Here is a 57,347-nt window from a genome sequence, read left to right on the forward strand (position 1 = left end):
TTCGACGTGACGGTCGAGGCTGTTGTACGAAGCGTTGAGCTCGCCATCCTCGAACCACGTGTAGAACGGCGCGTTCGATTCGTCGAGCACCTTCGAGAACGGCTTGTGCCAGCTCAGGGTTTCGCGTGCGAGACGCGCCCAGAAGCCCTCGTAATCGCGCTCGGCTTCCGCGCACAGTGCGTTGTAGGCATCCATGCCCGACACCGTCGCATTCGCCACCATTTGTGCCGATGGCGCAAAAACGCGGTGCTCTTGAAGAACCGATTCAATCGTTGTCATCGAGGACTCCTCCGTGAAATGAAACGTCAAACTTATGGGCACGCGCAGCAACTTTCGTGCGCGGGCCGTCTCCGAACGCCGCCTCGCCTTGCGAGCGGCTCTATTGTTGCTGGCACGCGTGTCGTCGCCTTGACATGTGCCCCTTCTGCAGACCGTTTTGCGCGGACCGCTGCGGCAGCGCAGCATGGCTGGACACGGCACGCGGCCCGCCGTGCGAGCGAACAAGGTTAAGCGCGGCAACTTACCCTCCACTTACGCGCCCACCTCTTCGAGGAAAAATCCTGCACGTGACGCACCGACAGGCCGGCACTTAGAATGCTAACCGACCTGTGCGCCCGGATTCCAGCTTGAATCGCTACTCTCTTTTCCTCGTCGCCGCGATGCTCCTCGTCGGCAGCAACGTCGGCATCGGCAAATCGATCGTTTCGTTCGTCCCCGTTCCGCTCTTTGCGCTGCTGCGTTTCGTCGTCGCCCTCGCGGTGCTCTGGCCGCTCCTGCGCGCAGCGAAGATGCGGCGCGTCAAGCGCGGCGAATGGATCAATCTCTTCCTTCAGGCACTCTTCGGTACATTCGGGTTTACGCTGCTTATGCTCGGCGGCGTGCATCGCACGAGCGCGGTTGCCGCGGGGGTCATCACGAGCACCATCCCCGCAATCGTCGCACTGTTCTCCTGGCTCTTCCTGCGCGAGCGGCCCGATTCACGTGCATTCGTGTCGATCGCGCTCGCCATCGCGGGCATCGCCGTCGTCAACTTCGCACATCCCGACAACCCCGTCGGCAGCGACAGCGCACCGCAATCGCTTGCCGGCAACCTGATGGTGCTCGGCGCCGTGTGCTGCGAATCGCTCTATGTGATTCTCTCGCGGCGTCTCACACAAACGCTCGAAGCCATCGATATCTGCGCGTACACACATCTTTTCGGCCTTCTGCTGATGCTGCCCGTGGGTCTGCCCGACGCACTGTCGTTCGATTATTCGAGCGTGCCGCCCGGCATCTGGGGGCTCTCGCTCTGGTATGCGCTCTCCGCGAGCGTGTTCTCGTTCTGGCTCTGGATGAAGGGAATCCGTCATGTGGCGGGCAGCGTCGCGGGGGTGTTCACCGCCGTGCTTCCCGTGGCGGCGGCGATCTACGGGATCGCGTTTCTCGGCGAGCGGCCCACGCCCGCCCACGGAATCGCGCTCGCCTGTGTGATCGGCGGCATCGCACTCGCGAGCCTCAAGACGAAGCGCGTGCCGCCCGTCTCGTCCTGAGGCGCGGCACGGCGCGGCATGCCGCGCCGCCCGTCCCGAGACGGCCCAGGCCGCCGACGCTGTACAATAGCGCGCCCGGTCCATGCGGCGCGCACCCGCCGGCGGCGCCCTGTTGCGTTGCTGTGTGATGCGTGCGCGGCGCGGCGGCCCCGCCCGTAATTCGCCATCGTCACTGCCCATGTCCGCTGCACATCCACGACCGCCTCACGCGGGTCAAGCTCCGCGCCGCCCGCACCTCCTGCCGCGCGTCATCTTCATGAGCCGCTGGCTCCAGGTGCCGCTCTATCTCGGCCTCATCGTCGCGCAGATTGTCTACGGCGTGCTGTTCCTGAAGGAAGTCTGGCACCTCGTCAGCCATGCGACATCGCTCGACGAAACGAGCATCATGCTCGCCGTGCTCGGCCTGATCGACGTCGTGATGATCTCGAATCTGCTCATCATGGTGATCGTCGGCGGCTATGAGACGTTCGTCTCGCGCATGGGCCTCGAAGGGCACCCCGACGAGCCCGAATGGCTCGATCACGTGAATGCCGGCGTGCTCAAAGTGAAGCTCGCCATGGCGCTCATCAGCATTTCATCGATTCATCTGCTGAAGACCTTCATCAATCCGGATGCGGTTTCCGCGCACACCGTGTTGTGGCAGGTGATCATTCATATCTCGTTCCTCGCATCCGCGCTGATCATGGCGTGGATCGACCGCCTCACCACGCACACGCATCCCCATCATTTCGAGGCACTGGCCGCGCGGCATCCGGCGCCGGAGACCGTCGCTGCCGAATGAAGCAGCACCCATAACACGCGATAACACGATTACTCCCCCGCACTCACTGAAGCCAGCCATGACCGTCATTAAACAGGAAGACCTGATCCAGAGCATCGCGGATTCGCTGCAGTACATCAGCTACTACCATCCGCAGGACTACATCGAAGCGCTCGGCCGCGCGTACGAGCTCGAACAGAGCCCCGCCGCGAAGGACGCCATCGCGCAGATCCTCACGAACAGCCGCATGTGCGCCGAAGGCCACCGCCCGATTTGCCAGGACACCGGCATCGTCACGATTTTCGTGAAGGTCGGCATGGACGTGCGCTGGGACGGCGCCACGATGAGCCTCACGGACATGATCAACGAAGGCGTGCGCCGCGGTTATACGCACCCGGACAACGTGCTGCGCGCGTCGATCGTGAACCCGCCCGAAGGCGCCCGCAAGAACACGACCGACAACACCCCGGCCGTGATCCACTACGAGATCGTGCCGGGCGACAAGGTCGACGTGCAGGTCGCAGCCAAGGGCGGCGGCTCGGAGAACAAGTCGAAGTTCGTGATGCTGAACCCGTCGGATTCGATCGTCGACTGGGTACTCAAGACCGTGCCGATGATGGGCGCGGGCTGGTGCCCGCCGGGCATGCTCGGCATCGGCATCGGCGGCACCGCTGAAAAGGCGATGCTGATGGCGAAGGAATCGCTGATGGAGCCGGTCGACATTCAGGACATCATCGCGCGCGGCCCGAAGGACTGGATCGAAGAACTGCGCGTTGAACTGCACGAGAAGGTGAATGCACTCGGCATCGGCGCACAGGGTCTGGGCGGCCTCGCCACCGTGCTCGACGTCAAGATCATGGCTGCGCCCACGCACGCGGCGTCGAAGCCCGTCGCGATGATCCCGAACTGCGCGGCGACGCGCCACGCACACTTCGTGCTCGACGGCTCGGGCCCGGCGAAGCTCGAAGCGCCCTCGCTCGACGCCTGGCCGAAGGTCAACTGGACGCCGAACACCGAAACCAGCAAGCGCATCGACCTCAACACGCTCACGCCGGAAGAAGTCGCTTCGTGGAAGCCGGGCCAGACGCTGCTGCTCTCGGGCAAGATGCTCACGGGCCGCGACGCCGCGCACAAGCGCATCGCCGACATGCTCGCGAAGGGCGAGAAGCTGCCCGTCGACTTCACGAACCGCGTGATCTACTACGTCGGCCCGGTCGATCCGGTGCGCGACGAAGTGGTCGGCCCGGCCGGTCCCACGACCGCCACGCGCATGGACAAGTTCACCGAGATGATGCTCGCGCAGACGGGCCTCATCTCGATGGTCGGCAAGGCCGAGCGCGGTCCGGTCGCCATCGAGGCGATCAAGAACCACAAGGCCGCGTACCTGATGGCCGTGGGCGGCGCGGCCTACCTCGTGTCGAAGGCGATCCGCGGTGCGAAGGTGCTCGCGTTCGGGGATCTCGGCATGGAAGCCATCTATGAGTTCGACGTTCAGGACATGCCGGTGACGGTTGCCGTCGATTCGTCGGGCACCTCGGTCCACCAGACCGGCCCGAAGGAATGGCAGGCGAAGATCGGCAAAATTCCGGTCGCAGAGGTTTGATGCGCGCGGTAAGCGCATGAATCGCGTGATTCGCATGATTCGGATCGGCTTGCGCCGCACCGATGAGAAAAGCCGGGGCCGGTCGTGAACCGTGCCCCGGTTTTTTTTCTGCGGTAACGCGAGCCGCTTCGAGACTGATTCTCACCTGATGCTCATGCGCCGCGCGGCGGGAATGCGCTCCGGATTTCGTCTTGGCATTTGCCCGTGCAGCGTTTATTGTTCATGACCAGAGTCCGGCCACCAAGGAAGGAAAACATCATGCAAGGCGACAAGAAGGTCATCGAATACCTGAATGCGCAGCTCAAGAACGAGCTGACCGCCATCAATCAGTACTTCCTGCACGCCCGCATGTACAAACACTGGGGGCTCGACAAGCTCGGCAAGCACGAATACGACGAATCGATCGGCGAAATGAAGCACGCCGACATGATCATCGAGCGCGTGTTCGTGCTCGACGGCCTGCCGAACCTGCAGGATCTGCACAAGCTTCTGATCGGCGAGGAAACCCGCGAAATCCTCGAATGCGATCTGAAACTCGAACAGATTTCCCAGGCCACCTGCAAGGAAGCGATCGTCTATTGCGAGTCCGTGCGCGACTTCGTCTCGCGCGAGATCTTCGTGACGATCCTCGACGACACCGAAGAGCACATCGACTGGCTCGAAACCCAGCTCGATCTCATCGACAAGGTCGGCATCCAGAACTACCAGCAGTCGGGCATGGGTTCGGTAGAATCCTGATCGCCGTCTTGCTGTCACGACGCATCCGCACATTTCGCGGATGCGTCACTACTTACTATCCTGCGCCGAACCTCTTGAACGTTTCGCCCCGCTCCAGCGCCCTGCCCGTCGGCATCTTCGATTCTGGCCTCGGCGGCCTGTCCGTGCTGCGCGCCGTGCAAAAGCTCCTGCCTGACGAACGGCTCGTGTATGTCGCCGATTCGCGCTACGCGCCCTACGGGCAGCGCGACGACGACTTTATCGCCGACCGCACGCTCGCCATCGGCCAATGGCTGATGGCGCAGGGCGCGAAAGCGCTCGTGGTGGCCTGCAACACGGCCACCGCTCAATCCATCGAATTCGTGCGCGAACGGCTGGACATTCCGCTGGTCGGCGTGGAGCCCGGCATCAAACCGGCCGCACTGCGCTCGAAAACGCGCGTGGCGGGCGTGCTCGCGACCCAGGTCACGCTGCGCAGCGCGCGCTTTCAGGCGCTCCTCGAACGCCATTGCGCCGACCTGCGCGTGATCTGCCAGCCCGGCCACGGGCTTGTCGAAGCGGTGGAGCGCTGCGACGTGGACTCTCCGGCACTCATCGCACTACTGCGCGGCTATCTCCAGCCGATGCTCGACGCAGGCGCCGATACGCTCGTGCTCGGCTGCACGCACTATCCGTTTCTCGATACGGCGATCCGTTCGATCGTCGGCGAGCAGATGACGCTCATCGACACGAGCGTCGCCATCGCAAGACAGCTCGAACGCGTGCTGACCCGGGACGGACTGCGTGCACCCGCGACCGGCGATGCGCCTGCGCCCGCGCGTTTTTGCTCGACGAACGACGGCACGCACCTGCACATGCTGGCAGCGGCGCTGCTCGGCATCGACGCGCAGGTGGAATCCGTGCGGATTCCATCGCGGCGCACGCTCGAGCTGGAAGCCAGCGCGGCCTGACTTCGCCATCTGTCGCTGCGGCACCTGGCTGCCGCGCGCCGCGCATCGCGCACACGCGGTCTTTTCCGCCCCCGTTTTGTCTGTCCCGCAACGGCTCGGCGAAATGGCAAAACCCTGCTAAGTACCCGGTTTTGTTACAAAAATTCCGTTAAAGAACTTGCTAGGCGCATCAAACAGAATGATAATAATTCGCATTACGGCCCTCTATCGTGCTCTATCATGATTGTCTGCGTGTGCAAGTCCGTCTCCGACCGAAAGATCCGCGCCTCCATCGCCGAAGGCATGGATTCATTCGACGACCTGCAGTTCGAACTCGGCGTTGCGACCTGCTGCGGCAAGTGCGAAGAAACCGTTCGTGAAGTGATGGCGCAAAGCGGCGCCTGCGGCAGCGGTTGCTGCGGCGGCGCTCAAAAGCGGCTTGCGTCCGCCGCGCCCGCAACTACCCTCGTTCCTGTCTACGAGCCCCAGGCCGCCTGAACATCGCGGCGCGCACAGCGCCGCTTCCGTACTGTCCGTACTATCCGTATCAACAGCCAGCCAGTTTCACGACCAGCCAGCGACCGCTCATCCTGCTCCAGGGAGGTCTCAATGGAATTGCTGATTGGATTCGTCACTACGCTCTGCATCTCGGTGTTGATCTTTCGCGAGTGACGGTACTTCGCACGTCGCCGCCCGCGCCGGGTCCGTGACACACCACGGCGACGCACCCATCTTCCGGCGACCAACGTAGTCAACTGGCAAACGCGATCGACGCAAGCCGATTCAATGTTCGTTATCCTGATCGTCATTAAGACGAGAACGCCAACGACGAGTAACTAGCGCATTCAAACCGTTCACGCACCATACAAAGTAAAAGGCCTCCATCGTCAGATGAAGGCCTTTTTTCGTGCGCACGCAGCGCATTCGGGCGGTCTCGACGCTCACCGTCGGCCAGTTCGCGTCAATACATGCGACATGCCGTGGGCAACACGGACAGCGCTTTCAGCCCTGAAGGCTCGCTATGATAGCGGCCATCAATTCCCGCTCAAGACCGGTCTTGGCGAGACGGAATTCAATATATTCCTCTCGCCTCGCGCATTCAAGACTTCGCCCATTGAAAGTAACGATTGCCGGCGACGCTTAAATGCAAAAAGACATGACGCGCTCTATTCAATGCATGCGGATACGCTGCGTTTATGCGCATCATTCGCCAGTGCGCTCAGGTGCGTGTCTCTCGATGACGTTGCACCAGCGGCGCAATGTCGCTGCGCAGCGGACACTCCTGCTGCAGGCTTTCATCGACGTCGAGCACTTCGACGAGGTAATCGACGAACGCGCGCACCGCGGGCACCATCCCCTGCCGCGAGAGAAACACCGCGTAAAGCTGAGGCGTCGGCAGCGTCCAGCCCGGCATGACCGGCGAGAGCTTGCCCGAGCGCAGCGCGGCGCCGTACATCATCTCGGGCAGCGCCGCGATGCCGAGGCCTGCGAGCGCGGCTTCGCGGATCGTGGTGAGATCGGCCGAGATGAGGCGCGGCTCGTGCTCGTGCGCGTGGCGCGTGCCGTCCGGCGCGATGAGCTGGAATACGTGGCGGCCATCGCCCGTAGGCGTATCGAGCGTTTCGAAACGTGCGAGATCGTCGGGCGTGAGCGGCGGCGCATTCTGTGCAAGCAGACTGGGCGCGCCCACGAGCATCTGCTCCGTGCGCCAGAGCGGACGCACCACGATGTTGGCATTCTGCGGCGGCTCGGAGCGCACGCGCAGGGCGACATCCACCGAGTCCTCGAACAGGTCGATCACGCGGTTCGTCACGCGCATCACGACCCGCACTTCCGGGAAGCGATGCATGAAATCGGGGATGATCTGCGAAAAAATGGTCTGCGAAAGCGTGACCGGCACGCTTACGCGCACGGTGCCGCGCGGCGACGAGCGTAACGACTGCACGACGTTGACGGCCGCCTGAGCCTCGGAGAGCATGGCGCGGCAATGCTGATAGAAAAGCTCGCCCGCTTCGGTAAGCGCGAGCTTGCGCGTGGAACGCTGCAGCAGGCGCACGCCGAGCAGCGATTCGAGTTCGCTCACGCGCCGCGACAGACGCGACTTCGAAATGCCAAGCGCGCGTTCAGCCGCCGAAAAACCGCCGTGCTCGACGACCTGCGAGAAATACATCAGGTCGTTCAGGTCATGTGAGTCGATCTTCATTTCATCGTTCCAGCGATGGGACAATCAATTGCGTAACGGCGGTCAAAAGGCCTAAAACGGCTACCTATAATACCCGTTTGTTTCACGTATCGAGCAACGCTCACTATTCGGAGATGATCCCCATGACGACGACCCGCACCATCGAACGCATCTTTCCCGCCGTTCGCACGACCGAGGGCGCGGGTTTCATCGTTCATCGGCCGTTCCCGACGCGAGCGCTGATGGACTTCGATCCGTTTCTGCTGCTCGACGAAATGGGCCCGGTCGACTACGCGCCCGGTGCCGCGAAGGGCGCGCCCGATCATCCGCACCGCGGCTTCGAGACGGTCACGTACATGCTCGAAGGGCGCTTCGCTCATAAGGATTCCGAGGGACATTCGGGCTCGCTCGGCCCCGGCGACGTGCAGTGGATGACCGCCGGCGCCGGTGTGATCCACAGCGAGATGCCCGACCCCGAATTTGCGCGAACCGGCGGCCGCATCCATGGCCTGCAATTGTGGGTGAACCTGCCTGCGCGCGACAAGATGATCGCGCCGCGCTACCAGGAACTGCCCACCGCAAGCATTCCGGTCGGCCGTTCGGCCGACGGCAAAGTCTCGGTGAAGGTGATCGCGGGCGAAGCGCTGGGCGTCAAGGCCGCAATCGAAACGCGCACGCCCATCCTCTATCAGCATTTCACGATCGCGCCGGGCGGCCGCGTCGAGCAGCCGGTGCCGACCGAGTGGCGCGTGTTCGCCTATGGCCTCTCGGGTACGGGATGCTACGGGCGCGACGGCGAGCACATCGAGGCCCAGCAGATGGTCGCGTTCGCGAATAACGGCGATTCGGTCGTGCTCGCCGCGCCGGACGATGCGGCCGAACCGCTGGAGGTGCTGCTGATCGGCGGCGTGCCGCTTCACGAACCGGTCGTGCGCTACGGCCCGTTCGTGATGAACACGGAACAGGAAATCCGCGAGGCCGTGCTCGACTACCAGTCCGGGCGCATGGGCCGCATCGCGCACTGACGCATAGCGTGCCGCGCGCGGCCAGCGAGAACTTTCCGCCGTTACTTTCGCTTTCCGTCACAATAGCGGTTTGAGGGACGCGCGCCGCACGTCCTTTCCCCTATCCGTTGCCCGTACCACCCGTGAGGAGTGCATGGCCGAACCCGCTGTCAACGCCCACATCGGCTCGACCGACTATCAGGTTCAATTCAACGACGGCACCCATACGTGGATCGCCGACGAACCCGCCTCGCTCGGCGGCGGCGACCGCGGCCCCTCGCCGTTCTCGCTGCTGCTCTCCAGCCTCGGCGCCTGCACGTCGATCACGCTCAAGATGTACGCGAAGCGCAAGGAATGGCCGCTCGAAGGCGTGCACGTCAACCTCACGATGGTGAACAGCGCCCTCGGCGCGACCATCGACCGCCAGATCAGGCTCGAAGGCGCGCTCACAGGCGAACAGCGCGAACGCCTCCTGCAGATCGCCAACGCCTGCCCGGTCCACAAGATCCTCACGCAGTCGGTGACGATCCGCTCGGGTCTGGTGGCCGTCTAGGCGGCGCGCACGGGAATCGTCACAGGAAGCCGCCGACTTGAATTTCGAACACCTCATCCAGATCAACGACCCGCTGAACCCGCTGGTCCCGCCGATGACACGCGATCAGCTGTGGGAGGGCCTCGTCCTGCGCGCCGAGCAGCCGCAGTTATTCGTGCTCGGCCTCGACAGCTGCACGATCCTCTCGCGCACGGAAAACACGCTGGAGCGCGAGCTGCACTACGGCCACGCGACCGTGCGCGACCGCGTGACGCTCACGCCCGGCCAGAGCGTGCGCTACGACATTCTCGCGACTGCGGCGTACGTCGGCGGTTCGCTCACGATGACGATCGAAGCACCCGACGAAGACCAGCTCTTCCTGCGCTTCGAGTACCGCACGACGCTGCCCACCGCCGACACCGAAGACGACCGGCAGACCTCGGAAATCGTGAAGTCCGCGTACCGGGAATCGGACATCGATACCGTCCGGCTGATCCGCCAGTTCGTGCTTGGGCCGGGCGAACCGGATGCGCTACAGCACTGAGCGGCATCGCGCGTAAACCACGCGGCGGGTGAAGTTCGGCGCGCGCTCGCGACGCCAGCTTCGCCTGCTTGCGCCATCGGCCACTATCACCACACGAATTCAATATTGACCCTTCACTTGCAAATGATAATGATTATCATTTATGATTGATCCATCGAATCGAGGAAGGCGTCACGTTCATGACCGGCTTCAATCACTCAGCCACGCTCACCTTGCGCCGCACGAGCGGCGCAGGCAGCAACTCAAGTGGCGCAGGCGGCCCAAGCAGCGGCCTAAGCGGTGGCCCAGGCAGCAGCCTACGCAGCACGGCGCAGAGCGCCGCTCAATCGCAACCCGCCGCATCGGCGCAACCGCTCGACAGCACGGCGCTGCTGCAAGGGCGCAGCCATGTGAGCATCGTGCATAACGGCGAGGCGTATCAACTGCGAGCCACGCGGCTCGGCAAGCTGATTCTCACCAAGTAGGACGTACCGTGTATTGTGGGGATCGCCTCCCATCGCGAGGCGTTGGGCAATAGCCAGTCAAGACGGCTTGCACGCGAATCCTGACCCCTTCGTGCAAACATGCTTTATGCGGGCCGTCTCAGCCAGCCACGCCATTTTTTCTCACCGTAGCAAGGACAAAGACAAGGCCGGTGCACGCGCGTCCCGCCGCGAACGCGCGCACCGGCTGCCTACCGCCGGCTGTCCACCGTCTTAAGCGATGCCGAGCGCCGCGATACCCGCGCGCGCCACGGCCGCATCCTGATCCGATTTCACGCCCGAAACGCCGATTGCGCCAATCACGTCGCCATCGACGACAATCGGCACGCCGCCCTCCAGCATGGCGGTGAGCGGCGCGCTGAGGAACGCCGTGCGGCCCTGGCGGATGACGTCCTCGTAGAGCTTGCTCTCGCGGCGGCCAAGCGCCGCCGTGCGGGCTTTCGATATCGCCATTTCAGCCGTGGCGGGCGCCGCGCCGTCGAGCCGGCGCAGCCACAGCAAATGCGCGCCCTCATCGACGACTGCAATCGTCACGGCCCATTGATTCGTGTGCGCGTGCGCGATGGCCGCGTCGGCCATCTTCACGATGTCTTCGTCAGTCAATACCGCCCTGGTTCGCATGGTTTGCTCCGATCGGTTGAACTGCCGATCAGTGCGCCCAGCCCCAGAACATAAGCCACCACGCACTGTCGACGACGGCAAGCGCAGCCACGAAGCCGATCAACGCCAGACCGCGCTGCCCGAGCCGCTGACTGTATCGGCCGCCGACGCGCCACGCAAGCCAGGCGCTCCACAGATTGGCAATGCCGAGAATGGCGATTCGCACACCCGATGCCCAGTCGAGCGCGAGGTGCTCCGCACGCAGCAGCGCGAGCGTCGTGGCCGACAGGCCGAGGAACACGCCCGCGCCCGCGAGCGGAATCAGGGCCTGCGCGAAGTGATGCAGACGGCGCATCTCGAAGCGCCCGAACACCCTGCTCACGCCCGCCAGAATGGCGAGCAGCGCAGTGCCGTACACGAGCGCCGTCGCGAGGATATAGCCGACGATCATCGCGCCGTCGAGCCACGAGAACACGTCGTTCTGCTCCGGATAGTGCGTGAGCAGGAACCACGGCGCATTCGTGGCGAGCGGCCAGGTGATGTCGCGGTCGATGAGCCAGCCGGCAATCGACTGCTTGGCGGCGACGAACCACGGCGAACCGGTCCAGTGGAACGCGCCGATGGCGATGCCAAGGAGACCGTACAGAATCAGCACCGTGTCCCAGCCTTTCGCGTGGCGGTCGCCGAGTTCGACCACCTCGTGCGTGGGCGAGCGCCACGTCAGTTCGATGGCGTCGCGGTGACCCGCGCAGCGGCCGCACATGTGGCACGCGGCGGCGCCCTTCATGTTGCGCAGCGGCAGAAGCGGCGCGCAGTTGACCGGAATCACGCGATGCCCGCCCTGCTCGCCGGCCTTGTACGAGCGGCGCCACGCATCTTCATCGACCTTGTAATGGAACGGCGCGAGACGCGCGAGCAGCGAGAACACGCCGTTGACCGGACACAGGTAGCGGCACCAGACGCGCTTTTCGCGGCCGTACAGATAGCCGATCACCATCGCGCCGAGCGTCGAGCCGCCCAGCACGAGCAGCACCGCTTTCGGATACTGGTAGACGCTCACGAGCTGGCCGTAGATGGTCGTGAGCCCGAACGCGACGAACGGCCAGCCGCCCCAGCGCATCCAGTGCGCAATGGCGCCGCCGCGGCCATGCTTGCTCGCAAACTCGGAGAGCGCGCCCTCCGGGCACAGCACGCCGCACCAGACGCGGCCGAGCAACACCATCGAAAGCAGCACGAACGGCCACCAGATGCCCCAGAAGACGAACTGCGCGGCGAGCGTGAGATTGTTCCAGAGATGCGCGGTGCTGCCGGGCAACGGCATGAGCGCCGGCACGAGAATGAGGAAGGCGTAAACGCCGACGACGACCCACTGCACGGTGCGGATCACCGCACCGTGCCGCCGCATCCAGAGCCCGACCTGTGCGAGCTTGCCGTGCCGGGCGGCCGGCTGCGAGGGAACACAACTCATGCTGCTTTCCTCGCACCGATAGCGGCCGCGCGGCCATTTGCGCGACGCACGAGGAGCCACACCACGGCCCAGTACGCAGCGTAGGCAATCAGGTTCATGAGCGCGGGATGTGCGCGATAACCCGTGAGCGTCGCGACGAGCGAGCCGAAGGTGCTCGAATCGTCGAGGATCATCGACGTGTTCCAGAGCCGATCGAGGATCGCAGGCAGGATCTCCTTGTCGATCAGCTTGTCGACGCCGGTCTGGAACAGGCCCGCGCCGAGGAACAGCAGCATGATCTCGGTGATGCGGAAGAAGTGGCGCCACGAGAACACCTTGCCGCCCAGTTGCAGCACGTAGAACGTGAGCAGGGCGAGGCCGAAGCCGATCGCCACCGCAAGGTACTGGCCCGCATCGACATGACCCGACTGGCCAAAGCCGAGCCCGTACAGGAAGATCACCGTCTCGCTGCCCTCGCGTGCAATCGCCAGCGCGACGAGCACCGTCACGCCCCACCAGTTCGCATCGCGCGCGCTCGCTTCGAGCGACTGCTCCATTTCGCGCTTGAGCGTGCGCCCGTGCCGCTTCATCCACAGCACCATCTGCACGATCAGCACGCAGGCAACGAGCACCATCGCCGTCTGGAAGTAATCCTGCCCATCGCCCGAGAGCACCTCGGTGAACCCGACCAGCGCCGCGCCGAGCCCAATCGCCGCGAGTATCCCGAGCCCCACGCCGCCCCATAGATACGGCAGGCCGCGCCGCGCGTCGGTATCGCCGTTTTTCAGCCACGCGTGAAGAATGCCGACGACGAGCAGCGCCTCGACGCTCTCCCGCCACACGATGAACATCACCTGACCCATTCAAGTCCTCCTGCCGCCAGTGCACACGCGGGCGGCGTCACATCGCTATGCCTGTTTCGCCACGATTACTTCGCGATGATCAGACCTTGGGCCTGATGATGAAAATCGTCGAAGAATTTGTACTCGCCCGGATCGAGCGGCGCGATCACGACAAACGAGTCCGCGCCCGGCGCCAGCACGGTTTCCTTGCGCAACTGGACGCTCTCGAACTCGGCCGCGCTCTTACCGGTGTTGTGCACTTCGATCTTGATGCGCTGGCCCGCGGGCACTTCGATGCGCGCGGGATTCAGCTTGCCGTCGGTCATTTCCAGTCGGAACGTCGGCAGATCCGCGGCATGCACGACGCCGGCGAGCGGCGCGAGAAGCGCCGCGCCGAGCGCGAGCGCCGCCAACTTTCTGATTCCAGTCATTGTTCTTCCCTGCTCTGTTCTGTTCTGCGTTTTCGGGCCGCGCCGCCGCGACAGCAAGCCACGCCGCCCGTCCTGTTGGCTCACGCCGACGGCCTGGCTTAGTAACCGCCCTTCTTGCCGATCCCCGCGAACGGGAAGTCGTATTCGAGCGTGACGGGCTTGAACCACGGGCCCACGCCGGTTTCCTTGTCGACGTGACGGCCGAACGCCATGTTGCCCATCTGCATCGGCGCCTCGACGGTCATCTTCAGGTGATATTTGCCCGGGCCCGCGAGCTTGACGTTGTCGCCGTAATGCGGACCGTCGTTCGCCACCATCGGCATCAGGTCGCCCTTTTGCACGTAGTTCGAACCGGACTTCGTCAGTACGTAGTGGACCTGCAGGTACGGCATCCAGTCGCCCTCGGCAAAACCGGTCGGGTTGTTCTTGACGGCGTGGATATCGGTTTCGAGGTGGATATCGGAATCCGCAGCCTTGCGCATCATGCCTTCCGGTTCCATCGTGATCGGCTGCAGATACACCGCGCCGATTTCCATGCCGCCCAGAATCTGCTGCTTGCCGATCGGATATTCGGCCGCATTGGCGCCGCAGGCAGCCGCTGCAGCGGCGATCAGCGCGGTGGCGCGCAAGAATGAGTGGATCCGCATCGAAACTCCTGGTTTTCTTCTGAGTGAAAGTACAAAGTGACTGACGCAACATTGATATGAATGTTAATGCGAACCATTCTCAACAAGAATGTCAGTGTAGCACCTACAATCGACTACACCAAAGGAAAAATCGCGGAAGGCCTGATGACATAAGGGTCTTGCGCAGCAAGACCCGGGCGGAAACTTACAAGATTGAAGGGTGGTGACCGGCGTCCCGGTTCAGGGGCGCGATGCCGACCGGCGGGCTGACCGGCGGGCTGACCGGTGGACTGACCGGTGGACTGACCGGTGGACTGACCGGCGGACTGAGATGCGGGCTGACAGGAGAGCCGACCCGCGGTCGAGCGAGGATGCGCCGCGCACGTGCGCGGCGCCGCTCAGGCATGGCGAGGCACGCTCAGGCAGGATGATCGCCGACGTTCGCACCGAACACGCGCCGACGCAAAAGTGCGAGCTGGTCGCGCGTCTGCGCGGCCTTTTCGAATTCGAGGTTCTTCGCGTAGTCCATCATCTGCTTTTCGAGCTTCTTGATTTCCTTCGCGATCTGCTTCTCCGACATGTCCTCGAACTTCGCGCGCTCCTGCTCCTCGCGCAGTTCGGCGCGCGCCTCGTCGACGTTGTAGACGCCGTCGATGATGTCCTTGATGCGCTTGACCACACCGCGCGGCACGATGCCGTGCTCCGCATTGAACGCCATCTGCTTTGCGCGGCGCCGTTCCGTTTCGTCGATCGCGCGGCGCATAGAGTCGGTAATGCGGTCGCCGTAGAGAATCGCCTTGCCGTTCACGTTGCGCGCCGCGCGGCCGATCGTCTGGATCAGCGAGCGCTCCGCACGCAGGAAGCCTTCCTTGTCGGCGTCGAGGATCGCCACGAGCGACACCTCGGGAATATCGAGACCTTCGCGCAGCAGGTTGATCCCGACGAGTACGTCGAACGTGCCAAGCCGCAGATCGCGGATGATCTCCACGCGCTCGACCGTGTCGATATCGCTATGCAGGTAGCGCACCTTCACGCCGTGGTCGGAGAGGAATTCGGTGAGCTGCTCGGCCATGCGCTTCGTGAGCGTCGTGACGAGCACGCGCTCGCCCACGGCAACACGCTCGTTGATCTCGCCGAGCACGTCGTCGACCTGGGTCGACGCAGGCCGCACTTCGATCATCGGATCGACCAGGCCCGTGGGCCGCACGACCTGTTCGGCCACCTGCCCCGTGACCTTCTTCTCGTAATCGGCAGGCGTCGCCGACACGAAAACCACCTGGCGCATCTTGCGCTCGAATTCGCCGAACTTGAGCGGCCGGTTATCGAGCGCCGAAGGCAGCCGGAAGCCGTAATCGACGAGGTTTTCCTTGCGCGCGCGGTCGCCGTTGTACATGCCGTTCAACTGGCCGATCAGGACGTGCGATTCATCGAGGAACATCATTGCGTCGCCCGGCAGGTAATCGACGAGCGTCGGCGGCGGCTCGCCCGGCGCCGCGCCCGAGAAGTGCCGCGAGTAGTTCTCGATGCCCTTGCAGAAGCCGAGTTCCTGAAGCATTTCGAGGTCGAAGCGCGTGCGCTGTTCGAGCCGCTGGGCCTCCACGAGCTTGCCTTCGGTATGGAAGAATTCGAGCCGGTCGCGCAGTTCGGTCTTGATGGTCTCGACGGCGCGCAGCACGGTCTCGCGCGGCGTCACGTAGTGCGACGACGGATACACGGTGAAGCGCGGTATTTTCTGGCGCACGCGGCCCGTGAGCGGATCGAAGAGTTGCAGCGTTTCGAGCTCGTCGTCGAACAACTCGACGCGCACGGCCATTTCGGCGTGTTCGGCCGGGAAGATGTCGATGGTGTCGCCGCGCACGCGGAACGTGCCGCGCTGGAAATCCTGCTCGTTGCGCGTGTATTGCATCGCGATCAGCCGCGCGATGATCTCGCGCTGGCCAAGCTTGTCGCCATGGCGCAGCGTGAGAATCATCTGGTGATACTCGGACGGATTGCCGATACCGTAGATCGCCGACACGGTCGCCACGATCACGACATCGCGCCGCTCCATCAGGCTCTTCGTCGCGGACAGGCGCATCTGCTCGATGTGCTCGTTGATCGACGAATCTTTTTCGATGAAGAGGTCGCGCTGCGGAACATACGCTTCCGGCTGGTAGTAGTCGTAGTACGAGACGAAATACTCGACCGCGTTGCGCGGAAAGAACTCACGGAACTCCGAGTAGAGCTGCGCGGCGAGCGTCTTGTTCGGCGCGAATACGATGGCCGGACGGCCGAGGCGCGCGATCGTGTTCGCCATCGTGAAGGTCTTGCCCGAGCCCGTCACGCCGAGCAGCGTCTGGAACGCGAGGCCGTCGCCGACGCCTTCGACGAGCGTCTCGATGGCCGTGGGCTGGTCGCCCGCCGGCGCGTACGGCTGATAGAGCTGGAACGGCGAACCGTCGTACTGGACGAACTTCGATTCGTCGAACACGGGCGCGTCGGCAACGGTCTGGTCGGACATGGGGGGCGACATCCTCTGCCTGGGGCAAAGGACCATTCTAGCGTTTTGCCGACGTCCGGGCCGGGGGTGGAATCGGGCGCGGGGACGGTGGAAGCACGGAATTGCGCACGAGCGTGCTGACGAAACGCGCCCCAAAACATGGCCGAAGCGTATCCAAAAGCCACGCAAAGCAAAGGTCGCGGGCGAAAACAGGCCACAGATTCGCTACAATAGCGCCTTGCGTGGCCAGCCGGCTGCGCCGTCCGTGCGCTCTCACGCGCGGCGGCGAAAGAGCCAAGCGCAAGCGGCCACCCATGTGTCCATCCCTGACTATTGCCGAACCATCATGTCCCTCTTTTCCGCTGTCGAACTTGCCCCTCGCGACCCGATCCTCGGTCTGAACGAAGCCTATAACGCCGATGCGCGCACCACCAAGGTGAACCTCGGCGTGGGCGTGTACACCAACGAGGAAGGCAAGATTCCGCTGCTGCGCGCGGTGCGCGAAGCGGAAAAGGCCCGTGTCGAAGCAGGACTGCCGCGCGGCTATCTGCCGATCGAGGGTCTGGCGGCTTACAACACCGCCGTGCAAAAGCTGCTGCTCGGCAACGATTCGCCGCTGATCGCAGCGGGCCGCGTCGTGACGGCGCAGGCGCTGGGCGGCACGGGCGCGCTGAAGATCGGCGCCGACCTCCTCAAGCGCGTGAACCCGAACGCGAAGGTCGCGATCAGCGACCCGAGCTGGGAAAACCACCGCGCCATTTTCGAAAGCGCAGGCTTCGAAGTCGTCGCGTACCCGTACTACGACGCGCAGACCAACGGCGTGAACTTCGAAGGCATGCTGGCCGCGCTGAACAGCTACGCGGCGGGCACGATCATCGTGCTGCACGCATGCTGCCACAACCCGACCGGCGTGGACCTCACCGTCGACCAGTGGAAGCAGATCGTCGAAGTCGTGAAGGCGCGCGAACTCGTACCGTTCCTCGACATCGCCTATCAGGGCTTCGGTGACGGCATCGAGGCAGACGGCGCAGCCGTGCGCCTGTTCGCCGCTTCGGAACTGAACGTGTTCGTTTCGTCGTCGTTCTCGAAGTCGTTCTCGCTGTACGGCGAGCGCGTCGGCGCGCTGTCGATCATCACGAACAGCAAGGAAGAATCGACCCGCGTGCTCTCGCAGCTCAAGCGCGTGATCCGCACAAACTACTCGAACCCGCCGACGCACGGCGGCTCGGTGGTCGCCGCAGTGCTCGGCTCGCCGGAACTGCGCACGATGTGGGAAAACGAACTGGGCGAAATGCGCAACCGCATCCGCGCGATGCGCACCGGCCTCGTCGAGCGCCTGATGGCCGCCGGCGTGGATCGCGACTTCAACTTCATCAACGTGCAACGCGGCATGTTCTCGTACTCGGGCCTGACGGCAGCGCAAGTCGACCGTCTGCGCGAAGAGTTCGGCATCTACGCCGTGAGCACGGGCCGCATCTGCGTGGCCGCGCTGAACAACCGCAATCTCGACGTCGTTGCCAGCGCTGTCGCGCAAGTGCTCAAGTAAGCGCGTCTGAACGCGTGCCGCCTCGATGGGCGGCGCGCGCATTCGAGGCTGCATAAAAACGGCGCCCGTCTGCATGACGGGCGCCGTTTGCATTTGAAGCCCGGCTTCGAGAAGCGGCGCTACAACGGGCGGCGACAGGGCCGGTCCGAACGTCCCTAGACGGCGCCCTCGCCCTCTCCCGGCTGCGGATGCGCGCGACCATCGCGATGAATGTCGTGCGTAACGAACCCGGCGTCGTTATCGGGCTTGTCGAGCCACCCCGGCTGCGCAAGCGACGCACGAATGTCCTGCAAGCCGCTATGCCAATGTTCGCGCATGGTCGAAGTGCCGAACTGATAGTCCTTGAAGTGACCCTCGTACTCCTTCTGCCGGTAGATCAGATGGACCACGTTGTACTTCTTCGAGCACGACAGTTCCTCCGCCAGCTCGACCCATGGATCCTGCTGATGCTCGGCCGCCACACGGTCGAGCACTTCGCGCAGCACATGGCGAAAGCGCTGCGAGCGCTGGAGCATGTCGGTCACGAGACGCGTGCGGCTCGAATACTGGATGTCCTTCATGCGCCCCTGGACATCGGTGATGCTATCGGGCACCGGGCCGCGCGCGCTCCATAAATCGACCTGGAAGGCGAGCGTATCGCGGCGCGGCGTGGTCTGGATCACCTCGTAGAGCGGCGTGTTCGAGACGAGGCCGCCGTCCCAGTAGTACTCGCCGTCGATCTCCACGGCCGGGAAGCCGGGCGGCAGCGCACCCGACGCGATGAAATGCTCGGGACGCAGCTTCATCGTGGTGTTGTCGAAGTAGACGAAGTTGCCATTGCGCACGTTGACCGCGCCCACCGAGACACGCGTCTCTTTCGAATTGATGCGATCGAAGTCGCACAACCGCTCGAGCGTGTCCTTGAGCGGGCGCGTGTCGTAATAACTCGCCCGCTCCGGATGGCCCGACGCGTGCGGCATGGGCGGCGGGAAACGCGGTACGAAGAAGCCCTTCTGTCCTTCGACGAGCGCGCTCGCCGCCTGCATGGCCGTAAACGTCTTGCGGATCGCGTCGCCCGAATTGAAGAGCGCATGTTCCACGAATGAAGGCAGTTGCACGCTATAAGCGGGCCGGCAGATCGTCTCCCAGAACTCGCGCAGCCGCGCGACGCGAAGCTCCGGCGGATTGCCCGCGATGATCGCCGTATTGAGCGCGCCGATCGAAATACCGGCGATCCAGTTCGGCGCGATGCCGGCCTCGGCGAGGCCCTCATAGACGCCAGCCTGATACGCGCCGAGCGCACCGCCGCCCTGCAGCGTGAGCGCGACGGTTTCCCACTGCGCAGACTCGCCGCCGCAATAGTGCGAACGCGGCCGCGGCGCGGCGCCGGTGTGCACGCCGGCCTCGTCCGCGACGGCGCTCTGCGGAGCCTGCTTTTTACGTTGCGCCATGGCCGCGCCCTCCCTGTTATTGCATGAACCAGCCGTGGCTGACGACGAACGACTGGCCGGTGAACGCGGCGCTCGGGAATGCGCTGAGGAACAGCACGGTCTGCGCGACGTCCTCGACGGTCGTGAACACGCCATCCACCGTGCCGCCCAGCATCACGCGCTTGACGACTTCCTCTTCCGAAATACCGAGTTCTTTCGCCTGTTCGGGAATCTGTTTGTCGACGAGCGGCGTGCGCACGAAGCCCGGGCACACCACGTGCGAGCGCACGTTGTGCTTCGCGCCTTCCTTGGCGAGCACGCGGGCCAGGCCGAGCAGCGCGTGCTTGGCGGCAACATAGGCCGACTTGAGCGGCGACGCCTCGTGCGAGTGCACCGAGCCCATGTAGATCACAACGCCGCCGCGATCATCCTTGTACATGTGCTTGAGCGCCGCCTTCGTGGTGAGGAACGCGCCGTCCACGTGGATGGCCTGCATCTTCTTCCAGTCGGCATACGCGTAGTTTTCGATCGGATTCACGATCTGGATGCCCGCGTTCGAAATGAGAATGTCCACCGAACCGAACTCGGCCGCGACGCGGTCGATGCCCTGATTCACTGCGTCCTCGCTCGTGACATCCATGGCAACGCCGATCGCCTTGCCGCCTGCCGCCTTGATCTCTTCGGCCACGGCGTCCGCGCCGCTCTGGTTGAGGTCGGCAATGGCGACTGCGGCGCCCGCTTGTGCGAGCGTGAGCGCGATCTGCTTGCCGATACCGCTGGCCGCACCGGTAACGACAGCAACCTTGCCATCGAGCTTGGTATTCAGTGAAAGAGACGACATCGAGCACCTCCAGGTAGTAGACGAGATCAGACCTCGACACGCTAACGCTGTCAAACTGGCCAGATGGCCTATGCCTTCCGGCGGCGTTATGCGCCGCAGCCAACCGCGCTATTGTGCATGAAGGTATCCGCATCCTGCACGCCGCCGCGCAGCGCGCCACGGTGCTGCGCGTGTGCCTTAGGCGGGCGTTAATATCGTGCTTCTTTTACAGGAGACGTTCATGAATTACCGGCGACTGGGCCGTTCTGGCCTGCAAGTGAGCGAACTGTCCATCGGCTCGTGGGTCACGTACGGCAACCAGGTCGATCGCAGCCTCGCGCGCGAATCGCTCGCCGCTGCACGCGATGCGGGCGTCAACTTCTTCGACAATGCCGAGGCGTACGCACACGGCAAGTCCGAGGAAATCATGGGTGAAGCGCTCAAGGAACTCGCATGGCCGCGCGTGAGCTATGTCGTGTCGACGAAGTTCTTCTGGGGCTTGAGCGAAGGGCCGAACCAGTACAACACGCTCAACCGCAAGTACCTGCACAATGCCATCGACGGCTCGCTCAAGCGGCTTCAGCTCGACTACGTCGATCTGGTGTTCTGCCATCGGCCCGATCCGAACACGCCCGTCGAGGAAACGGTCTGGGCGATGAGCGACATGATCGCGCGCGGCAAGGCGCTGTACTGGGGCACGTCGGAATGGAGCGCCGACGAGATCCGCGCGGCGTGGGACATTGCCGAGCGGCATCATCTGCACAAGCCGGTCATGGAACAGCCGCAGTACAACCTGTTCCACCGTCGCCGCGTGGAGGACGAATACCGGCGCCTCTACGAAGACATCGGTCTCGGGCTCACCACCTGGAGCCCGCTTGCCTCGGGCCTGCTCACGGGCAAATACCGCGACGGCGTGCCCGCAGACAGCCGCGCGCAGCTCGATGGCTACGACTGGCTGCGCCCGGCGCTCACCAACGCGGACAAGAACGCCATCGTCGCGAAGCTCGCCGGGCTCGCCGCGCAGTTGGGCTGCACGGTCGGCCAGCTCGCCATCGCGTGGATTCTGAAGAATCCGCACGTGAGTACGGTGATTACCGGCGCGTCGCATGTCGCGCAGATCAAGGAGAACATGCTGGCGCGCGACGTCGCCGCGAAAATCACGCCGGAAATCAAGCAGCAGATCGAGGCGATCGTCGGCGACGCTTACGAGTGAAACGCGCTGCGCGCGCATCGGGAGCGGCGCATGCGGTCGGGCCGTGTACCTGCGTACGTCGCGTACCCTGGGTCCCGCACCCTGGGTCGCGTACAATACGCGGCCTTGCAGAAACAATTCCGTCACGCGCTGCCCTGGCAGGCGGCGCGCGCTACGTGAAGCGTTGCGCTCCCCTCTTTTAGTCCGACCTTCCGCCCACCCATCATGCTGAGCTACCGCCACGCGTTCCATGCAGGCAACCATGCCGACGTGCTGAAACACGCCGTTGTCGTGCAACTGCTGCGCTACCTCGACAAAAAGGACAAGGCGTACTGGTACATCGACACCCACGCAGGCGCAGGCGCGTACGCGCTGCGCGAAGGCTACGCCACGAAAACCACCGAGTTCGAAACGGGTATCGCGAAACTCTGGGGACGTACCGATCTGCCAGCCGCGCTCGCCGAATATGTGGAGGAAGTCGCGGCGCTCAATCCCGATGGCGAACTGCGCTTCTATCCGGGCTCGCCGTATCTGGCCTGGCGGCTGATGCGCGAGCAGGACCGCATGCGGCTCTTCGAGCTGCACAGCACGGAAATCGAAGTGTTGCGCCACCGTTTCCGCGATGCGGGCCGTCGCGTGATGCTTTACGACGGCGATGGCTTCGAGGGGATCAAGGCGCTGCTGCCGCCGCCGCCGCGCCGCGCGCTCGTGCTGATCGACCCGTCGTTCGAAGACAAGCGCGACTATGCGCGCACGCTCACGTGCGCCGAGGAAAGTCTCAAGCGCTTCGCGACCGGCACCTATGCGATCTGGTATCCGCAGGTCACGCGCCCCGAGTCGCAGCGCTTTCCCGAGCAACTCAAGCGCCTGCAGGAGAAAAACTGGCTGCACGTCACGCTCACCGTGAGCGAGCCGCCAGCAGACGGCTATGGCCTGTACGGCAGCGGCATGTTCGTCCTGAACCCGCCCTATACGCTGGCGGCGGCAATGAAAGAGACGCTGCCCTGGCTCGTGAAGACGCTCGGGCAGGATCAGGCCGCGCAGTTCAAGATCGAATCGCGCGGCGACTGATCCCCGCGCTGAAACCGGCGCTCGCGGTGACTGAAACCGCGCGGTTTATTGCGCTGGCGCAGCCTGTGGCGTCGGCAGCGGTTTGGGGCGCGGAGGTCTCGGGCGCGGCGGTCTGGGCAGCGTTCCGTCACCCGGCACCGCGATGTACGGCGCAACGATATAGGGCGTCGACGAGTCCGGCGCGAGTCCGGCCGGCGCAGCCGGTTGATGCGCCGCCACCATCGGTTCGTGCGAAAGCGGCGCGTTCTGCAGCACCATCCCCTTCTGACCGTCGATGATTCCCCGCTGCGTGTCGAGTATCAATGGCGGGCCGTCCGCGTAAGCGGCGGCATGCGCCAGCGCCAGCACGCCTGCCATCGCGGCGGCGGGCAGCCAGACGGTCAAAGGCTTGCGGTCGATACGGTCTGTCTCCATGGACTCCCCCGAAATATGCGGTTTCACCAGCTATGTCGGCCAAACTCAAAAAAGACTTTACCTTACCGCAGTGTCAAGGTTCAGACTGCGTTTGCCGACCAGCGCGGCCATTGCGGGAACGGGGTGCGCCAGAAATGACAAAGCCCCGCAATGCGGGGCCTGAGGCGGTACTACCTGGCGTGTGGCTTACTGCGAGTAGCCTTCCGTTTCCAGCGAGCGGATACGCTGCTCGAGTTGCACGATATCCGACGACGAGGCGAGCCACTCTTCGCGGCGACGACGTTCTGCAACTTCAAACCAGTTACTTAGGGCTTCAAGAATGTAGGCAAACATGATGTTGTTCTCCAAGGATGTGTGGATCCCCGGTGCATCGTTCATCAGGGATTACCCTAGCTAGGGAATACCCGCATTATAGTCATGTTTTGGAATTTTGCTAGCCCGTCGCCCGAATGCAGTGCAACCCTTGTCGATGCACCCGAAATTAGGGCAACCTGCAACATATTGATTTTATGTATATTTTTCACAGACGTCGATCAACAGCAAAGCCAAGGTGCATAAAAATGCACCAAATTGACGCACCGGCCGCACAAGGTTGCGACAATTTGCCGACGCGGGTTGCACCCGAACCTGGTGGGCGGTCAAACCTGCGCTGGCGTCGCGGGCCGCGATTCGGCGAGCTGTTCAAGAATTGGGCAATCCGGCCGATCGTCGCCGTTGCAGTGGGCCGCCAGATGAGCAAGCGTGTCGCGCATCTGGGTCAGTTCGGCGATGCGGTGGTTCAGGTCGGCCACATGCGCGAGCGCGATTGCCTTGACCTCAGCACTCGCGCGCGAGCGGTCGTGCCACAGCGCAAGCAGGAGGCGAATGTCGTCGACCAGGAAGCCCAAACGCCGCGCCTGGCGCACGAAGCGCAGCACATGCACTTCCTCCATGCCGTAGACGCGGTAGCCGGACGCCGTGCGGCCCTTGGGCGCAAGCAGGCCAACACTTTCGTAGTAGCGGATCATTTTCGCCGTGACGCCCGATTCGCGCGCCGCTTCGCCGATGTTCATGCTGCACTCCTGCATACGTTCGATGCATCGATCGTACACCTTCCTATTGTTGGAAGGTCCAGCGTTCAAGCCGCTGCCGGCTGGCATAATCTGCCGGCGGCCCCATATCGGTTCAGTACCGTTCAGTAGTTGAGTCCTCCCCCCCAGCAAAAGGAAGAAGCGATGATCCAGTTCAATGTCGAAGGCATGACTTGCCAGCACTGCGTGGGCGCCGTCACCCGCGCGATCCAGGAACACGATGCCGCCGCCAAGGTCGAGATCGATCTGGCCACGGGCCGCGTGAGCGTCGAATCGAGCCAGAGCGCCGACGTGCTGAAGGCCGCGATCGACGAAGCCGGTTATACGGTCAAAGCGGTCACGTCGCACGCCTGACGCGTCCACGATGTTCAAAGTTGCCGTCATCGGCGCCTCGGGGCTGCTCGGGCGCGCAGTGACCCGCGAACTCGCGGTCGAGACCGGCTGGCAGGTCGTCCAGACCGCGTTCCGTCATGCGAGTCCGACGCAGATCGCGCTCGACGTGCGCGACCGGCAAACCGTCGAGGCGTTCGTCGCGCGCGAGGCGCCCGACGCCATCGTCATCGCCGCCGCCGAGCGCCGCCCCGATGTCTGCGAACACGATCCCGCCGCTGCACGCGCGCTGAACGTCGACGCCGTGCGCAGCATGGCGCAGGCGGCGCGTCAACGCGGCGCATGGGTGCTGTCGATTTCGACCGATTACGTGTTCGACGGCACAACGCCGCCCTACCGCGACGGCGATCCACCGAATCCGCTCAACGCGTACGGCCGTAGCAAGCTCGATGGCGAGCGCGCGCTGCTCGATGCGACGGACAACGCGCTCGTGCTGCGGCTGCCGCTGCTTTACGGGCCGGTCGTCGAGTGGAGCGAGTCTGCGGTGACGAGCCTCGTGCCCGCCGTAGTAGCGTCGGCGCAGGCGGGCGCGCCGGCGGTCGCCATGGACGCATGGGCGACGCGCTACCCGACATTTACGCCCGATGTCGCTGTGGTAATCCGCGCGTTGCTCGCCCGATGTGCGGACGGCAACGCGGTCCGCGGCATCGCGCAGTGGTCCGGCGACGAGCCGATGACCAAGTATGAAATCGCCGAACGGCTCGCGCGGGCACTCGGCGTCGAGGCGCGGCTGGCCGCACAGACTGCGCCTGCCGATGCGACGCCGCGTCCGCGCGACTGCCACCTCGCTTCGACCCGTCTCGAAGCGCTCGGAATCGGCAGACGCACCCCGTTCGACGTTGCGATCGGCGCGGTGCTTGGCGGCTTCGAGCGGCGCGGGAACTAAGCGCGCGACACAACGCACCTCGATCAGTGAAAATTACGGCTCTCGGTCGCGAGCCGCCCGAGCAGGCGGCTGTGATCTTCGAGCCGTTGCGCGACAAGGTGCACCACTTCGCCCTCGCGCTGCACGACGCCCGCCACCGCCATCAGCGATGCCCCGAGCAGCTCTTTGCGCTGCGTCTCGACGAGCGCCGCGTGCACGATCACGTTGACCGAGCCGGTCTCGTCTTCCAGCGAAACGAAAATCGTCCCGTTCGCGGTCCCTGGCCGCTGCCGCACCGTGACGATGCCGCACACGCGCGCAAGCGCACCGTGACGGCACTGCGCCAGTTGCGCCGCCGTGCGAAAGCGCTGCTTCGCGAGGCCGGGCCGCAATAGCTCAAGAGGATGCCGGTTCAGCGTGAGCCGCAAGCTCGCGTAATCGGCGACGATCTCCGCGCCCTCGGACGCGCGCGGCAACGCGAGCGGCGCCTCGGCGACGCGCGCATCGCGCAGGAGTTCAGGCACCGCATGCTGCGCGGTCACGGCCCACCACGCTTCGCGCCGGTGCCCCGCGAGGCTCGCGAGGGCGTTCGCCGCCGCGAGCGCCTCCAGTTCGCGCCGCGTGAGCGCCGCGCGCCGTGCGAGATCGTCGACATCGGCGAACGGCGCACGCGCGCGCGCCGCCATCACGCGCTGCGCGGCATCCTCCGAAAATCCCTTGATGAGACGGAAGCCGAGCCGCACCGCCGGGCCGCCACGGCCGTAAAGACGCGGCGGCAGCGCGATCCGCGCGCGCAGCCTGCGTGCAAGGCGGCGCACAAGGCTGCTCGCGAACCGCGGCCTGCCGCGCGGCCACACGGCGCGCAGCCGTTCCCGGTCGTCCGCCGCCTCGGCGCGGCGCGCGCGAGCCGTATCAGTATCGACATCGGCATCGATCCGCACGCCCGGTCTGTCGCACCGCTCCAGCACGCAATCCCAGTCGCTCGACGCGATATCGGGCGGCAACACCGTCACGCCATGGCGCTTTGCATCCTGCACGAGTTGCGACGGCGAATAGAATCCCAGCGGAAAACTGTTCAGCAATCCTGCAAGAAACGCGGCCGGTTCATAGCGCTTGATCCACGCGCTCGTGTAGACGAGCAACGCGAAGCTCGCCGCATGGCTCTCCGGAAAGCCGTAATCGCCGAAGCCCTCGATCTGCTTGCAGATGCGCCCGGCGAACTCCTCCGTGTAGCCCTTCCTCAACATCCGCTGCGTGAGATCGGCCTGATACGGGCGCAGATCGCCGTCGCGCCGCCAGGCGGCCATCGCGCGGCGCAGCTTGTCGGCTTCCTCGCCGGTGTAGCCGGCGGCGACCATCGCAAGATGCATCACCTGCTCCTGGAAGATCGGCACGCCCAACGTGCGCGCCAGCGCCTCGCGCAGTTCGTCCTTCGCATATTCCACCGCCTCCAGCCCCTGGCGCCGCTTCAGGTACGGATGCACCATGCCGCCCTGGATCGGCCCGGGCCGCACGATCGCCACCTGAATCACGAGGTCGTAATACGTGCGCGGACGAAGCCGCGGCAGCATGCTCTGCTGCGCGCGCGATTCGATCTGGAACACGCCGGCCGTATCCGCGTGGCAGCACATCTCGTAGACCGCGGGATCTTCGGCGGGAATATCCTGCACGCGAAACGCGGGCAGCCCGCGCCGCAACGCGACCAGCTCCAGCGAACGCCGGATCGCCGAGAGCATGCCGAGCGCGAGCACGTCGACCTTCAGAAGCCGCAGCGCGTCGATATCGTCCTTGTCCCACTCGATCACGTAGCGGTCTTTCATCGCGGCATTCTCGATCGGCACGAGGCGCGAAAGCTTGTCCTTCGCGATCACGAAGCCGCCCACGTGCTGCGACAGATGGCGCGGAAAACCGCGCAACTCGCGCGTAAGGCGAATGAGCTGCTGCGTAACGTGCGAATCCGCCGAGAAACCCGCCTCCGCCAGATGCTGCGCGATCGAATCGGCGCCGTCCCACCACTGGTGCGCACCCGAAAGCTTTTCGACGAGCGCCGTATCGAGCCCGAGCGCCTTGCCCACGTCGCGCAGCGCACTGCGCGAGCGGTAGGTGATGAGGGTTGCGGCGAGCGCGGCGCGGCGCTTGCCGTACTTGCGGTAGATGTACTGGATCACCTCCTCGCGGCGCTGATGCTCGAAATCGACGTCGATATCGGGCGGCTCGTTGCGCGCGCGAGAGATGAAGCGCTCGACGAGCATGTTCATGCGCACGGGGTCGATCTCCGTGATCATGAGGCAATAGCAGACCACCGAATTCGCCGCGGACCCGCGCCCCTGGCACAGGATGCCCTCGCCGCGCGCGTAGCGGACGATGTCGTGAACCGTCAGGAAGTACTTCTCGTACTTCAGTGCGGCAATGAGATCGAGTTCCTTCTCGATCTGCCAGCGGCGCTTGTCCGTCATGCCGTCGGGCCAGCGCTCGGCGGCGCCGCGCATGACCAGCTTGCGCAGCCACGAAGCCGGCGTCTCGCCTGACGGCACCAGTTCCTCGGGATACTCGTAGGCCAGCTCGGCGAGCGAGAACGTGCAGCGGCGGGCGACGTCGAGTGTCGCATCGAGTGCGTCGCGCGGATACAGCGCGCCGAGCCGCACGCGCGAGCGCAGATGCCGCTCCGCATTCGGTTCGAGCGCGCGGCCGCACACCGCAAGCGGCTGGCCGATGCAAATCGCGCTCAAGGTGTCCTGCAGCGGCTTGCGCGAGCGTGCATGCATCAGCACGCCGCCCGCCGCCACGAGCGGCAGGCCCGTCTCCTGAGAAACGAAACGCAGCGCCTCGATCTGCGTGTCGTCGCCGCCGGTCTGCCAGAGTTCGAGCACGAGCCACGCACGCTCCGCCGCGAAGCCCGAGAGCCAGTGCGCGGCGCGTAGCGTCTGCGCAAGCGTCGCCGCGCGCTGCGACACGAGCAGCAGCACGCAGTCGCGCAGATGCAGCAGGTGCGCGACATCCGCATCGGGATGGGTGAAATCGTCCGGGTGCACGCGGTAGTGCCCCTTGTCCGCCCGCGAGCGCGCGAGCGTAATCAGCTCGCACAGGTTGCCGTAGCCCTCGCGGTTCATCGCGAGCGCAACCAGCGTGCAGAACGGCGCGCCGCCGTCTTGCTCGACGAGGTTCAGCTCGCTGCCGATCAAAAGCTGCAGCGACGGCGCGAACGGCTCCGGCGCGTTGCCGCCGCGCCGGTGCGCTTCGCGCGCGGCTTCGTCGTGTGCCTTTCTGAGCGGTTCGTCATGCTCGTTCAGTGCGCTGAAGGCGCGCACGACGCCCGCGAGCGAGCATTCGTCGGTGATGGCGAGCGCGCGGTAACCATGGCGGATCGCCTGGCCGACCAGTTCGTCCGGGTGCGACGCGCCGCGCAGGAACGTGAAGTTGGTCAGGCAGTGCAGTTCCGCATACTCAGGCAGATGCGCAGGCAGATGCGCAGGCAGATGCGCGGGCAGATGCGTAGCTGGCGCCCTGCCCGGCTGCGAAGAGGGATAAGCCGGGGGATCAGTTGGCAGCGGCGCACGCGGCGCCTCGCCCGAACCGGACATCGACATGATCGCCGCTCAGCCGAAGAGCCCCTGCAGATACCACTGCCCGCCGATGCGCTCGCGATAGAGCCAGAACATGCGGCCCTGGTCGTCGGCGGCAACGTAGTAGTCGCGTCCGACGCCCTCGCCGTCCCACCAGCCGGTTTCGATGCGCTCGGTGCGCGTGAGCGTCTTCAGCGGCCGCCGGTAGACCGGACGGTCGCCGCGCACGGCCAGCTTCAGCGGCTTTTCGAGCAGCCACGCCGGACGTGGCTGCGTCGGCAACGGCATGTCGGGGAGATCGAGCACGGACTGCACCGATGCCGCCGCTTGCACTTCCTGCACCTCCTGCCCTCCCTGCGGCTGCGACCGGCCGCGCGGCTGGCGCGAAGATGCCCGGCGCGCGGGTGTGCCATGTGCACGATACGCGCGCGCCGTCATCGCCCGCTCGGGCCGGTGATCGTCCTCGACGAAAAGCTGCAGCACGTTCTGCTCGCCAAGCCGCGCGCCGATGCGCTCGAACAGTTGCGCGAGCGGCGCGTCCGATGTCTCGGGCATCGGAAACAGCGTGTCATTGGGCGCGGCGTATTCGCTCACCCCCGATGCGATGAGCGCCAGCCCGATCACCGGCGCGGCGAGTTCGGTCTGATTGAGTTTTTCGCGCAGAAGCCACAACAGATGCCCGGCGTCGCGCGAAGGCGATGCCCACGCGAGCGTCAAACTCGACGTGCGCGGCGCGTGCCGCGAAGCCAGTTCGTGTTCGAGCCGCAACTCGAATGCGCTCAGCGCCGCATGCTGCGCGACGAGCCAGCCCGCCAGCTGCATCACGAGCCGGCGCGCGGCGAAGAGCAGTGCCTCCGCGCTTTCCACCCGCGCCTGCAATTCGAGTTCGGCGCGAAACGACGGCGGCGCGCTGAACGCGATGCGCGGATCGGGTGCCTCGCCGCGCGCCTGCGCGAGCCAGGTCAGCACGCCGTCGCCGAAGCGCCGCGCAATGCCCTCGCGCGGCAGACGCCGCAGGTCGCCGAGACTCGCGCAGCCGATCTGCGTGAGCGCGTGATCGTGCTGCGCGGCGAATGGGGCGAGCGTGACCGGCAGCGTGTCGAGCACGCGCGCAAGCGTCGTCTCCTTGAGCACGCGCCAGCGGCGCGACGTCCCCGAAGCGCGGGCGGCGCGCGCCTGGGCGAGCGTCCATGCGCCCCAGGCGGTGGGCGCGCAGGCGATGCGCGCGGTGTGCCCGCAGTCGGCCACCGTCACCGCCACCTTCGCGAGCAGCGCGCGCACGCCGCCGAAAAGACGCAGCCCGGAGCCGACCTCCAGCAACAGCGTATGCGACTGCGCGAACGACACTTTCGGCGTATAGGCGAGCAGCGCAAGCGCAAGCGCCTCGAACGCGCGGGTCTCGCGGGCCGGATCGGGTTCGAGCAGCACGAGTCCCGGCGCGAGCGCGAGTGCATGCGCGCGTGTGTTGTCTGTGCGCACGCCGAGCGCGAACGCATCGAGATCGGGAATCAGGACGCGTGCGTGGTCGGCCAGCGCGTAGCAACGAGCCTCCTGCGCGGTGCATGTGCCCTGCGGCTGCGCCTCAGAAGGATGCGGAAACGGCTGATCCGGCAACAGCGGTGGCAGCGGCGGCCTCACGGCCTCCAGCGGCAAGAGCGGCAAGGTGACGGCGATCCACAACATGATTGATCCCGGGCCGCGGCACGGCGGACGCCCGCCCGGCGAGGGGCAGCACGGCGTCCAGCAGCGGCAGCATGACGATGAGTGGCTGGGCGGGCGGCGGCCCGCGGCGTTTGAAGATATCGACGGACACGGCGCTGAGCTGCATCCACTGGCGCCGGTTGATACCGGCGTCGGCGGGAGGCGGCACCGGCGTGCAGGTCATGCGTAACGGCGCGGACGACGACTGGCTGCGCGCGGCGACCGGGCGGATCAGAAACGCGAGCGCACGCGAATCCTGCGCGGCGACCTGCAGACGCCGCACCGCATCGGCGCGCACGCGCGCCTGCCAGAGCAGCACCGCGCCGATGCCGTCCTGACGCAGCGCCTGCTCGGCAACCCAGGGTGCGTCATCCTCGCCCGCACGCACCCAGATCACGCGATCGAGCGCGAGTCCCCACGCCTTGAGCGCGCACGCATACGGCTGCCAGGGCGGCGCGACGAGCAGCACGTAGCGGCCGGCCGTGGCCGTCAGCGAGCGCAGCGCGGGCGCGACGAGCCGCATCTCCCCGATGCCGCCCTGTTCGACCAGCAGCTCGGTCAGGCTACCCGCAGGCCAGCCCGCGCCGGGCAGGAGCGCGTCGAGCGCCGCGTGCCCGCTCGGCACCGTGCGCTCGCTCGCGTGCGCGAGCTGGTCGCCCTGCCAGATCCGGCTTTGCAACCGGGGCGGCAGATGGACCGCCGCAAGCTGGAGTGCTGCTGCCATGAGTGCGCTCTGTCAAAAGGGCTCGGCCGCCAGGGCTCGATTGAAATGGGATAGATCGCCCTGCCCAGGCGGAAACGGGGCATGACGAAATCACCACGGACGCAGATTTCGTCGCGCCGTTACCTGTATATTTATACAGTATTTTTAACAATTTAGGAAAGCAGAAATGTGGCGGGTGGTCGTGGGTGTGCGCGCGCTTCGCTGTTCGCTACGCCGCCCAGGTAGTAGCCTCTCCCGTCCTTTTGGACCAGCGTACCCACCGTGCTCACCGCGATGACAAGCATGATCCTGGATTTAACCGTCGAAAAAAGCTGTTTCATCGGAGACTCCGTAACCGGAGCTGATTTGATGGAAGAAAAATATCTTCAGGCGCCGATTATCCTAATCAGATCGCATTTTTATTTTTCAGCTTCCCGAATCTGCCATCACGCGTTCCGGCGCAACCGTCTTGATCTTTCCGACATGCTTGTCACGGCAACCTGACCGGCAGATGCATACGGCTTTTCCAATCGGCGCGCGATTTATCCGTAATTCTGCGAAAAATATGCCATGGCGGAACGTCGCCAGTTGTCGCGGGCGCACCGGCAATACCAGCAGCGGCTACCGCCAATGGATACCTTCGTTCCACGCAAGAAGGCAGAGAACCCGCGACCGGGCAGCATCCACAAAACGATTATGGAGTTAGCAAAGCGAATATCGGCGCCCGGCATTCGCGCTCACACCATAATCTATTTAATTCCTAATATATGAAAGCCAAAGCAAGAGCAAACCCGCGAGTAAACATTTTACCCACCTGGCGGCTGATTTTCATCAATTTAAACTCCGGCATGCCCTGCACTTTGGCGTGAGGCATCCAGCACGCCGTAAAACGTTTGCCCATTCGCAGAGATAGCGTAGTTTATTCACACATTAGCTTGGCGATTTTAAATGGCAGCGAATGATAACCAGGTTGCTGTTTACATCACGAACCACGTCGTGAAGCACGCCGCACATATCAGGACGGCATTGCGCCGCGAGCCTCGCACGCTCGCTCGCATCGTGAGCCGCCGGGCGCTGCGAGATCGGAATCAATCGAAAAAAACCCGGACAGCCACTCGAATTTGCAACAGCCATAAAACGGTGCCCCACACAGGCATGAACGTCGCTATACTCGCGCTTAGCGGTCACAATCCATGGCTCGGAAAAGCGCGCGATCTGCGCGGGCTCCGACGCCAGACAGCTGGCCGTATCACGCTATAATCAGCACACCATCACGAATGTCCGCGTTATCCATGAAGGGAAAAATCGCCGACGGCGAGGCCCGCGAACGATTGATCATGTGGATTCGCCGCCGCATGGCCGAGTTTGGCATTACACCCCAGGCCCTCGCTGAATCGCTCCAGTACGACCGGGACCACCCGCCGCTTTACCGCGACGCGCGTGGAAACGAATGGAACGGAAAAGGCGCGATGCCGCACTGGTTGAGTGCCGCGCGCAATGCAGGCGTCAATCCAGATTTCTTCCGTATCGACCCTGCACCACAGGCGTCGGCCTCCGACAGCAGCAACGAGCCAAAACAGCCCGATCTGTTCGGATAACACCTGAGACAGACTGCGCTCGCAGGCGTCGTTCCCGTTCGCCCGTAAAGGGCGCCGCCCCTTTTCTGTCGTGACCGGCAGGATTGCTGCTGCCCGGCTGGTACGAATCCGCGTACGTCTGTTGCGCGCGCAAACTTATTCCATCACGTGCCGAATAAACATTTGAAACGGGAATAACGCGCGCCGCGCACGCTTGCGCCATCGACCGGGTTATCAAGATCACAAGTGATTTGCTTCGCCAACTCGACGCATTCCGATTTGCGAAGGCGCTGTGGATCAGCTTTCTAATTGCACCCCATATTTACATATTCGCTTATGTAGTTGCGCAATGCCCGCAATATGGCGGATCACAGAAAGGAACAAGCCCAAAAGGCGCGCCGGCAGAAACGGAGCAACCGGTACGGACGCAATGGTGCGGGTGCGAGCGCCGGTGAAAACCGCGCAGACAGACAAACGAGGGGATGGTCGGGGTGACAGGATTCGAACCTGTGGTCTTCCGCTCCCAAAGCGGACGCGTTACCGGACTACGCTACACCCCGACGAGGGTGCAAAAACGAAGGCGCTTTCGGGATGGCAGTGCATCCCGGGATTGCCATATCGGACCATAACGGCACGCGATAAAAGCGATCCGCAATCAGATGCGCAGCAAGACCGCGCGCTTTACTTCAACCCGCTCTAACCGCTTCGCGCCAACGAATCGAAGATTGTATCGGCTGGAACCCAAAGCCGTCAAATCGGGCCACCTCGCCTTGCTGCAGACATACGAGGCATGCAACATGCGAAGACCTGCGGGTCTGCCGCTGCGCACCACCACACACAACAGGGAGCCGCCGATGCATCTCATCCTCTGGCGCCACGCCGAAGCTGAAGACGTGGCTGCAAGCGACCTGGCCCGCCAGCTCACCGCGCGTGGCCGCAAGCAGTCGCAAAGCGTCGCGAAATGGCTGCGCGCACGCCTGCCCGATGACGCGCTCATTCTCGCCAGCCCCGCCGCCCGCACGATCCAGACCGTCGAAGCACTCACGGATCAGTACCGTGTGGTGCGCGAACTCGCTCCCAACGCGAGCGTCGACGACGTCCTCAAGGCCGTCGGCTGGCCGGCAGGCCTCGCGCCGACCGTCGTGGTCGTCGGTCACCAGCCTACGCTCGGCGAAGTCGCTGCGCAGCTTCTTTCCGGCGGTCAGGATCCGCACAGCTGGGCGCTCAAGAAAGGTGCGCTCGTGTGGATTGCCTCGCGCGAGCGCAACGGCAACGAACACGCAGTCCTGCACGCCGCCATCACGCCCGATCTGGCCTGATCCCGCTTCTGACGGGCGTGCGCACGCGTGAATTCAGGCAACGCCGCCCGGCATCCCCCGCCTCTCCCCAAGGCCCGCCTTACAGTGCGTCACCGAATCGTCACCGCATTGCCATGTAGCCGTAACCAGGTATTACTACATTGGCCGGAAAAGTTACATCACTTCCAACGACGAGGACGCACTATGCGAGATCTGCCGACGCCCGTTCTGCCGCTCGCCTCGACACTGTTCGAGTCGAACCGGCGTCTGCCGCGCGCCGAAGAAACGGTTACTGCGCAGCACCGCCTGCAGGTGGCGTGGGCGCGCAGCGACGAAGAACTGCGCGAAGCCCAGCGCCTGCGCTACCGTGTGTTCGCCGAAGAAATGGGCGCACACCTCACGGGCCCGACCGGCCTCGACGTCGACGTGTTCGACGGCTACTGCGACCATCTGCTCGTGCGCGATCTCGACACCCTGAAGGTTGTCGGCACCTATCGCGTGCTGCCGCCGCACGAAGCCGTGCGCATCGGCCGCCTCTACGCCGAGAGCGAATTCGATGTTTCGCGCCTCGCGCATCTGCGCCCGAAAATGGTCGAAGTGGGCCGCTCGTGCGTGCACCCCGATTTTCGCAGCGGCTCGGTGATCATGTCGCTGTGGGGCGGGCTCGGTGCGTACATGAAGCATAACGGCTACGAAACGATGCTCGGCTGCGCGAGCGTTTCCATGGCCGACGGCGGCCACTACGCTGCGAATCTCTATGCATCGCTCGGCGCGAATGCGCTCACCGCGCCCGAATATCGCGCGTTCCCGCACACGCCGCTGCCCGTCGACGAACTGCGCACCGGCGCGTCCGCTGTGCCGCCGCCGCTCGTCAAGGGTTATCTGCGTCTCGGCGCGAAGATCTGCGGCGCACCGGCCTGGGATCCCGATTTCAACACCGCCGATTTCCTCACGCTGTTCCGTCTCTCCGATATCAACGAGCGCTACGCCCGCCACTTCCTCGGCGACGCCGCCAGCCGCTAAATCACGCCAAAACACGCGGTAAGGCATGCAACAAAAACGCCCGGCACACGCCGGGCGTTCTTTATCGTGCGTCGCGATGACGCTCAATCGTCCCTCAATCGTCCGTATACACCACGCGATACGGGATGCCGAGCTTGCCCCACTCGGCCGATTCCTGAACGAGGTTGTAATCGGTCAGCGGATTGTTCTGGACCCACGCGTTGGGCAGGCGCACCTCGAAGCCGTTGCGCTCCTGCGTGACCGAAATCACGGGCAGCCCCACGTCGGCGCGGCGGCGGCTAAGCAGCGTCGCAAGTCGCAGGCAGAACAGAAGCGTCCACTCGACGTCGCGCGTCTGCGAGAGCTTGCCGAGCTTGCCCACGTGCCCGAGCACGAGCGCCGCAAGCCGCGCCTGGTCGGTACGCGAGAAGCCCGGCATGTCGGCGTTGCTGGCGATATAGGCCGAATGCTTGTGATACGCGCTATGTGAGATCGAAAGTCCGATCTCGTGCAGCGACGCCGCCCAGCCGAGGAACATGCGGCTTTCTTCGCGCCGTTCTTCGTCGGTTTCGCCAAGCTGGTCGTAGAACGACACAGCCAGTTCGCCGATCCGCCCCGCCTGCATGCGGTCGACGCCATAACGGCGCATGAAGCCCTCGACGGTGAGCGTACGCATATCCTCGTGCTGCGAGCGCCCGAGCAGGTCATAGAGGACGCCGAGACGCAGCGCGGCGTCGGTGGTGTCCGCGTAGTCGATGCCCAGCTCGTCGAACACCGCGATCATGATCGAGAGGCCGCCCGCGAGCACCGGAATGCGGTCGGGCTTCAGCGCAATGAGCTTCAGGCGGTTCACGTTCTCCGCCTTGATGAGCGCGCGCTTGAGCCGCTCGAGGCCGCCGCGCGAAATGCCGTGCGTAATGCCCGGATCGTTGAAGCCATTGGCCTCGACGAGTTCCGCGAGCGCGCGCGCCGTGCCCGAGGAGCCGATCGCCTGCTCCCAGCCGGTTTCGCGGTAATCGGAGGAAATGATCTGGATTTCGCGCGTCGCCGCAAGCTCGGCCTGGCGCATCGTGTATTCGTCGACGTTGCCCGCGGGGAAGAACTGGCGGCTGTGGCTCACGCAGCCGATATAGAGGCTTTCCATGCGGATCGGCGTGTAGTGCGAGCCGATGATGAATTCCGTCGAGCCGCCGCCGATATCGACGACGAGCCGCTTGCCCGCGCTCGCCGGCACCGAATGCGCAGCGCCCGCGTAGATGAGGCGCGCTTCTTCGCGGCCCGCGATCACTTCGATCGGAAAACCGAGCGCCGCTTCGGCCTCGCCGAGAAATTCGCCGGCATTCTTCGCGACGCGCAGCGTATTGGTGGCCACGGCGCGCACGTGATCGGGATGGAAATCGCGCAGGCGTTCGCCGAAACGCCTGAGCGCGTCCCAGCCTCGCACCTGCGAGGCGCGGTCGAGCATTTTTTCCTTCGACAGGCCGGCCGCGAGACGGACTGTCTCACGCAGCGCATCGACGGGATAGATCTGGCTGCCCGCTTCGGTTTCTTCGACGCGGCCGACGATCAGACGAAAGCTGTTCGAACCGAGATCGACGGCGGCGAGCAGATGGGGATTGTTGAGCATCGAGGGGGCTGGCTCCATGCGTGCAAGTGCGGCTACCCTGATCGGGGCCGCGCTGTTCAAATATGCCATTTTAAGCGTACCCGCTTTCACGATGTCGCTCCTCACTCGCATGAGCCGGAACCATCGGGCATCATTGCGAAGCGACTTGTCTTTTTCGTGAAGTTGCAGCGTAGAATTTGTGACACCTCAAACGTCGTAATAACGTCATATTATTGTGCGAATTTCCGAGCGTCCGTTCGAATCTAATCCTGACATACAGTTTCCACTGCCGATGTCCATCCGCTACCCTTTACTCAATCGCGAGCTGGGCATTCTGGGATTCAACGAGCGCGTGCTCGCACAGGCGGCTGACCCCGCCGTCCCTTTGCTTGAGCGCTTACGCTTCATTTGTATTACCAGTAGCAACCTCGACGAGTTCTTCGAAATCCGCATGGCCGGGCTTCAGGAACAGATGCGCGATAACCCTGGCGGGCTCTCTCCCGACGGCATGTCGCTACAGCACGTCTACGAACTCGTGGTCGAGCGCGCGCAGCGTCTCGTGCACCGCCAGTACCAGATGCTGCACGAGACCGTGCTGCCCGCGCTTGAGCAGGAAGACATCTATTTCCACGGCACCGACGCCTGGAACGAAGCCCAGACCGCCTGGGCGCGCGCGTACTTCCTCGATGAACTGCTGCCGGTCCTTACGCCGATCGGGCTCGATCCCGCGCATCCGTTTCCGCGCGTGCTCAACAAGAGCCTGAATTTCGTCGTCGAACTCGAGGGCAAGGACGCCTTCGGCCGCCAGGCCGTAATGGGTATCGTCCAGGCGCCGCGCGCGCTGCCGCGCCTCGTGCGCATGCCGCAGGAACTGTCGGGCTTCCAGCACGGCTTCGTGCTGCTCGGGTCCCTGTTGCAGCGCTTTATCGGCGAGTTGTTTCCCAACCTTGTCGTGCGCAGCTGCAACCAGTTCCGCATCACGCGCAATAGCGAACTCTTCGTCGACGAAGACGAAATCACGAATCTGCGCGTCGCGCTGCAGGGCGAACTGCCCGCGCGCCACCTCGGCAACGCGGTGCGGCTCGAAGTATCCGCCGAGACGCCCACTCACCTCGTGAAGCGTCTGCTCGACGAAAGCGGCCTGACCGAAAGGGACTGCTATTTCGTCGACGGCCCCGTGAATCTCGTGCGCCTCATGCAACTGCCCGAGATGGTGGACCGCCCCGAGCTGAAATTCGTGCCGCACGTGCCGGCCATTCCGAAACGCGTCTCGGCGAACGGCAACATGTTCGACGTGATCGATCAGGGCGACATCCTGCTGCATCATCCGTACGAGAGTTTCCAGCCCGTGCTCGAGTTGCTGATTCAGGCCGCGAACGATCCGAACGTCGTCGCCATCAAGCAGACGATCTACCGCACAGGCACCGATTCCCCGCTCATGGACGCGCTCATGCAGGCCGCGCGCAATGGCAAGGAAGTCACGGTGGTGGTGGAGCTGCTCGCGCGCTTCGACGAAGAGACCAACATCAACTGGGCCGCGCAGCTCGAAGCGGTGGGCGCGCACGTCGTGTACGGCGTAGTGGGCCACAAATGCCACGCCAAGATGATGCTGATCGTGCGCCGCGTGCCGGCGAACGGCCGCATGGTGCTGCGCCGCTATGTTCACCTCGGCACCGGCAACTATCACCCGCGCACCGCGCGTCTTTACTCCGACTTCGGCTTCATGACGTCGAAGCCTGATATCTGCGAGGACGTGCACCATGTGTTCCAGCAACTGACGGGTATCGGCGGCAAACTGCAGTTGCACGCGCTATGGCAATCGCCGTTTACGCTGCATCCGAAGCTGATCGAGGCCATTCGTGCCGAAGCCGCAGCGGCACGCGCCGGCAAGAAGGCACGCATCGTCGCGAAGATGAACGCCGTGCTCGAACCGACGGTGATCAACGAGCTTTACGAAGCGTCGCAGGCGGGCGTGAAGATCGATCTGATCGTGCGCGGCGTCTGCTCGCTTCAGCCGGGCGTGCCGGGGCTCTCCGAGAACATCACGGTACGCTCGATCGTCGGCCGCTTCCTCGAGCATCACCGCATCTATTACTTCTATGCCGACGGCGAGGAAAAGGTCTATCTGTCTAGCGCCGACTGGATGGATCGCAACCTGTTCCGCCGCGTCGAAGTGGCCTTCCCAATCGACGACCGTCGTCTCAAGCGCCGTGTGATCGGCGAAGGACTGTCGACCTTCCTCGGCGACAATCAGTCGGCGTGGCTCATGCAGAGCGACGGCCACTATCGCCGCCGCCGCGCGGGCAAGTCGGTGCGCAACGGGCAGTTGAGCCTGCTGTCGAAGTTCTGTACGTAATGACGTGATGGCACAGCGCCGCTCGATGCGGCGCCCGACGCATGTAAAAAAGGCCGCGCAGGGTGCAGATCACCGAATGCGCGGCCTTTTTATTGCTTTAGCGAACTAGTGAATCATTGCCGGTCACGCAGGCGCAGGCTGCCGGCGCGTCGTGCGCGCGGCCGGAAAGCGCACCGTGAACGTGCTGCCCCGCCCTTCCTCGCTCTTCACTTCGAGCGCCGCATCGTGGCGCTGCAGCACATGCTTGACGATCGCAAGGCCGAGGCCCGTGCCGCCCGTATCGCGCGAACGGCTGCGGTCCACACGATAAAAGCGCTCGGTGAGCCGCGGAATATCGACCGCCGGAATGCCGAACCCGCTATCCGTCACCGAGAACAACGCGCAATTCCCCTCGGCGCGCCACGTCAGATGCACCTTCCCGCCATTGGGCGTGTAGCGCACCGCATTGCTCGTGAGATTGCCGAACGCGCTCAGCACTTCAGATTCCGAACCGATCACGCTCAGGCTGTCGTCGAAGTCCGCCGTAATGAGGTGATGGCCCCCGGAGAGATTCTCCGCGTCTTCGCGCACGTGGCACAGCACCGCGCGCATGTCGATCATCTGATCGCCCGGCAGACGCGCCTCGCCCTCCAGTTGCGCGAGCACGAGCAAGTCCGTCACGATGTGACGCATGCGTGCGGCCTGCTGCTCCATCAGTTCGAGGTAGCGTGCGCGCTCGCATTCGGACAACGGCAGCTCGCGCATCGTCTCGAGAAAACCGGACAGCACCGTAAGCGGCGTCTTGAGTTCGTGCGAGACGTTCGCAACGAAATCGCGGCGCATGGCGTCGGTGCGTTCGAGTTCGGTGATGTCCTGCGAAAGCACGAGCTTGCGATTGTCGCCGTACGGAAACACCTGCACGGAAAGAACGTTCTGCCGCTTGTCGCCCATGCCGCGCATGATCAGCATCGCTTCGTAGCGGTTCGAGTTCAGGTATCGCACGAAGTCGGGCTGGCGCACGAGGTGCGTGATGTGCTGGCGCAAATCGCGCTTCGCATCGAGCCCGAAGTGCTGCTCGGAGATCGCATTGCACCATTCGATCTGGTCGTGATCGTCGAGCATCGCGACGCCGTTCGGCGACGCCTGGATCGCCTGGATGAAGCGCGAATGCTGCTGCTCGACCTGACGCACCTGGGCGTGCCAGCGCTTGGCGAGCTTGTGCAGACGGTAGTAGATTTCGCCCCATACACCCGGGGCGCTCGGCACTTCGCCGTAGACCGGTGCATCGAGCAGGCGCCACAAACGTTGCTTGTGAAACGTGCTGAAAAACATTTGCACGAGCAGCAGGAAGACGGCGAGTGCGAGGCCATACTTCGCGCCAAACACCTCACCGATCGCCGCGCACACGAGCGCAAGCAGCACAACCGAAACAAGGGAGCGCGCCCAGATGATGTTCATGTTCCTGCTGGTCATTGATAGACAGTGCGAACCGGACGCGCCGTGTCGATACGGGATCGACACAAGACCGCGCCGGCATGGGACGCGGCTGGAGTAGAACGTGCGTCAGGCGCTCTTCGCGAGACGGTAGCCGCTTCCGCGCACCGTTTCGATCATGGCATCGCACCCCGCCGGCTTCAGCGCGGCACGCAGACGCTTGATGTGCACGTCGACCGTGCGCTCCTCCACAAACACGTGATCGCCCCACACCTGGTCGAGCAACTGCGTGCGGCTGTGCACACGCTCCGGATGGGTCATGAAGAAATGCAGCAGGCGGAACTCGGTCGGCCCGAGGTCGAGCTTGACCTCGCTGCCTTCCGCGTGCGCCGCGACGCGGTGCGTGGCCGGATCGAGTTTCAGTCCGTTGATCGCAACGACGTCCTCGGTCAGCTGCGGCGCGCGGCGGCGCAGCACCGCCTTGATGCGCGCCATCAGTTCCTTCGGCGAAAACGGCTTCGTCACGTAGTCGTCCGCCCCGATTTCGAGGCCAAGCACCTTGTCCTGCTCGTCGCCGCGCGCGGTCAGCATGATGATCGGGATATGCTTCGTGCGCTCGTTGGTGCGCAGGTCGCGCGCAAACGCAACGCCGGACTTGCCCGGCAACATCCAGTCGAGCAGGATGAGATCGGGCAGCACGTCGCTGATCAGGTTCTGCGCCTGCTCCGCGTTGTACGCGCGGATCGGGCAATGGCCCGCGTGCTGCAGGTTCACGGAAATCAGCTCGGAAATAGCGGGCTCATCTTCGATGACGAGAATGCTGCTAGGCATCGGCACCTCTTGACCTTGTATCCAGTTTAATTAGCTCAATGCTTCACGTTCGAGGGCGTCGCGCGACTTGTGGCGCACGTCGGTGCCCTTGACGATATAGATGATGAATTCGGCGATGTTCTTCGCGTGGTCGCCGATCCGCTCGATTGCCTTCGCGATGAACAGATAGTCGAGCCCGACCGAAATCGTGCGCGGGTCTTCCATCATGTACGTGACGAGCTTGCGCACGAACGCGCGGAATTCCTCGTCGATCGCCTTGTCGTCGCGCACGATCTGCGCGGCGGCCACGGTGTCGAGGCGCGCAAACGCGTCGAGCGCGCGGCGCAGGATCGAGACGGCCATCTCGCCCGAGATCTTGATCTCGGCGATATTCACGCTGCGCGACGCGCCGTCTTCCATCAGGCGCTTCGTGCGCTTGGCGATTTTTTCGGCTTCGTCGCCGGCGCGTTCGAGGTTCGTGATGGTCTTCGAGATCGCGAGCAGGAGGCGCAGGTCGCGCGCGGCCGGCTGGCGGCGCGCGATGATGTTGCTGCACTCCTCGTCGATGTCGACTTCCATCGTATTGACACGCTCTTCTGCAACGATCACGCGCTCGGCAGCGTCGCTGTCGAATTCGTTCAACGCCTGCATCGCAGTGATGATCTGCGATTCGACGAGGCCGCCCATTTCGAGGACCTTCGACGACACGAGATTCAGATCGGCGTCGAACTGGCTGGACAGATGCTTATCGGACATTTCAGTCTCCCTGCTTCGATTAGCCGAAGCGACCGGTGATGTAGTCTTCCGTTTCCTTGCGGACCGGCTTGATGAAGATCTTCTCGGTGTCGCCGAACTCGATCAGCTCGCCAAGATACATGTACGCGGTGTAGTCCGAGCAGCGTGCGGCCTGCTGCATGTTGTGCGTGACGATCACCACGGTGTAATCGCTCTTGAGTTCCGCGATCAGCTCTTCGATGCGGCCCGTCGAGATCGGGTCGAGCGCCGAGCACGGTTCGTCGAGCAGCAGCACTTCCGGGCGGATGGCGATGCCGCGCGCGATACACAGACGCTGCTGCTGGCCGCCCGAAAGGCCGTAGCCGCTCTGGCCGAGCTTGTCCTTCACTTCGTTCCAGAGCGCCGCCTTCGTGAGCGCCCACTCGACGCGGTCGTCCATTTCCGGACGCGACAGCGATTCGAACATTTTCACACCGAACGCGATGTTGTCGTAAATCGACATCGGGAACGGGGTCGGCTTCTGGAACACCATGCCGACACGCGCGCGCAGGAGCGAAATATCGCGCGTCGTGGTCAGCAGGTTCTCGCCGTCCATGATGATTTCGCCTTCGGCGCGCTGCTCCGGATAGAGCGCGTACATCTTGTTGAACGTACGCAGCAACGTCGACTTGCCGCAACCCGACGGGCCGATGAACGCCGTCACCCTGCCTTCGGGAATCTGCAGGTTGATGTTCTTCAGCGCGTGATACTTGCCGTAGAAGAAGTTCAGGTTCTTCACGTCGATTTTCGGCGTGCCGGGTGCCTGATTCGTTGCATCCTGGGCGGGATCCACAGGTTGAAAACCGGCGGCCGGCGTCATCGCCTGACCGGCGGTATTGATGTGACTTTCTGCCATGTTCATCGGATCACTCCGCCCTTACCTTTTCGAAAATATCGTACGCGCGAGGATGTTCAGCCCCAGCACACCCAGCGTAATCAGGAACACGCCTGCCCACGCAAGCGACTGCCACTGCGCAAACGGACTCATCGCAAACTTGAAGATCGTGACCGGCAGGTTCGCGATCGGCTGATTCATGTCCGCCGAGAAGAACTGGTTCGACAGCGCCGTAAAGAGCAGCGGCGCCGTTTCGCCGGCGATGCGCGCAATCGCGAGCAGCACGCCCGTCACGATGCCGGCGATCGACGCCTTCAGCGTGATCGCAAGAATCATCTTCCACTTCGGCGTGCCGAGCGCAACGGCCGCTTCGCGCAGGGCGTTCGGCACGAGCTTCAGCATGTTCTCGGTCGTGCGGATCACGATCGGAATCTGCAGGAGCGCGAGTGCAATCGCACCGGCCCAGCCACTGAAATGCCCCATCTTCGCGACGACGAGCGCATAGACGAACAGACCCACGACAATCGAGGGCGCCGACAGCAGGATGTCGTTGATGAAGCGCGTCAAGCTCGCAAGCCAGCTGCGCTGGCCGTACTCGGCCAGATAGATGCCGGCGAGAATGCCGATCGGCGTGCCGACGAACGTTGCGGCAGCAACGAGCAGCAGGCTGCCGACGATCGCGTTCGCGAGACCGCCGCCATCGGTGTTCGGCGGCGGCGTCGACTGCGTGAAGAGCTGCACGGAAAGACCGCCCACGCCGAGCGAGAGCGTCGTATAGAGAATCCACACGAGCCAGATGAGGCCAAAGGCCATCGCTGCGAGCGACAACGCAAGCGCGATCACGTTGATCGTGCGGCGGCGGCGCTGCAGCTTGCCGCGCATCTTCTCCAGTGCAGGGCCGTAAATGGCGCCTGGAATTTTCATCAGCGGTTCGCTCATCGCGCACCCTCCGACTTTTCGAGGCGCAGCAGAAGCAGCTTCGAGATCGAGAGCACGATGAACGTGATCACGAACAGGATCAGGCCGAGTTCCATCAGCGCTGCGGTGTGCAGGCCCGGGTTGGCTTCCGCGAATTCGTTGGCGAGCGCCGAAGTAATGCTGTTGCCGGGCGAGAAGAGCGACACGTTATCGAGCAGATTCGTATTGCCGATCACGAACGTGACGGCCATCGTCTCGCCGAGCGCGCGGCCAAGGCCGAGCATGATGCCGCCGATCACGCCGGTCTTGGTGAACGGCAGCACGATCTTCCACATGACTTCCCACGTCGTGCAGCCGATGCCGTAGGCCGACTCCTTGAGCAGCACGGGCGTGACTTCGAACACGTCGCGCATGACGGCTGCGATGTACGGGATGACCATGATCGCGAGAATTACGCCCGCGCACAGAATGCCGATGCCGATGGGCGCGCCCTGAAACAGGGCGCCGACGAACGGCATGCCGCCGAGCAGGTCGCCGAGCGGCTTTTCGAACCACTGCGCGAAGATCGGCGCGAACACGAGCAGGCCCCACATGCCGTACACGATCGACGGGATGGCGGCCAGCAGTTCGATGGCGATACCGAGCGGACGGCGCAGCCACGACGGCGAAAGCTCGGTAAGAAAGAGCGCAATGCCGAAGCTCACGGGCACGGCGATGATGAGCGCGATAAGCGAAGTGGCGATCGTGCCGTAGATGGGCACGAGCGCGCCGAACTGCTCACTGGGTGGATCCCAGTCGGCAGTCCAGAGGAAAGCGAAGCCGAACTTCTTGATCGCTGGCAGCGAATCGATGATCAGCGACAAGATGATGCCGCCGAGCAGCAGCAAAGTGACGATAGCGGCGAGCCGCGTGAGACTGCCGAAAATAACGTCGCCTGCCGGGCTGGGCGCTTTTTGCTGCGCAGCGCTGCCGGGCGGATTCGACACGAGGCGGATGTCGGACATTGTGGCCAGTTTCCAGATGCCGTTCACCACAACGGTGCGCGGCGGTCATGCAGTCTGAGGACGACGGCCCGTCTACCGGCGAGGCTTACGACTCGACAACGGACTACGGCCCTCAAACGGACAAACGGGGCGCGCGCTCATCGCGCGACGACCCCGTTCAGCTTGGCTTCAATCGGCCTTATTCGGCGATCGACTTGCCGCTAGCGTCCTTCACCTTCTCTTTCCACTGCGTCTTGATTTCGCTCACGACCGACGGCGGCAGCGAAATGTAGTCGAGGCTGTCAGCAGCCGAGCCGCCGTTCTTGAACGCCCAGTCGAAGAACTTGAGCGTTTCCTTGCCCTGCTCCGGCTTGTCCTGCGCGGTGTGCAGCAGCACGAAGGTCGCGCCGACGACCGGCCATGCGCTCTTGCCCGGCTCGTTCGTCAGGATCTGGTAGAACGACTTCTTCCAGTCTGCGCCGGCTGCAGCGGCCTTGAACGTGTCGGTGGTCGGCTGGACAACCGCGCCCGATTCGTTCTTCATGGCAGTGTAGACCATGTGGTTTTGCTTGGCGTACGCCCACTCGACGTAGCCGATTGCACCCGGCAGACGCTGCACGAATGCAGCAACGCCGTCGTTACCCTTGCCGCCCGTGCCGGTCGGCCAGTTCACGGTCGTGCCTTCGCCAACCTTGCTCTTCCACTCGGGGTTGACCTTCGAGAGGTAGTTCGTCCAGATGAAGCTCGTGCCCGAACCGTCAGCGCGGCGGACCACGGCGATGTCGAGATCCGGCAGCTTGACCTTCGGGTTCAGGGCGGCGATGGCCGGATCGTTCCACTTCTTGATCTTGCCGAGGTAGATGTCGCCGATCACCTGGCCCGACAGCACGATTTCGCCAGCCTTGATGCCCGGCACGTTGATCGCCGGCACGACGCCGCCAACCACCGTCGGGAACTGGAACAGGCCGTCCTTGGCCAGTTCGTCGTCCTTCAGCGGGGCATCCGAACCTGCGAAGTCAACGGTCTTGGCGTTGATCTGCTTGATGCCGCCCGACGAACCGATACCTTGATAGTTCACCTTGCCGCCGCCCGACTTCTGATAGGCGTCCGCCCATTTCGTGTAGATCGGTGCAGCGAAGGTGCTGCCAGCGCCGGTAATGTCGGCTGCCTGCGCTGCGATCGCGAAGAGCGCGCCGGCGACGCCAGCGAGCACGGTTTGCATCAATTTCATGTGGCCTCCAGTGGTGAGCAGATAAACGACACCGCGAAGCTTAGGGTCTCATTGTGACAGTACCATGACCGTACATGAACCAACCGTGACAATGTCATTACCAGCTGAAAGATGCGAAGCGAATGAATGATGTGCCGGTTTCATTGTCGCTGCGGCTCGCACAGCGGGCCTCTGAACCGCCCTGACAGGCAGAGGAAGGGGATTCGGGCAACGCGAGCCGCGCTCCGGCTGGAGCGCGTTCTGTCCCTGTAGAAAGCGTGCGGAAAAGAAATTGACGAATTCGACATACGAAATCGATGCCGAATTCGAGGACCGCCTTGAATACGCCGTAACCGGCTGTCAAAGACCGCCAGCGTGGCCCGATGCGCGATGGTCGCACCGCCACGCGCACGTGGCCCCGCCAGCGGCGGACTCAGGCAATCGCGCGCTTGACGGTCGCGGCAATCGCTTCCGCGTAGTGGACGGCGTCGTGCTGCTCGCGCGCCTCGACCATCACGCGCAGCACCGGCTCCGTGCCCGATGCGCGGATCAGCACGCGGCCCTTGCCGTTCAACTGGGTCTCGGCGTCTGCAATTGACTGCTGGATGGCGCCGTTACCTTCCCAGTCGGCGCCCTGCGCGATTCGAACGTTGATCAGCTTCTGCGGGAACAGCGTCACGCCGTCGAGCAGTTCGGCAAGCGTGCGCCCGCTGCGCTTCATCGCCGCGAGCACCAGCAGCGCCGAAACGATGCCGTCGCCGGTCGTATGCCGGTCGAGCGAGAGAATATGACCGGAGCCCTCGGCACCGAGCAGCCAGCCGTGCTCGCGCAACTGTTCGAGCACGTAGCGGTCGCCGACTGCAGCGCGCACGAACTTCACGCCAAGACGCTCGATGGCCTGCTCGACGGCGAGGTTGGTCATCAGCGTGCCGACCGCGCCCTCCACCTTCCCGTCGGTCGCCATGCGGTCCTTCACGAGGACGTAAAGCAGCTCGTCGCCGTTGAAAAGGCGGCCTTGTGCGTCGACCACCTGCAGTCGGTCGGCGTCGCCGTCCAGCGCAATGCCGAGATCAGCCTGATTCGCGCGCACGGCGCGCACCAGCGCGTCGGGCGCCGTCGCGCCGACACCGTCGTTGATGTTGAAGCCGTTCGGCGAAACGCCGATCGGAATCACGTCCGCACCGAGTTCATGGAACACGTGCGGCGCGATATCGTAGGCCGCGCCGTTCGCGCAATCGACCACGAGCTTCAGCCCGCGCAGGTTGTACGCTTGCGGAAACGTGCTCTTGCAGAACTCGATGTAACGGCCGCCCGCATCGTCCAGGCGCCGTGCGCGGCCTAGTTGCTCGGACGGCGCGCAGTCGAGCGGCAGGTCGAGCTGCTCCTCGATCTGCCGCTCGACGTCGTCGGGCAGCTTGTTGCCATCGGCTGAAAAGAACTTGATGCCGTTGTCGTAGAACGGGTTGTGCGACGCACTGATCACGACGCCTGCTGAGAGCCGCAGCGCGCGCGTAAGGTAAGCGATGCCAGGCGTGGTCATCGGGCCCGCCAGCATCACGTCGATGCCGGCCGCCGAAAGTCCGGCTTCCAGCGACGCCTCGAGCATGTAACCCGAGATGCGCGTGTCCTTGCCGATGAGCACAGACGGGCGCGAGCCCGAAGTCGCGGCAGCGCCCGCAAGCACTTTGCCCGCCGCGTAGCCGAGGCGCAGCACGAAATCCGGCGTGATCGGCGCCGAGCCGACCTTGCCGCGAACCCCATCCGTTCCGAAATAACGACGTCCCATCCTTCGATCCCTCTCCTTCTACCGTTCTCTTTTCCCGGTTTTACGCCGGGGTGGCCTGGCTGCGCGCGGCTTCGCGCACAGCGGCCCAGATTTTCAGCGCGTCCACGGTCTGCGCGACATCGTGAACACGAATAATGGCCGCGCCGCGCTCTGCCGCACACACGGCAGCAGCCACGCTCGCGGCGATGCGCTCCGCAGCGGGCCGGTTCACGAGCGCGCCCAGCATCGACTTGCGCGACATACCCGCCAGCACCGGATAGGGTGCGGCGCCCTGCGGGACGCGCGGCGCCGTATCCCGCAGATGCGCGAGCAACGCGTAGTTATGCTCGATCACCGCCTTGCCGAAGCCAAAACCCGGATCGACGCTGATACGCGCACGCGCCACACCCGCCGCTTCGAGTTCCGCTACGCGCGCCGTAAGAAATGCGCGCACTTCGCTCACAACGTCCGTGTAGTCGGGCGAGCCCAACTGCATCGTCTGCGGCTCGCCGAGCATGTGCATCACGCACAGCCCGCAATCGCTGGCACGCACGGCGTCGATCGCGCCGGGCATCCGCAAACCCCAGACGTCGTTGATCATGTCCGCCCCAGCCGCAAGTGCATGGCGCATCACGTCGGGCTTGTACGTATCGATCGACAGCGGCACGTTCGCTCCACGCAACCGCTCGACCAGCGGAATCACGCGTTCGAGTTCCTCCGCGACCGGCACGGGCGGCGCACCTGGCCGCGTCGATTCCCCGCCGATGTCGACCATGTCCGCGCCGTCGAGCAGCATCTGCTCGGCGCGCCGCAGCGCTTCGCCGGGATCGACATAACGGCCGCCATCGGAAAACGAATCAGGCGTGACATTCAGAATGCCCATGACCAGCGGGCGTTCGAAAGTCAGCGTGAAACGGCCGCACTTCAGCGGCTCCGGTGCCAACGGTGAAGGCAACTGAGGAAGCAAAAGACTCTGCGCAGTGGTATTGGGCACGTCAACGAACGTCAGAAGTGTAACGAAGAGATGTCGCCAGAAATGCAGGCGGGCCGATGTGGAATCACACCGGCCCGCAACTTTACTTGATTTGGCGCAATCGGGATCAGGCCGGCGCAGTCGCGCTGCCCGGTTTCACCTCGCTGCCCGTGCTACCGCCCGACGACGAAGCATCGCCAGCCGACGGCGAACTCTTCGGCGAGCGCGGCGGGCGACCCGCCATGATGTCGTTGATCTGGTCGGAGTCGATCGTTTCCCACTCCATCAGCGCAGCGGTCATCGCCTCGACCTTGTCGCGGTTCTCGTCGAGCATGCGCTTGGCGAGGTTGTACTGCTCGTCGAGCACATGGCGGATTTCCGCGTCGACCTTCTGCTGCGTCGCTTCCGAGATGGCGCGCGTAAAGCCCTTGCCGAACGGGCCGCCGTCGCTTTCGTCGTCCACGTAGACCATCGGTCCGAGCGCGTCGGTCATGCCGAAGCGTGCAACCATCGCGCGGGCTGTCTGCGTGGCCTTGTTGAAGTCGTCCGACGCACCCGTGCTGATGAGGTTCAGGAACAGCTCTTCCGCCACGCGGCCGCCGAACAGAATGGCCAAACGGTCGAGCAGATAATCCTTCGAATACGTTTCGTTGTCGTGCTCCGGCAACTGCCAGGTCACGCCGAGCGCGCGACCGCGCGGAATGATCGTGACCTTGTGGACCGGATCGGCCTTCGGCAGCAGCTTCGCGATCACGGCGTGGCCCGATTCGTGGTACGCCGTGGCACGCTTCGCTTCTTCGCGGATGACCGCCGACTTGCGCTCCGGACCCATGAAGATCTTGTCCTTCGCGTCCTCGAAGTCCTGCATCTCGACGATGCGCTTGCCGCGGCGCGCCGCAAAGAGCGCCGCTTCGTTCACGAGGTTCGCGAGATCGGCGCCCGAGAAGCCCGGCGTGCCACGCGCGATGACCGCAGCGTCGACGTCGTTGGCGATCGGCACCTTGCGCAGGTGCACCTTCATGATCTGCTCACGGCCGCGAATGTCGGGCAGGCCCACGTAGACCTGACGGTCGAAACGGCCCGGACGCAGCAGCGCCTTGTCGAGCACGTCCGAACGGTTCGTTGCCGCGATCACGATGACGCCCGAGTTCGCCTCGAAGCCGTCCATCTCGACCAGCATCTGGTTCAGCGTCTGTTCGCGCTCGTCGTTGCCGCCGCCCATGCCGGCGCCGCGATGACGGCCGACGGCGTCGATTTCGTCGATGAACACGATGCACGGCGCGTGCTTCTTGGCCTGCTCGAACATGTCGCGCACGCGAGCCGCGCCGACACCGACGAACATTTCAACGAAGTCCGAACCCGAAATGCTGAAGAACGGCACCTTGGCTTCGCCCGCGATGGCGCGCGCGAGCAGCGTCTTACCGGTGCCGGGAGGGCCGACGAGCAGCACGCCACGCGGGATGCGCCCGCCGAGCTTCTGGAATTTCTGGGGATCGCGCAGGAAGTCTACGAGCTCGGAGACCTCTTCCTTGGCCTCGTCGCAGCCCGCGACATCGGAGAAATTGACGGCGTTGTTGTTTTCGTCGATCAGGCGTGCGCGCGATTTACCGAAGGAGAAAGCCCCGCCTTTGCCGCCCCCCTGCATCTGTCTCATCATGTAGAACCAGAACACGATGATGAGGATTGTCGGCCCGAGGTAGTACAGCGCGGAAACGAGCGCGTTCGGCTCTTCGTCAGCCTTGCCGCTCACCTGCACGCCGTATTTCATCAGGTCGCCGACCATCCAGATGTCGCCGGGCGACACGATCTGGTATTTCTGGCCATCCGCCGGAGTGACCGTGAGGTTCCGCCCCTGCACTATGACGCTCTTGACCTTGCCGCTCTTCGCGTCGTCCATGAACTGCGAATAGGAAACGCCTTCCTGGACACGGGGCTTGTCGAACTGCTTGAACACCGTAAACAGCACCAGTGCGATAACCAGCCACACTGCTGCCTTCGAAAACATGTTGTTGTTCAAAGCACCACTCCTTCACTCATAGACGGGCGCCTACATTTGCCTTGCGGCACCACCAAAGCATTCTAATCCAGTACGCAGGCACCCGCCATAACGTTTCGCTAGCGCGGGAATAGCCTCCGGGCCTTGTACGTAAAGCGTTCGGCAGCCTTTCAGGACCCGCCGCCGACACGCTTCTTCACCCTGCCCTGCACACCGGAATCGATACCCGCGTCAACGCGGCTGCTTCAGCTGTTTACCCAATATAAACGTTTCGGCCGATTTATCCCGCGAAGCTTTTGGTTTGCGGGCGGCCACAATTTTGAATTGATGCTTGAATTTTTCGACGATCTGGCTATAACCGCTGCCGTGAAAACATTTTACTAAAAGGGCGCCATCAGGTTTCAGATGGTTTTGCGAGAACTCGAGTGCGAGATCGCACACATGTTCGATACGCGCGGCATCCGCCGACGCCACCCCCGAGAGATTGGGCGCCATGTCCGAAATTACAAGATCCACCGGACGCTCGCCGACAATTTCTTCGAGTTGCGCAAGCACGCTGTCCTCGCGGAAGTCGCCCTGGATGAACTGGACATCGGCGATCGGCTCCATCGGCAGCAGGTCGAGCGCAATGATCGTGCCGTCCACGCCGCCCTGCCGTTCCTCGTCGCGCTTCGCGCCCTGCGCGAGCTTGTTGCGCACGTACTGGCTCCAGCTGCCCGGCGCCGCGCCGAGATCCACGATCACCATGCCCGGGCGGATCAGCTTGTCCTGCTCGTCGATTTCCTTCAGCTTGTACGCGGCGCGAGCGCGATAGCCCTCCCGTTGCGCCATTTTCACGTACGGGTCGTTGATATGGTCGTGCAACCACGACTGGTTGAAGCGGTTTTTTGCCATTAAAGGTGAACTCTTGCTGCGTGATTGCGCGCTTTTAGCGGATAATACGCGCTTTATTCGTGCGGCCATCGCGGCCCGTCCGGCTGATCCACGCCGGCTCACGCCCGCGTCTTGCCGTCCCCACGGTTTTTCCGTTGTTCCGATGCGCTGTCCGCCGGGCGAGCCCCAAGAGGCTCATTTCGGCCCGCCGGGCGCCGTCATTTTAGTCGAGTCTGCCACATCCCATGCCCGCCCTCACTCTTACCGCCGAGCAGCGCGCCGAACTTCGCTCCGCAGCTCACGCGCTCAAACCAGTTGTGCTCATCGGCGCGGAAGGGTTGACCGACGCCGTTGTAAAAGAAATCAAGGTTCACCTTGCAGCGCACCAGCTCATCAAGGTGCGCGTGTTCGGCGATGAGCGCGAAGAACGCATCGCGATCTACGACGAGATCTGCGATCGTCTCAGCGCGGCGCCGGTCCAGCACATCGGCAAGCTGCTCGTGATCTGGAAGCCCGAAGAAGCCGCGCCGACAACCGCCACGGCCCGTGCCGGCGCGCGCGGCACCGTCAAGCGCCCGGCCGGCGACGTCCCGAGCGCGCGCGAAACCGGCACGCGCGGCGCAGCCCCGCGCATCGTCAAGGTCGTCAAGCCTTCCGAAAACCCGATGCGCCGCCCCAAGCCGCAGAACGTGGTCGTCAAGGGCAACGAGCGCGTCACGCAAGGCGGCAACGTCAAACGCGCCAAGAAGCGCCAGACCAGCAGCAAGCGCGGGCACCAGGGTTCGAAGTAAGCCGCTGCAGCATGCCAGTCGCGCCATCGCGCCGCCAGTACGTGGCAGCGCGCGTGGAGATTCGGCAAGGAAAGCAGCAGGAGAAAGCGGCAGGAGAAAGCGGCAGACAGGCCCACGGGCCTCAGAACGGTGCGCTCACGTGCAGCACTTTTTCGCTGTACTCCCCGCCGTGACGCTACGCCGCGCGAGACCGCCACGCGGCGGGCAGCAGCCACACGAGCGCAATGCCCAGCAGGCTCCCGATCAAATAGAACAAGCTCGACACGCCGTGCAGGATGCCAAAGCGCGCCGCATCAGGCGAATTCGCGATATCCACACCGGCAACTGCGGCCTGTACGCGCAACGCGTTCATGAACGGCTGCACCGCGAAATAGCCGACCAGAACACACAACAGCATCCCGGCCAGCAGCCAGCGCAAGCGCCGGTACGGCTCTACGCCGCGCCGCACCAGCACGTTGGACAGCGCGAGCATCAGCACGCCGCACGTAAGGCCGACGAGCCCTTCGATCCGAAAAAGCTGCGCGGCAATCGAGCCGGCTGTCATTCGGTCAAGAGAGGCAAACAGCACCGGGGCGGCTGCATAGCCGATAGTCAGCTGGCTACCCACCCAGAGCATGGCCAAGAGGCCAAACAGACGGTGTGCAGCCGAAGGAGCGGGACTCACGCGGGCTTACCCGTCAGATGTAGCGAACGTCGATGATTTCGTACTCGCGCACGCCACTGGGCGCCTGCACCGCAGCGACGTCGCCTTCCGACTTGCCGATCAGCGCGCGTGCAATGGGCGAGCTGACCGAGATCAGACCGTGCTCGAGGTCGGCTTCGTCGTCGCCGACGATCTGGTACGTCACCGTTTTGCCCGATTCGAGGTCTTCGAGATCGACGGTCGTACCGAACACGATACGGCCGTCCGCTTCCAGCGAAGACGGATCGATAACTTGCGCCGCAGCGAGCTTCGACTCGATCTCGGCAATGCGGCCTTCGATGAAGCCCTGCTTTTCCTTCGCCGCGTCGTATTCCGCGTTTTCGGACAAATCGCCCTGCGCACGCGCTTCGGCAATGGAATTAATGACCGCCGGACGCTCGACGGATTTCAGGCGCTGTAGTTCGTCACGCAGTTGATCTGCGCCGCGCCGGGTCAGGGGAATCGTGCTCATAGACAATTCAAATAGCCCAGATGGCCTTGGGGCCATAAAAAAAATCACCGCGGTTAAGTGCATCCCGTGAAGGCGCCGGCGACGTTAAAACGCGCCGGACGTAGACCCTGAGGGACGCCGCTTAACCGCGGCAGCTAGCGGAGTTACCCGCCTCGATGGTGATTAGACAGACAGTCGAAGTCTTAGTTTAGGCGAGCGTGAAGTCCTTGTAAATCATAGACGTCCAGGTTCTTCAGGTACCGCAACCCCTCGACGGCAGCCCGCGCACCCGACATCGTTGTGTAGTACGTGACCTTGTTGGCCTGCGCGCTCATACGGATCGAACGCGAATCGGCAATGGCCGCGCGCGTTTCGTCGACGGTCGTGAAGACCAGCGAAATATCGCCGTTCTTGATCATGTCGACGACGTGCGGACGGCCGTCCTTCACCTTGTTCACGACCTTCACCGGCACGCCGGCCGCCTCGATCGCCGCCGCCGTGCCGCGCGTCGCAACCAGCCCGTAGCCGAGCTCGTGCAGCATGCGTGCGACTTCGACGGCCTTCGGCTTGTCGCTGTCCATCACGGTGATGAATACCGTGCCCGATTCCGGCAGGCGCGATCCGGCCGCGAGCTGCGACTTGAAGAGCGCTTCGCCGAAGGTCTTGCCCACGCCCATCACTTCACCGGTCGAACGCATCTCGGGTCCGAGCACCGGATCGACGGTCGGGAACTTGATGAACGGGAACACCGCTTCCTTCACGCTGAAATACGGCGGCTCGACTTCTTTGGTCACGCCCTGCTGTGCAAGCGTCTGGCCGACCATTGCGCGCGCCGCGATCTTCGCGAGCGGCAGGCTCGTGGCCTTCGACACGTACGGCACCGTACGCGAAGCACGCGGGTTCACTTCCAGCACGTAGATGACGTCCTTCTTCGAACCGTCATCACCGGGAACCTGCTGGATGGCGAACTGCACGTTCATCAGGCCGACCACGTTCAGCGCTTTCGCCATCGCAGCCGTCTGGCGCTTGAGTTCGGCGACAGTTTCCTTCGAGAGCGAATACGGCGGCAGCGAGCAAGCCGAATCGCCCGAGTGCACGCCCGCCTGCTCGATGTGCTCCATCACGCCGCCGATGAACACCGCTTCGCCGTCCGAGATGCAGTCGACGTCGCATTCGATCGCATCGTTCAGGAAGCGGTCGAGCAGCACCGGCGAGTCGTTGCTGACCTTCACGGCCTCGCGCATGTAGCGCTCGAGGTCGCGCGGCTCGTGAACGATTTCCATCGCACGGCCGCCGAGCACGTACGACGGGCGCACGACGAGCGGATAGCCGATTTCGTCGGCGAGCTTGAGCGCGTCGTCTTCGGTGCGCGCGGTGCGGTTCGGCGGCTGACGCAGACCGAGGTCCTGCAGCAGCTTCTGGAAACGCTCGCGGTCTTCGGCGGCGTCGATCATGTCCGGCGACGTACCGATGATGGGCACGCCGTTCGCTTCGAGGTCGAGCGCGAGCTTCAGCGGCGTCTGGCCGCCGTACTGCACGATCACGCCCACCGGCTTTTCCTTGTCGACGATTTCGAGCACGTCTTCAAGCGTGAGCGACTCGAAGTACAGACGATCCGAGGTGTCGTAGTCGGTCGAAACGGTCTCGGGATTGCAGTTGACCATGATCGTTTCGTAGCCGTCTTCGCGCATCGCGAGCGCGGCGTGCACGCAGCAATAGTCGAATTCGATGCCCTGACCGATCCGGTTCGGGCCGCCGCCCAGCACCATGATCTTCTTGTTGCTGGTCGGGTTCGCCTCGCACTCGTCCTCGTAGGTCGAGTACATGTAGGCGGTCTTCGTCGCGAATTCGGCCGCGCACGTGTCCACGCGCTTGTAGACGGGGCGCACGTTCAGCGCGATGCGGCGGCCGCGCACGTCGTCGGCGCTCGCACCAACGAGCTTCGCCAGACGACGATCGGAGAAGCCGCTTTGCTTCAGGTAGCGCAACTCGTCCTTCGAGAGGCTTTCGAGCGTGCGGCCTTTGAGCGCCGCTTCCTTGCGGACGATCTCTTCGATCTGCGCGAGGAACCACGGATCGATTGCCGTTTCCTCGAAAATCTCTTCGCGCGTCATGCCGACGCGGAACGCGTCGCCCACGTACCAGATGCGGTCCGGGCCGGCTTCGCCGATTTCGCGGATGATCTCGTCGCGGCTCGCGGTCTTTTCGTCCAGACCGTCCACGCCGACTTCGAGGCCGCGCAGCGCCTTCTGGAACGATTCCTGGAACGTGCGGCCAATCGCCATCACCTCGCCCACCGATTTCATTTGCGTGGTGAGGCGCGGATCGGCTTCGCGGAACTTCTCGAACGCGAAACGCGGAATCTTCGTCACGACGTAATCGATGGTCGGCTCGAACGACGCCGGGGTCTGGCCGCCGGTGATTTCGTTGCGCAGCTCATCGAGCGTGTAGCCGACGGCCAGCTTCGCCGCGACCTTCGCGATCGGAAAGCCCGTGGCCTTCGACGCGAGCGCCGACGAACGCGACACGCGCGGATTCATCTCGATCACGATCATGCGGCCGGTGCGCGGGTCGATCGAGAACTGCACGTTCGAGCCGCCCGTGTCCACGCCGATCTCGCGCAGCACCGCGAGCGAGGCGTCGCGCAGGATCTGGTATTCCTTGTCGGTGAGTGTCTGCGCCGGGGCGACGGTGATCGAGTCGCCGGTGTGGATGCCCATCGGATCGAGGTTTTCGATCGAGCAGATGATGATGCAGTTGTCCGCCTTGTCGCGGACCACTTCCATCTCGTACTCCTTCCAGCCGAGCAGCGATTCTTCGATCAGCAGTTCGCGCGTGGGCGAAAGATCGAGACCGCGCTTGCAGATCTCTTCGAATTCTTCGCGGTTGTAGGCGATGCCGCCGCCCGAGCCGCCGAGCGTGAACGACGGGCGGATCACGACCGGATAGCCGCTCGTGCCGGTGGCCGCCGTGATTTCGGCGTGGACCTTGATCGCCTCTTCCATCGAATGCGCCGTGCCCGACTTCGCCGATCCAAGGCCGATCTTCGTCATCGCGTCCTTGAACTTCTGGCGGTCCTCGGCCTTGTCGATCGCCTCGGGCGACGCGCCGATCAGCTCGACGCCGTACTTCTTCAGCACGCCTTGATGATGCAGGTCGAGCGCGCAGTTCAGCGCGGTCTGGCCGCCCATCGTCGGCAGGATCGCGTCGGGGCGCTCCTTCTCGATGATGCGCTCCACCACTTCCCACGTAATCGGCTCGATGTAGGTGACGTCGGCCGTGTTCGGGTCGGTCATGATCGTCGCCGGATTGCTGTTGACGAGAATGACCTTGTAGCCCTCTTCTCTCAGCGCCTTGCAGGCCTGCGCGCCCGAGTAATCGAACTCGCACGCCTGGCCGATGATGATCGGACCCGCGCCGATGATGAGAATGCTCTTGATGTCTGTCCGCTTCGGCATAACGCTCTCGCTAAATATCCTTGTGTCTTTGGTCCGGTGGACGGCGCGCGGCGCTCAACGCGCCAGCGCATGCTACACCGCTCACTGCCGGATGCGCGCGTGGGCCGCTTTGTGTCGCGCGGCTC

Annotated in this window: 52 protein-coding genes and 1 tRNA gene; 20 read left to right on the forward strand and 33 right to left on the reverse strand. The window is 64.0% G+C overall.

Going from position 1 to position 57,347, the window contains the following annotated elements; all coding sequences use genetic code 11:
* On the reverse strand, positions 1–279 hold a 279-nt coding region (locus tag EPN59_RS16745; RefSeq protein WP_293046422.1), incomplete at its 3' end, for an acetyl-coenzyme A synthetase N-terminal domain-containing protein.
* A 347-nt stretch (positions 280–626) separates the two neighbouring features.
* Between EPN59_RS16745 and EPN59_RS16750 the strand changes: the two genes are divergently transcribed.
* The 6 genes from EPN59_RS16750 to EPN59_RS16775 all read left to right on the forward strand — a co-directional run bounded on the left by EPN59_RS16750 (position 627) and on the right by EPN59_RS16775 (position 6,036).
* Positions 627–1,529: a DMT family transporter gene (locus tag EPN59_RS16750; protein ID WP_293035275.1), complete on the forward strand. Its 903-nt coding sequence runs from the start codon at positions 627–629 to the stop codon at positions 1,527–1,529.
* 178 nt (positions 1,530–1,707) lie between these two features.
* Positions 1,708–2,310 carry a TIGR00645 family protein gene (locus EPN59_RS16755; protein ID WP_293046424.1) on the forward strand — a complete coding sequence of 201 codons (603 nt, stop codon included), beginning with the start codon at positions 1,708–1,710 and terminating at the stop codon, positions 2,308–2,310.
* A 58-nt stretch (positions 2,311–2,368) separates the two neighbouring features.
* Positions 2,369–3,892, forward strand: a complete 1,524-nt coding sequence (locus EPN59_RS16760) for a fumarate hydratase (RefSeq protein ID WP_293036339.1) — start codon at positions 2,369–2,371, stop codon at positions 3,890–3,892.
* A 258-nt stretch (positions 3,893–4,150) separates the two neighbouring features.
* A complete protein-coding gene (bfr, locus tag EPN59_RS16765; protein WP_293036342.1) occupies positions 4,151–4,630 on the forward strand; it encodes a bacterioferritin in 480 nt (159 codons plus the stop codon).
* A gap of 74 nt (positions 4,631–4,704) precedes the next feature.
* On the forward strand, positions 4,705–5,559 hold the full coding sequence (gene murI, locus EPN59_RS16770; RefSeq protein WP_293036345.1) for a glutamate racemase: 855 nt from the start codon (positions 4,705–4,707) through the stop codon (positions 5,557–5,559).
* A gap of 219 nt (positions 5,560–5,778) precedes the next feature.
* On the forward strand, positions 5,779–6,036 hold the full coding sequence (locus EPN59_RS16775) for a (2Fe-2S)-binding protein (protein ID WP_293036348.1): 258 nt from the start codon (positions 5,779–5,781) through the stop codon (positions 6,034–6,036).
* A gap of 721 nt (positions 6,037–6,757) precedes the next feature.
* Here EPN59_RS16775 and EPN59_RS16780 read toward each other — a convergent pair.
* A complete protein-coding gene (locus EPN59_RS16780; RefSeq protein ID WP_293036350.1) occupies positions 6,758–7,741 on the reverse strand; it encodes a LysR family transcriptional regulator in 984 nt (327 codons plus the stop codon).
* Between the two features lie 122 nt (positions 7,742–7,863).
* On the opposite strand from EPN59_RS16780, the gene EPN59_RS16785 reads away from it, so the two are divergent.
* The 4 genes from EPN59_RS16785 to EPN59_RS16800 all read left to right on the forward strand — a co-directional run bounded on the left by EPN59_RS16785 (position 7,864) and on the right by EPN59_RS16800 (position 10,264).
* Positions 7,864–8,745 (forward strand): pirin family protein, encoded by an 882-nt coding sequence (locus tag EPN59_RS16785; RefSeq protein ID WP_293036352.1) that lies wholly within the window; start codon positions 7,864–7,866, stop codon positions 8,743–8,745.
* Between the two features lie 133 nt (positions 8,746–8,878).
* Complete coding sequence (locus tag EPN59_RS16790) at positions 8,879–9,277, forward strand: OsmC family protein (protein WP_293036354.1); 399 nt, start codon at positions 8,879–8,881, stop codon at positions 9,275–9,277.
* Positions 9,278–9,314: 37 nt separating this feature from the next.
* Positions 9,315–9,800, forward strand: coding sequence for an SRPBCC family protein (locus EPN59_RS16795; protein WP_293036356.1), 486 nt, complete (start codon positions 9,315–9,317; stop codon positions 9,798–9,800).
* A 179-nt stretch (positions 9,801–9,979) separates the two neighbouring features.
* Positions 9,980–10,264, forward strand: a complete 285-nt coding sequence (locus tag EPN59_RS16800) for a hemin uptake protein HemP (protein WP_293041772.1) — start codon at positions 9,980–9,982, stop codon at positions 10,262–10,264.
* Positions 10,265–10,495: 231 nt separating this feature from the next.
* On the opposite strand, the gene EPN59_RS16805 is transcribed toward EPN59_RS16800, so the two are convergent.
* From EPN59_RS16805 to uvrB, 6 genes are all read right to left on the reverse strand, one after another.
* Positions 10,496–10,903 (reverse strand): heme-binding protein, encoded by a 408-nt coding sequence (locus EPN59_RS16805; RefSeq protein ID WP_293041754.1) that lies wholly within the window; start codon positions 10,901–10,903, stop codon positions 10,496–10,498.
* Positions 10,904–10,931: 28 nt separating this feature from the next.
* The gene (locus EPN59_RS16810) at positions 10,932–12,350 is read right to left on the reverse strand and encodes a 4Fe-4S binding protein (protein WP_293046427.1); all 1,419 of its coding nucleotides are present in this window, start codon (positions 12,348–12,350) and stop codon (positions 10,932–10,934) included.
* Positions 12,347–13,192: an FTR1 family protein gene (locus EPN59_RS16815; protein WP_293041760.1), complete on the reverse strand. Its 846-nt coding sequence runs from the start codon at positions 13,190–13,192 to the stop codon at positions 12,347–12,349. Before EPN59_RS16815 ends, EPN59_RS16810 begins: the two co-directional genes overlap by 4 nt.
* 65 nt (positions 13,193–13,257) lie before the next feature.
* On the reverse strand, positions 13,258–13,602 hold the full coding sequence (locus EPN59_RS16820) for a cupredoxin domain-containing protein (protein ID WP_293041763.1): 345 nt from the start codon (positions 13,600–13,602) through the stop codon (positions 13,258–13,260).
* Between the two features lie 98 nt (positions 13,603–13,700).
* The gene (locus EPN59_RS16825) at positions 13,701–14,249 is read right to left on the reverse strand and encodes an iron transporter (protein WP_293041766.1); all 549 of its coding nucleotides are present in this window, start codon (positions 14,247–14,249) and stop codon (positions 13,701–13,703) included.
* 397 nt (positions 14,250–14,646) lie between these two features.
* Entirely contained in the window at positions 14,647–16,728 is a 2,082-nt protein-coding gene (gene uvrB, locus EPN59_RS16830; RefSeq protein WP_363928573.1) for an excinuclease ABC subunit UvrB, read from the reverse strand.
* Between the two features lie 325 nt (positions 16,729–17,053).
* On the opposite strand from uvrB, the gene EPN59_RS16835 reads away from it, so the two are divergent.
* Positions 17,054–18,253, forward strand: coding sequence for an amino acid aminotransferase (locus EPN59_RS16835; RefSeq protein ID WP_293034043.1), 1,200 nt, complete (start codon positions 17,054–17,056; stop codon positions 18,251–18,253).
* Positions 18,254–18,408: 155 nt separating this feature from the next.
* Here EPN59_RS16835 and EPN59_RS16840 read toward each other — a convergent pair whose 3' ends face one another.
* A complete protein-coding gene (locus EPN59_RS16840; RefSeq protein WP_293034042.1) occupies positions 18,409–19,683 on the reverse strand; it encodes a patatin-like phospholipase family protein in 1,275 nt (424 codons plus the stop codon).
* Positions 19,684–19,699: 16 nt separating this feature from the next.
* Positions 19,700–20,503, reverse strand: a complete 804-nt coding sequence (locus tag EPN59_RS16845) for a 3-hydroxybutyrate dehydrogenase (protein ID WP_293034041.1) — start codon at positions 20,501–20,503, stop codon at positions 19,700–19,702.
* A gap of 220 nt (positions 20,504–20,723) precedes the next feature.
* On the opposite strand from EPN59_RS16845, the gene EPN59_RS16850 reads away from it, so the two are divergent.
* Both EPN59_RS16850 and rlmJ read left to right on the forward strand, forming a co-directional pair.
* Positions 20,724–21,695, forward strand: a complete 972-nt coding sequence (locus EPN59_RS16850) for an aldo/keto reductase (RefSeq protein ID WP_293034040.1) — start codon at positions 20,724–20,726, stop codon at positions 21,693–21,695.
* Positions 21,696–21,899: 204 nt separating this feature from the next.
* Positions 21,900–22,745 carry a 23S rRNA (adenine(2030)-N(6))-methyltransferase RlmJ gene (gene rlmJ / locus EPN59_RS16855; protein ID WP_293034039.1) on the forward strand — a complete coding sequence of 282 codons (846 nt, stop codon included), beginning with the start codon at positions 21,900–21,902 and terminating at the stop codon, positions 22,743–22,745.
* A 45-nt stretch (positions 22,746–22,790) separates the two neighbouring features.
* Here rlmJ and EPN59_RS16860 read toward each other — a convergent pair whose 3' ends face one another.
* From EPN59_RS16860 to cueR, 3 genes are all read right to left on the reverse strand, one after another.
* Complete coding sequence (locus tag EPN59_RS16860; protein WP_293034047.1) at positions 22,791–23,102, reverse strand: hypothetical protein; 312 nt, start codon at positions 23,100–23,102, stop codon at positions 22,791–22,793.
* A gap of 243 nt (positions 23,103–23,345) precedes the next feature.
* A complete protein-coding gene (locus tag EPN59_RS16865) occupies positions 23,346–23,492 on the reverse strand; it encodes a DUF3563 family protein (RefSeq protein ID WP_293034038.1) in 147 nt (48 codons plus the stop codon).
* A 305-nt stretch (positions 23,493–23,797) separates the two neighbouring features.
* A complete protein-coding gene (gene cueR / locus EPN59_RS16870) occupies positions 23,798–24,211 on the reverse strand; it encodes a Cu(I)-responsive transcriptional regulator (RefSeq protein WP_293034037.1) in 414 nt (137 codons plus the stop codon).
* Positions 24,212–24,373: 162 nt separating this feature from the next.
* Between cueR and EPN59_RS16875 the strand changes: the two genes are divergently transcribed.
* Together EPN59_RS16875 and EPN59_RS16880 are read left to right on the forward strand one after the other, a co-directional pair.
* On the forward strand, positions 24,374–24,583 hold the full coding sequence (locus EPN59_RS16875; RefSeq protein WP_293034036.1) for a cation transporter: 210 nt from the start codon (positions 24,374–24,376) through the stop codon (positions 24,581–24,583).
* Positions 24,584–24,593: 10 nt separating this feature from the next.
* Positions 24,594–25,505, forward strand: a complete 912-nt coding sequence (locus EPN59_RS16880) for an SDR family oxidoreductase (protein ID WP_293034035.1) — start codon at positions 24,594–24,596, stop codon at positions 25,503–25,505.
* Positions 25,506–25,528: 23 nt separating this feature from the next.
* Here EPN59_RS16880 and EPN59_RS16885 read toward each other — a convergent pair whose 3' ends face one another.
* From EPN59_RS16885 to EPN59_RS16900, 4 genes are all read right to left on the reverse strand, one after another.
* Entirely contained in the window at positions 25,529–29,071 is a 3,543-nt protein-coding gene (locus tag EPN59_RS16885) for an error-prone DNA polymerase (protein ID WP_293034034.1), read from the reverse strand.
* A gap of 9 nt (positions 29,072–29,080) precedes the next feature.
* Positions 29,081–30,730 carry a DNA polymerase Y family protein gene (locus EPN59_RS16890; protein WP_293034033.1) on the reverse strand — a complete coding sequence of 550 codons (1,650 nt, stop codon included), beginning with the start codon at positions 30,728–30,730 and terminating at the stop codon, positions 29,081–29,083.
* Positions 30,630–31,472, reverse strand: coding sequence for a translesion DNA synthesis-associated protein ImuA (gene imuA, locus EPN59_RS16895; RefSeq protein ID WP_293034032.1), 843 nt, complete (start codon positions 31,470–31,472; stop codon positions 30,630–30,632). The genes EPN59_RS16890 and imuA overlap by 101 nt, the downstream gene beginning before the upstream one ends.
* 152 nt (positions 31,473–31,624) lie before the next feature.
* A complete protein-coding gene (locus EPN59_RS16900; RefSeq protein ID WP_293046432.1) occupies positions 31,625–31,792 on the reverse strand; it encodes a hypothetical protein in 168 nt (55 codons plus the stop codon).
* Positions 31,793–32,728: 936 nt separating this feature from the next.
* Here EPN59_RS16900 and EPN59_RS16905 point away from each other — a divergent pair.
* The gene (locus tag EPN59_RS16905; RefSeq protein ID WP_363928574.1) at positions 32,729–33,049 is read left to right on the forward strand and encodes an H-NS family nucleoid-associated regulatory protein; all 321 of its coding nucleotides are present in this window, start codon (positions 32,729–32,731) and stop codon (positions 33,047–33,049) included.
* 462 nt (positions 33,050–33,511) lie between these two features.
* Here the strand turns inward: EPN59_RS16905 and EPN59_RS16910 are convergent.
* Positions 33,512–33,588: transfer RNA gene (locus EPN59_RS16910), tRNA-Pro, on the reverse strand.
* Positions 33,589–33,882: 294 nt separating this feature from the next.
* Between EPN59_RS16910 and sixA the strand changes: the two genes are divergently transcribed.
* Together sixA and EPN59_RS16920 are read left to right on the forward strand one after the other, a co-directional pair.
* Positions 33,883–34,347, forward strand: a complete 465-nt coding sequence (gene sixA / locus EPN59_RS16915; protein ID WP_293034030.1) for a phosphohistidine phosphatase SixA — start codon at positions 33,883–33,885, stop codon at positions 34,345–34,347.
* A 183-nt stretch (positions 34,348–34,530) separates the two neighbouring features.
* The gene (locus EPN59_RS16920) at positions 34,531–35,349 is read left to right on the forward strand and encodes a GNAT family N-acyltransferase (protein ID WP_293034029.1); all 819 of its coding nucleotides are present in this window, start codon (positions 34,531–34,533) and stop codon (positions 35,347–35,349) included.
* 94 nt (positions 35,350–35,443) lie between these two features.
* Here the strand turns inward: EPN59_RS16920 and ppx are convergent, their stop codons facing one another.
* Positions 35,444–37,024: an exopolyphosphatase gene (gene ppx, locus EPN59_RS16925; protein ID WP_293034028.1), complete on the reverse strand. Its 1,581-nt coding sequence runs from the start codon at positions 37,022–37,024 to the stop codon at positions 35,444–35,446.
* A gap of 202 nt (positions 37,025–37,226) precedes the next feature.
* Here ppx and ppk1 point away from each other — a divergent pair, with 202 nt between their 5' ends.
* Entirely contained in the window at positions 37,227–39,290 is a 2,064-nt protein-coding gene (gene ppk1 / locus EPN59_RS16930; RefSeq protein WP_293034027.1) for a polyphosphate kinase 1, read from the forward strand.
* 123 nt (positions 39,291–39,413) lie between these two features.
* Here ppk1 and phoR read toward each other — a convergent pair whose 3' ends face one another.
* The 11 genes from phoR to EPN59_RS16985 form a co-directional block, all read right to left on the reverse strand.
* A complete protein-coding gene (gene phoR, locus EPN59_RS16935; protein WP_293034026.1) occupies positions 39,414–40,727 on the reverse strand; it encodes a phosphate regulon sensor histidine kinase PhoR in 1,314 nt (437 codons plus the stop codon).
* Positions 40,728–40,832: 105 nt separating this feature from the next.
* Complete coding sequence (gene phoB, locus EPN59_RS16940) at positions 40,833–41,534, reverse strand: phosphate regulon transcriptional regulator PhoB (RefSeq protein WP_293034025.1); 702 nt, start codon at positions 41,532–41,534, stop codon at positions 40,833–40,835.
* A gap of 30 nt (positions 41,535–41,564) precedes the next feature.
* The gene (gene phoU / locus EPN59_RS16945; RefSeq protein ID WP_293034024.1) at positions 41,565–42,269 is read right to left on the reverse strand and encodes a phosphate signaling complex protein PhoU; all 705 of its coding nucleotides are present in this window, start codon (positions 42,267–42,269) and stop codon (positions 41,565–41,567) included.
* 19 nt (positions 42,270–42,288) lie between these two features.
* The gene (gene pstB / locus EPN59_RS16950; protein ID WP_293034046.1) at positions 42,289–43,143 is read right to left on the reverse strand and encodes a phosphate ABC transporter ATP-binding protein PstB; all 855 of its coding nucleotides are present in this window, start codon (positions 43,141–43,143) and stop codon (positions 42,289–42,291) included.
* A 21-nt stretch (positions 43,144–43,164) separates the two neighbouring features.
* Positions 43,165–44,061, reverse strand: coding sequence for a phosphate ABC transporter permease PstA (gene pstA, locus EPN59_RS16955; RefSeq protein ID WP_293034023.1), 897 nt, complete (start codon positions 44,059–44,061; stop codon positions 43,165–43,167).
* The gene (gene pstC, locus EPN59_RS16960; protein ID WP_293034022.1) at positions 44,058–45,044 is read right to left on the reverse strand and encodes a phosphate ABC transporter permease PstC; all 987 of its coding nucleotides are present in this window, start codon (positions 45,042–45,044) and stop codon (positions 44,058–44,060) included. The genes pstA and pstC overlap by 4 nt, the downstream gene beginning before the upstream one ends.
* Before the next feature lie 178 nt (positions 45,045–45,222).
* Positions 45,223–46,254, reverse strand: coding sequence for a phosphate ABC transporter substrate-binding protein PstS (gene pstS, locus EPN59_RS16965; protein ID WP_293034021.1), 1,032 nt, complete (start codon positions 46,252–46,254; stop codon positions 45,223–45,225).
* A gap of 412 nt (positions 46,255–46,666) precedes the next feature.
* Complete coding sequence (gene glmM, locus EPN59_RS16970) at positions 46,667–48,019, reverse strand: phosphoglucosamine mutase (protein WP_293034020.1); 1,353 nt, start codon at positions 48,017–48,019, stop codon at positions 46,667–46,669.
* A 40-nt stretch (positions 48,020–48,059) separates the two neighbouring features.
* Positions 48,060–48,965 carry a dihydropteroate synthase gene (folP, locus tag EPN59_RS16975; RefSeq protein WP_293034045.1) on the reverse strand — a complete coding sequence of 302 codons (906 nt, stop codon included), beginning with the start codon at positions 48,963–48,965 and terminating at the stop codon, positions 48,060–48,062.
* A gap of 133 nt (positions 48,966–49,098) precedes the next feature.
* The gene (gene ftsH, locus EPN59_RS16980; RefSeq protein ID WP_293046434.1) at positions 49,099–50,988 is read right to left on the reverse strand and encodes an ATP-dependent zinc metalloprotease FtsH; all 1,890 of its coding nucleotides are present in this window, start codon (positions 50,986–50,988) and stop codon (positions 49,099–49,101) included.
* Positions 50,989–51,198: 210 nt separating this feature from the next.
* A complete protein-coding gene (locus EPN59_RS16985) occupies positions 51,199–51,861 on the reverse strand; it encodes an RlmE family RNA methyltransferase (protein WP_293039238.1) in 663 nt (220 codons plus the stop codon).
* Between the two features lie 224 nt (positions 51,862–52,085).
* On the opposite strand from EPN59_RS16985, the gene EPN59_RS16990 reads away from it, so the two are divergent.
* Complete coding sequence (locus tag EPN59_RS16990) at positions 52,086–52,631, forward strand: YhbY family RNA-binding protein (protein ID WP_293039235.1); 546 nt, start codon at positions 52,086–52,088, stop codon at positions 52,629–52,631.
* A gap of 175 nt (positions 52,632–52,806) precedes the next feature.
* On the opposite strand, the gene EPN59_RS16995 is transcribed toward EPN59_RS16990, so the two are convergent.
* The 3 genes from EPN59_RS16995 to carB form a co-directional block, all read right to left on the reverse strand.
* A complete protein-coding gene (locus EPN59_RS16995; protein ID WP_293039241.1) occupies positions 52,807–53,247 on the reverse strand; it encodes a DUF4149 domain-containing protein in 441 nt (146 codons plus the stop codon).
* A gap of 61 nt (positions 53,248–53,308) precedes the next feature.
* Complete coding sequence (greA, locus tag EPN59_RS17000) at positions 53,309–53,785, reverse strand: transcription elongation factor GreA (protein WP_293039232.1); 477 nt, start codon at positions 53,783–53,785, stop codon at positions 53,309–53,311.
* Positions 53,786–53,967: 182 nt separating this feature from the next.
* Positions 53,968–57,222, reverse strand: a complete 3,255-nt coding sequence (gene carB, locus EPN59_RS17005) for a carbamoyl-phosphate synthase large subunit (RefSeq protein WP_293039229.1) — start codon at positions 57,220–57,222, stop codon at positions 53,968–53,970.
* Positions 57,223–57,347: the final 125 nt, after the last annotated feature.

It is taken from the genome of Paraburkholderia sp., from assembly GCF_004298475.1.
GTDB lineage: Bacteria > Pseudomonadota > Gammaproteobacteria > Burkholderiales > Burkholderiaceae > Paraburkholderia > Paraburkholderia denitrificans.

Excerpts from the sequence above, each read along its gene's own strand:
- EPN59_RS16755 (WP_293046424.1), top strand. The coding sequence starts at position 1,708 with ATGTCCGCTGCACATCCACGACCGCCTCACGCGGGTCAAGCTCCGCGC.
- EPN59_RS16760 (WP_293036339.1), top strand. The coding sequence starts at position 2,369 with ATGACCGTCATTAAACAGGAAGACCTGATCCAGAGCATCGCGGATTCG.
- bfr (WP_293036342.1), top strand. The coding sequence starts at position 4,151 with ATGCAAGGCGACAAGAAGGTCATCGAATACCTGAATGCGCAGCTCAAG.
- EPN59_RS16775 (WP_293036348.1), top strand. The coding sequence starts at position 5,779 with ATGATTGTCTGCGTGTGCAAGTCCGTCTCCGACCGAAAGATCCGCGCC.
- EPN59_RS16780 (WP_293036350.1), bottom strand. The coding sequence starts at position 7,741 with ATGAAGATCGACTCACATGACCTGAACGACCTGATGTATTTCTCGCAG.
- EPN59_RS16785 (WP_293036352.1), top strand. The coding sequence starts at position 7,864 with ATGACGACGACCCGCACCATCGAACGCATCTTTCCCGCCGTTCGCACG.
- EPN59_RS16790 (WP_293036354.1), top strand. The coding sequence starts at position 8,879 with ATGGCCGAACCCGCTGTCAACGCCCACATCGGCTCGACCGACTATCAG.
- EPN59_RS16800 (WP_293041772.1), top strand. The coding sequence starts at position 9,980 with ATGACCGGCTTCAATCACTCAGCCACGCTCACCTTGCGCCGCACGAGC.
- EPN59_RS16805 (WP_293041754.1), bottom strand. The coding sequence starts at position 10,903 with ATGCGAACCAGGGCGGTATTGACTGACGAAGACATCGTGAAGATGGCC.
- EPN59_RS16810 (WP_293046427.1), bottom strand. The coding sequence starts at position 12,350 with ATGAGTTGTGTTCCCTCGCAGCCGGCCGCCCGGCACGGCAAGCTCGCA.
- EPN59_RS16815 (WP_293041760.1), bottom strand. The coding sequence starts at position 13,192 with ATGGGTCAGGTGATGTTCATCGTGTGGCGGGAGAGCGTCGAGGCGCTG.
- EPN59_RS16820 (WP_293041763.1), bottom strand. The coding sequence starts at position 13,602 with ATGACTGGAATCAGAAAGTTGGCGGCGCTCGCGCTCGGCGCGGCGCTT.
- EPN59_RS16825 (WP_293041766.1), bottom strand. The coding sequence starts at position 14,249 with ATGCGGATCCACTCATTCTTGCGCGCCACCGCGCTGATCGCCGCTGCA.
- uvrB (WP_363928573.1), bottom strand. The coding sequence starts at position 16,728 with ATGTCCGACCAGACCGTTGCCGACGCGCCCGTGTTCGACGAATCGAAG.
- EPN59_RS16835 (WP_293034043.1), top strand. The coding sequence starts at position 17,054 with ATGTCCCTCTTTTCCGCTGTCGAACTTGCCCCTCGCGACCCGATCCTC.
- EPN59_RS16840 (WP_293034042.1), bottom strand. The coding sequence starts at position 19,683 with ATGGCGCAACGTAAAAAGCAGGCTCCGCAGAGCGCCGTCGCGGACGAG.
- EPN59_RS16845 (WP_293034041.1), bottom strand. The coding sequence starts at position 20,503 with ATGTCGTCTCTTTCACTGAATACCAAGCTCGATGGCAAGGTTGCTGTC.
- EPN59_RS16850 (WP_293034040.1), top strand. The coding sequence starts at position 20,724 with ATGAATTACCGGCGACTGGGCCGTTCTGGCCTGCAAGTGAGCGAACTG.
- rlmJ (WP_293034039.1), top strand. The coding sequence starts at position 21,900 with ATGCTGAGCTACCGCCACGCGTTCCATGCAGGCAACCATGCCGACGTG.
- EPN59_RS16860 (WP_293034047.1), bottom strand. The coding sequence starts at position 23,102 with ATGGCAGGCGTGCTGGCGCTGGCGCATGCCGCCGCTTACGCGGACGGC.
- EPN59_RS16865 (WP_293034038.1), bottom strand. The coding sequence starts at position 23,492 with ATGTTTGCCTACATTCTTGAAGCCCTAAGTAACTGGTTTGAAGTTGCA.
- cueR (WP_293034037.1), bottom strand. The coding sequence starts at position 24,211 with ATGAACATCGGCGAAGCGGCGCGCGAATCGGGCGTCACGGCGAAAATG.
- EPN59_RS16875 (WP_293034036.1), top strand. The coding sequence starts at position 24,374 with ATGATCCAGTTCAATGTCGAAGGCATGACTTGCCAGCACTGCGTGGGC.
- EPN59_RS16880 (WP_293034035.1), top strand. The coding sequence starts at position 24,594 with ATGTTCAAAGTTGCCGTCATCGGCGCCTCGGGGCTGCTCGGGCGCGCA.
- EPN59_RS16885 (WP_293034034.1), bottom strand. The coding sequence starts at position 29,071 with ATGTCGATGTCCGGTTCGGGCGAGGCGCCGCGTGCGCCGCTGCCAACT.
- EPN59_RS16890 (WP_293034033.1), bottom strand. The coding sequence starts at position 30,730 with ATGTTGTGGATCGCCGTCACCTTGCCGCTCTTGCCGCTGGAGGCCGTG.
- imuA (WP_293034032.1), bottom strand. The coding sequence starts at position 31,472 with ATGGCAGCAGCACTCCAGCTTGCGGCGGTCCATCTGCCGCCCCGGTTG.
- EPN59_RS16900 (WP_293046432.1), bottom strand. The coding sequence starts at position 31,792 with ATGAAACAGCTTTTTTCGACGGTTAAATCCAGGATCATGCTTGTCATC.
- EPN59_RS16905 (WP_363928574.1), top strand. The coding sequence starts at position 32,729 with ATGTCCGCGTTATCCATGAAGGGAAAAATCGCCGACGGCGAGGCCCGC.
- sixA (WP_293034030.1), top strand. The coding sequence starts at position 33,883 with ATGCATCTCATCCTCTGGCGCCACGCCGAAGCTGAAGACGTGGCTGCA.
- EPN59_RS16920 (WP_293034029.1), top strand. The coding sequence starts at position 34,531 with ATGCGAGATCTGCCGACGCCCGTTCTGCCGCTCGCCTCGACACTGTTC.
- ppx (WP_293034028.1), bottom strand. The coding sequence starts at position 37,024 with ATGGCATATTTGAACAGCGCGGCCCCGATCAGGGTAGCCGCACTTGCA.
- ppk1 (WP_293034027.1), top strand. The coding sequence starts at position 37,227 with ATGTCCATCCGCTACCCTTTACTCAATCGCGAGCTGGGCATTCTGGGA.
- phoR (WP_293034026.1), bottom strand. The coding sequence starts at position 40,727 with ATGAACATCATCTGGGCGCGCTCCCTTGTTTCGGTTGTGCTGCTTGCG.
- phoB (WP_293034025.1), bottom strand. The coding sequence starts at position 41,534 with ATGCCTAGCAGCATTCTCGTCATCGAAGATGAGCCCGCTATTTCCGAG.
- phoU (WP_293034024.1), bottom strand. The coding sequence starts at position 42,269 with ATGTCCGATAAGCATCTGTCCAGCCAGTTCGACGCCGATCTGAATCTC.
- pstB (WP_293034046.1), bottom strand. The coding sequence starts at position 43,143 with ATGGCAGAAAGTCACATCAATACCGCCGGTCAGGCGATGACGCCGGCC.
- pstA (WP_293034023.1), bottom strand. The coding sequence starts at position 44,061 with ATGAGCGAACCGCTGATGAAAATTCCAGGCGCCATTTACGGCCCTGCA.
- pstC (WP_293034022.1), bottom strand. The coding sequence starts at position 45,044 with ATGTCCGACATCCGCCTCGTGTCGAATCCGCCCGGCAGCGCTGCGCAG.
- pstS (WP_293034021.1), bottom strand. The coding sequence starts at position 46,254 with ATGAAATTGATGCAAACCGTGCTCGCTGGCGTCGCCGGCGCGCTCTTC.
- glmM (WP_293034020.1), bottom strand. The coding sequence starts at position 48,019 with ATGGGACGTCGTTATTTCGGAACGGATGGGGTTCGCGGCAAGGTCGGC.
- EPN59_RS16985 (WP_293039238.1), bottom strand. The coding sequence starts at position 51,861 with ATGGCAAAAAACCGCTTCAACCAGTCGTGGTTGCACGACCATATCAAC.
- EPN59_RS16990 (WP_293039235.1), top strand. The coding sequence starts at position 52,086 with ATGCCCGCCCTCACTCTTACCGCCGAGCAGCGCGCCGAACTTCGCTCC.
- EPN59_RS16995 (WP_293039241.1), bottom strand. The coding sequence starts at position 53,247 with ATGCTCTGGGTGGGTAGCCAGCTGACTATCGGCTATGCAGCCGCCCCG.
- greA (WP_293039232.1), bottom strand. The coding sequence starts at position 53,785 with ATGAGCACGATTCCCCTGACCCGGCGCGGCGCAGATCAACTGCGTGAC.
- carB (WP_293039229.1), bottom strand. The coding sequence starts at position 57,222 with ATGCCGAAGCGGACAGACATCAAGAGCATTCTCATCATCGGCGCGGGT.